This is a genomic window from Alterinioella nitratireducens (assembly GCF_013155465.1).
In the GTDB taxonomy this organism is placed as follows: Bacteria; Pseudomonadota; Alphaproteobacteria; order Rhodobacterales; family Rhodobacteraceae; genus Alterinioella; species Alterinioella nitratireducens.
This window is the reverse complement of record NZ_JABJVX010000003.1, coordinates 1-56,952: the sequence shown is the minus strand read 5'-3', so window position 1 is coordinate 56,952 and position 56,952 is coordinate 1. Positions and strand designations below refer to the sequence as shown.

55 protein-coding genes (1 of these 55 only partly in view) are annotated in these 56,952 nt (G+C 66.0%); 6 read left to right on the top strand and 49 right to left on the bottom strand.

The genetic code is table 11. From position 1 onward, the window contains the following. Positions 1–175, bottom strand: the start of a protein-coding gene (locus HNS34_RS05935) for an RNA polymerase sigma factor (protein WP_172319040.1). The gene continues 452 nt to the left of window position 1, outside the view; 175 of the gene's 627 nt are visible here — the first part of the coding sequence; the start codon lies at positions 173–175; its stop codon lies off the left edge, out of view. A gap of 241 nt (positions 176–416) precedes the next feature. Then, the gene (locus HNS34_RS05930) at positions 417–1,298 is read right to left on the bottom strand and encodes a DMT family transporter (protein ID WP_172319038.1); all 882 of its coding nucleotides are present in this window, start codon (positions 1,296–1,298) and stop codon (positions 417–419) included. Positions 1,299–1,550: 252 nt separating this feature from the next. Between HNS34_RS05930 and HNS34_RS05925 the strand changes: the two genes are divergently transcribed. From HNS34_RS05925 to HNS34_RS05915, 3 genes are all read left to right on the top strand, one after another. Continuing rightward, on the top strand, positions 1,551–2,219 hold the full coding sequence (locus HNS34_RS05925; protein ID WP_172319036.1) for an RNA polymerase sigma factor: 669 nt from the start codon (positions 1,551–1,553) through the stop codon (positions 2,217–2,219). A gap of 390 nt (positions 2,220–2,609) precedes the next feature. Beyond that, complete coding sequence (locus HNS34_RS05920) at positions 2,610–3,806, top strand: cyclopropane-fatty-acyl-phospholipid synthase family protein (protein WP_328700472.1); 1,197 nt, start codon at positions 2,610–2,612, stop codon at positions 3,804–3,806. Then, positions 3,803–4,846: a type II glyceraldehyde-3-phosphate dehydrogenase gene (locus HNS34_RS05915; RefSeq protein WP_172319032.1), complete on the top strand. Its 1,044-nt coding sequence runs from the start codon at positions 3,803–3,805 to the stop codon at positions 4,844–4,846. Before HNS34_RS05920 ends, HNS34_RS05915 begins: the two co-directional genes overlap by 4 nt. 45 nt (positions 4,847–4,891) lie before the next feature. Here HNS34_RS05915 and HNS34_RS05910 read toward each other — a convergent pair whose 3' ends face one another. Genes HNS34_RS05910 through HNS34_RS05885 form a run of 6 tightly spaced genes read right to left on the bottom strand, consistent with a single transcriptional unit; the run spans position 4,892 to position 12,694 of the window. Continuing rightward, positions 4,892–5,662: an SDR family NAD(P)-dependent oxidoreductase gene (locus tag HNS34_RS05910; protein ID WP_172319030.1), complete on the bottom strand. Its 771-nt coding sequence runs from the start codon at positions 5,660–5,662 to the stop codon at positions 4,892–4,894. 20 nt (positions 5,663–5,682) lie between these two features. Next, entirely contained in the window at positions 5,683–6,594 is a 912-nt protein-coding gene (gene arcC / locus HNS34_RS05905) for a carbamate kinase (protein ID WP_172319028.1), read from the bottom strand. A 3-nt stretch (positions 6,595–6,597) separates the two neighbouring features. Further along, a complete protein-coding gene (argF, locus tag HNS34_RS05900) occupies positions 6,598–7,599 on the bottom strand; it encodes an ornithine carbamoyltransferase (RefSeq protein ID WP_172319026.1) in 1,002 nt (333 codons plus the stop codon). A 24-nt stretch (positions 7,600–7,623) separates the two neighbouring features. Continuing rightward, complete coding sequence (locus HNS34_RS05895; RefSeq protein WP_172319024.1) at positions 7,624–8,853, bottom strand: arginine deiminase; 1,230 nt, start codon at positions 8,851–8,853, stop codon at positions 7,624–7,626. A 21-nt stretch (positions 8,854–8,874) separates the two neighbouring features. After that, on the bottom strand, positions 8,875–10,320 hold the full coding sequence (locus HNS34_RS05890) for a YfcC family protein (RefSeq protein WP_172319022.1): 1,446 nt from the start codon (positions 10,318–10,320) through the stop codon (positions 8,875–8,877). Positions 10,321–10,336: 16 nt separating this feature from the next. Beyond that, positions 10,337–12,694: a heavy metal translocating P-type ATPase gene (locus HNS34_RS05885; RefSeq protein WP_235952636.1), complete on the bottom strand. Its 2,358-nt coding sequence runs from the start codon at positions 12,692–12,694 to the stop codon at positions 10,337–10,339. A gap of 249 nt (positions 12,695–12,943) precedes the next feature. On the opposite strand from HNS34_RS05885, the gene HNS34_RS05880 reads away from it, so the two are divergent. After that, positions 12,944–13,849, top strand: a complete 906-nt coding sequence (locus HNS34_RS05880) for a patatin-like phospholipase family protein (RefSeq protein WP_172319018.1) — start codon at positions 12,944–12,946, stop codon at positions 13,847–13,849. A gap of 224 nt (positions 13,850–14,073) precedes the next feature. Here HNS34_RS05880 and HNS34_RS05875 read toward each other — a convergent pair whose 3' ends face one another. The 27 genes from HNS34_RS05875 to hutI form a co-directional block, all read right to left on the bottom strand. After that, a complete protein-coding gene (locus HNS34_RS05875; protein WP_172319016.1) occupies positions 14,074–15,054 on the bottom strand; it encodes a DMT family transporter in 981 nt (326 codons plus the stop codon). Between the two features lie 243 nt (positions 15,055–15,297). After that, positions 15,298–16,656, bottom strand: coding sequence for an NADH-quinone oxidoreductase subunit N (locus tag HNS34_RS05870; protein ID WP_172319014.1), 1,359 nt, complete (start codon positions 16,654–16,656; stop codon positions 15,298–15,300). Next, positions 16,656–18,116: a complex I subunit 4 family protein gene (locus tag HNS34_RS05865; protein ID WP_172319012.1), complete on the bottom strand. Its 1,461-nt coding sequence runs from the start codon at positions 18,114–18,116 to the stop codon at positions 16,656–16,658. The genes HNS34_RS05870 and HNS34_RS05865 overlap by 1 nt, the downstream gene beginning before the upstream one ends. 14 nt (positions 18,117–18,130) lie before the next feature. After that, positions 18,131–20,020: an NADH-quinone oxidoreductase subunit 5 family protein gene (locus HNS34_RS05860; protein ID WP_235952635.1), complete on the bottom strand. Its 1,890-nt coding sequence runs from the start codon at positions 20,018–20,020 to the stop codon at positions 18,131–18,133. 2 nt (positions 20,021–20,022) lie between these two features. Then, the gene (gene nuoK / locus HNS34_RS05855) at positions 20,023–20,334 is read right to left on the bottom strand and encodes an NADH-quinone oxidoreductase subunit NuoK (RefSeq protein ID WP_088635770.1); all 312 of its coding nucleotides are present in this window, start codon (positions 20,332–20,334) and stop codon (positions 20,023–20,025) included. Continuing rightward, entirely contained in the window at positions 20,331–20,846 is a 516-nt protein-coding gene (locus HNS34_RS05850; protein ID WP_172319008.1) for an NADH-quinone oxidoreductase subunit J family protein, read from the bottom strand. The genes nuoK and HNS34_RS05850 overlap by 4 nt, the downstream gene beginning before the upstream one ends. Beyond that, positions 20,843–21,742 carry a complex I subunit 1/NuoH family protein gene (locus tag HNS34_RS05845; protein WP_172319006.1) on the bottom strand — a complete coding sequence of 300 codons (900 nt, stop codon included), beginning with the start codon at positions 21,740–21,742 and terminating at the stop codon, positions 20,843–20,845. Before HNS34_RS05845 ends, HNS34_RS05850 begins: the two co-directional genes overlap by 4 nt. Next, entirely contained in the window at positions 21,739–23,706 is a 1,968-nt protein-coding gene (locus HNS34_RS20905) for a heavy metal-binding domain-containing protein (protein ID WP_214647441.1), read from the bottom strand. The genes HNS34_RS05845 and HNS34_RS20905 overlap by 4 nt, the downstream gene beginning before the upstream one ends. Beyond that, entirely contained in the window at positions 23,703–24,065 is a 363-nt protein-coding gene (locus HNS34_RS05830) for an NADH-quinone oxidoreductase subunit A (RefSeq protein ID WP_172319004.1), read from the bottom strand. The genes HNS34_RS20905 and HNS34_RS05830 overlap by 4 nt, the downstream gene beginning before the upstream one ends. Before the next feature lie 180 nt (positions 24,066–24,245). Next, on the bottom strand, positions 24,246–25,988 hold the full coding sequence (locus HNS34_RS05825; RefSeq protein ID WP_172319002.1) for a SulP family inorganic anion transporter: 1,743 nt from the start codon (positions 25,986–25,988) through the stop codon (positions 24,246–24,248). Then, positions 25,989–26,321, bottom strand: a complete 333-nt coding sequence (locus HNS34_RS05820) for a protein tyrosine phosphatase family protein (RefSeq protein WP_172319000.1) — start codon at positions 26,319–26,321, stop codon at positions 25,989–25,991. 41 nt (positions 26,322–26,362) lie between these two features. Beyond that, a complete protein-coding gene (locus tag HNS34_RS05815; protein ID WP_172318998.1) occupies positions 26,363–27,247 on the bottom strand; it encodes an MBL fold metallo-hydrolase in 885 nt (294 codons plus the stop codon). Between the two features lie 22 nt (positions 27,248–27,269). Beyond that, a complete protein-coding gene (locus tag HNS34_RS05810) occupies positions 27,270–27,707 on the bottom strand; it encodes a DUF6691 family protein (RefSeq protein ID WP_172318996.1) in 438 nt (145 codons plus the stop codon). A 3-nt stretch (positions 27,708–27,710) separates the two neighbouring features. Then, positions 27,711–28,145, bottom strand: coding sequence for a YeeE/YedE family protein (locus HNS34_RS05805; RefSeq protein WP_172318994.1), 435 nt, complete (start codon positions 28,143–28,145; stop codon positions 27,711–27,713). After that, positions 28,142–28,354 (bottom strand): YgaP family membrane protein, encoded by a 213-nt coding sequence (locus HNS34_RS05800; RefSeq protein ID WP_172318992.1) that lies wholly within the window; start codon positions 28,352–28,354, stop codon positions 28,142–28,144. Before HNS34_RS05800 ends, HNS34_RS05805 begins: the two co-directional genes overlap by 4 nt. A 93-nt stretch (positions 28,355–28,447) precedes the next feature. Continuing rightward, the gene (locus tag HNS34_RS05795; RefSeq protein ID WP_172318990.1) at positions 28,448–29,140 is read right to left on the bottom strand and encodes a Crp/Fnr family transcriptional regulator; all 693 of its coding nucleotides are present in this window, start codon (positions 29,138–29,140) and stop codon (positions 28,448–28,450) included. Positions 29,141–29,398: 258 nt separating this feature from the next. Beyond that, the gene (locus tag HNS34_RS05790; RefSeq protein ID WP_172318988.1) at positions 29,399–29,770 is read right to left on the bottom strand and encodes a DUF5368 domain-containing protein; all 372 of its coding nucleotides are present in this window, start codon (positions 29,768–29,770) and stop codon (positions 29,399–29,401) included. A 19-nt stretch (positions 29,771–29,789) separates the two neighbouring features. Further along, positions 29,790–31,091, bottom strand: a complete 1,302-nt coding sequence (locus tag HNS34_RS05785; protein ID WP_172318986.1) for an NAD(P)/FAD-dependent oxidoreductase — start codon at positions 31,089–31,091, stop codon at positions 29,790–29,792. Positions 31,092–31,220: 129 nt separating this feature from the next. Further along, the gene (arsB, locus tag HNS34_RS05780; protein ID WP_172318984.1) at positions 31,221–32,228 is read right to left on the bottom strand and encodes an ACR3 family arsenite efflux transporter; all 1,008 of its coding nucleotides are present in this window, start codon (positions 32,226–32,228) and stop codon (positions 31,221–31,223) included. Continuing rightward, positions 32,225–33,502, bottom strand: a complete 1,278-nt coding sequence (arsJ, locus tag HNS34_RS05775; protein ID WP_172318982.1) for an organoarsenical effux MFS transporter ArsJ — start codon at positions 33,500–33,502, stop codon at positions 32,225–32,227. The genes arsB and arsJ overlap by 4 nt, the downstream gene beginning before the upstream one ends. After that, entirely contained in the window at positions 33,499–34,497 is a 999-nt protein-coding gene (locus HNS34_RS05770; RefSeq protein ID WP_172318980.1) for an ArsJ-associated glyceraldehyde-3-phosphate dehydrogenase, read from the bottom strand. Before HNS34_RS05770 ends, arsJ begins: the two co-directional genes overlap by 4 nt. After that, positions 34,494–35,339: a metalloregulator ArsR/SmtB family transcription factor gene (locus tag HNS34_RS05765; protein ID WP_172318978.1), complete on the bottom strand. Its 846-nt coding sequence runs from the start codon at positions 35,337–35,339 to the stop codon at positions 34,494–34,496. The genes HNS34_RS05770 and HNS34_RS05765 overlap by 4 nt, the downstream gene beginning before the upstream one ends. 125 nt (positions 35,340–35,464) lie before the next feature. Beyond that, positions 35,465–36,505 carry an aromatic ring-hydroxylating dioxygenase subunit alpha gene (locus HNS34_RS05760; RefSeq protein WP_172318976.1) on the bottom strand — a complete coding sequence of 347 codons (1,041 nt, stop codon included), beginning with the start codon at positions 36,503–36,505 and terminating at the stop codon, positions 35,465–35,467. 4 nt (positions 36,506–36,509) lie between these two features. Then, entirely contained in the window at positions 36,510–38,180 is a 1,671-nt protein-coding gene (hutU, locus tag HNS34_RS05755) for a urocanate hydratase (protein WP_172318974.1), read from the bottom strand. Next, positions 38,177–38,977 (bottom strand): N-formylglutamate deformylase, encoded by an 801-nt coding sequence (gene hutG, locus HNS34_RS05750; RefSeq protein ID WP_172318972.1) that lies wholly within the window; start codon positions 38,975–38,977, stop codon positions 38,177–38,179. Before hutG ends, hutU begins: the two co-directional genes overlap by 4 nt. Beyond that, on the bottom strand, positions 38,974–40,512 hold the full coding sequence (hutH, locus tag HNS34_RS05745; RefSeq protein WP_172318970.1) for a histidine ammonia-lyase: 1,539 nt from the start codon (positions 40,510–40,512) through the stop codon (positions 38,974–38,976). The genes hutG and hutH overlap by 4 nt, the downstream gene beginning before the upstream one ends. Continuing rightward, positions 40,509–41,702 (bottom strand): imidazolonepropionase, encoded by a 1,194-nt coding sequence (hutI, locus tag HNS34_RS05740; RefSeq protein ID WP_172318968.1) that lies wholly within the window; start codon positions 41,700–41,702, stop codon positions 40,509–40,511. Before hutI ends, hutH begins: the two co-directional genes overlap by 4 nt. A 74-nt stretch (positions 41,703–41,776) precedes the next feature. Here hutI and HNS34_RS05735 point away from each other — a divergent pair, with 74 nt between their 5' ends. Beyond that, positions 41,777–43,144 (top strand): formimidoylglutamate deiminase, encoded by a 1,368-nt coding sequence (locus tag HNS34_RS05735; protein ID WP_172318966.1) that lies wholly within the window; start codon positions 41,777–41,779, stop codon positions 43,142–43,144. Then, on the top strand, positions 43,141–43,836 hold the full coding sequence (locus tag HNS34_RS05730; protein ID WP_172318957.1) for a histidine utilization transcriptional repressor HutC: 696 nt from the start codon (positions 43,141–43,143) through the stop codon (positions 43,834–43,836). The genes HNS34_RS05735 and HNS34_RS05730 overlap by 4 nt, the downstream gene beginning before the upstream one ends. Here HNS34_RS05730 and comE read toward each other — a convergent pair. The 14 genes from comE to HNS34_RS05660 all read right to left on the bottom strand — a co-directional run bounded on the left by comE (position 43,833) and on the right by HNS34_RS05660 (position 56,861). After that, the gene (gene comE, locus HNS34_RS05725; RefSeq protein WP_172318955.1) at positions 43,833–44,387 is read right to left on the bottom strand and encodes a sulfopyruvate decarboxylase subunit beta; all 555 of its coding nucleotides are present in this window, start codon (positions 44,385–44,387) and stop codon (positions 43,833–43,835) included. The two genes, HNS34_RS05730 and comE, sit on opposite strands and share 4 nt — an antisense overlap. 1 nt (position 44,388) lies before the next feature. Beyond that, positions 44,389–44,886, bottom strand: coding sequence for a sulfopyruvate decarboxylase subunit alpha (gene comD, locus HNS34_RS05720; RefSeq protein WP_172318953.1), 498 nt, complete (start codon positions 44,884–44,886; stop codon positions 44,389–44,391). A gap of 21 nt (positions 44,887–44,907) precedes the next feature. Next, complete coding sequence (hisD, locus tag HNS34_RS05715; protein ID WP_172318951.1) at positions 44,908–46,218, bottom strand: histidinol dehydrogenase; 1,311 nt, start codon at positions 46,216–46,218, stop codon at positions 44,908–44,910. Positions 46,219–46,351: 133 nt separating this feature from the next. Beyond that, a complete protein-coding gene (locus HNS34_RS05710; protein WP_214647440.1) occupies positions 46,352–47,401 on the bottom strand; it encodes a dihydrodipicolinate synthase family protein in 1,050 nt (349 codons plus the stop codon). A 13-nt stretch (positions 47,402–47,414) separates the two neighbouring features. Continuing rightward, positions 47,415–48,053 carry a TetR/AcrR family transcriptional regulator gene (locus HNS34_RS05705; protein WP_172318947.1) on the bottom strand — a complete coding sequence of 213 codons (639 nt, stop codon included), beginning with the start codon at positions 48,051–48,053 and terminating at the stop codon, positions 47,415–47,417. Further along, complete coding sequence (locus HNS34_RS05700; RefSeq protein WP_172318945.1) at positions 48,043–49,068, bottom strand: NAD-dependent epimerase/dehydratase family protein; 1,026 nt, start codon at positions 49,066–49,068, stop codon at positions 48,043–48,045. Before HNS34_RS05700 ends, HNS34_RS05705 begins: the two co-directional genes overlap by 11 nt. 12 nt (positions 49,069–49,080) lie before the next feature. Continuing rightward, on the bottom strand, positions 49,081–50,532 hold the full coding sequence (locus HNS34_RS05695) for an enolase-like domain-containing protein (RefSeq protein WP_172318943.1): 1,452 nt from the start codon (positions 50,530–50,532) through the stop codon (positions 49,081–49,083). Then, complete coding sequence (locus tag HNS34_RS05690; protein ID WP_172318941.1) at positions 50,529–51,335, bottom strand: sugar phosphate isomerase/epimerase family protein; 807 nt, start codon at positions 51,333–51,335, stop codon at positions 50,529–50,531. The genes HNS34_RS05695 and HNS34_RS05690 overlap by 4 nt, the downstream gene beginning before the upstream one ends. Before the next feature lie 26 nt (positions 51,336–51,361). After that, positions 51,362–51,871, bottom strand: coding sequence for a tripartite tricarboxylate transporter TctB family protein (locus HNS34_RS05685; protein WP_172318939.1), 510 nt, complete (start codon positions 51,869–51,871; stop codon positions 51,362–51,364). Beyond that, positions 51,868–52,911: a Gfo/Idh/MocA family protein gene (locus HNS34_RS05680; protein WP_172318937.1), complete on the bottom strand. Its 1,044-nt coding sequence runs from the start codon at positions 52,909–52,911 to the stop codon at positions 51,868–51,870. Before HNS34_RS05680 ends, HNS34_RS05685 begins: the two co-directional genes overlap by 4 nt. Next, the gene (locus tag HNS34_RS05675) at positions 52,908–54,419 is read right to left on the bottom strand and encodes a tripartite tricarboxylate transporter permease (RefSeq protein ID WP_172318935.1); all 1,512 of its coding nucleotides are present in this window, start codon (positions 54,417–54,419) and stop codon (positions 52,908–52,910) included. The genes HNS34_RS05680 and HNS34_RS05675 overlap by 4 nt, the downstream gene beginning before the upstream one ends. 106 nt (positions 54,420–54,525) lie before the next feature. Continuing rightward, positions 54,526–55,533 (bottom strand): Bug family tripartite tricarboxylate transporter substrate binding protein, encoded by a 1,008-nt coding sequence (locus HNS34_RS05670; RefSeq protein WP_172318933.1) that lies wholly within the window; start codon positions 55,531–55,533, stop codon positions 54,526–54,528. 112 nt (positions 55,534–55,645) lie between these two features. Beyond that, a complete protein-coding gene (locus tag HNS34_RS05665; RefSeq protein ID WP_172318931.1) occupies positions 55,646–56,236 on the bottom strand; it encodes a LysE family translocator in 591 nt (196 codons plus the stop codon). A gap of 397 nt (positions 56,237–56,633) precedes the next feature. Further along, positions 56,634–56,861 carry a hypothetical protein gene (locus HNS34_RS05660; protein WP_172318929.1) on the bottom strand — a complete coding sequence of 76 codons (228 nt, stop codon included), beginning with the start codon at positions 56,859–56,861 and terminating at the stop codon, positions 56,634–56,636. Positions 56,862–56,952 lie beyond the last annotated feature (91 nt).

Genomic DNA, 56,952 nt, shown 5'->3' with positions numbered 1-56,952 from the left:
GCTGATCCTTGCGCGTCAGCACCCGGATGCAGAACTCCTGCAACACATCCTCGGCATCGGCGCGGTTGCCAAGCCGTTTGACCAGGAACCCCATGAACGCGCCGCGCCCGTCCAACAGCGCGCGTTCCGGCGAAGTGCCGGACACCTCCCGCTTGCGACTGTCTTGCGATGCCATGATGTCCCTGCCCTTTCCGCGCATCTTGCGCTGTCATGCAACGATGGTCTGACTGTTGCATTTTGCAGTTTCAATGCGGGCGGGCGTTGACATGGATCAAACGCGTCGCAGCCCGTCGCGCCGCACTGAACGACATGGGGTTTCTGTCAGTCTACGGCAAGGTGGCTTTCGGCGGTGACGGGATGGGCAGGATGTCGCACTGCATCCTTCCGGCGTCAGGTTTCCCTTCGGCGCGGCACGACTATCCTTGTGGCCTGCCCTTGAGATTGACGAACACGATCCCCAGAACGACCAGCGCAATACCGGAAAACTGAATGCCGGACAGACGTTCCCCGAAGAACAGCGCGCCGATTGTAAGACCGAAGATCGGGACCAGAAAGCTGAACACGATCGCCCGGTTCAGCTCGACCTCCTCCAAGACCGAGAACCAGACCCAATACACCAGCGCCGAGCCGAACAGGGCCAGCCCCAGCAAGGATAGCGTGAAGACCGCGTTCCACTGAACCGCGGTCGGATCTTCCAGCGCGAAGGCCGCGATGGCCAATGGCACGCTGCCGATAAGCAGTTGCACCCCCATTCCGAAAAGCCCGTCCACCTTGTCCGCGATGGACTTGATCGCCACGTTGCTGATGGTCACGCCAACCGCCGCCAGAACGATATAGGCAAAGCCGATGGCCGAGCCGTCCTGCCCCCCGTCCAGCAGTTGCGGCAGGGCGATCACGATGATCCCCGCGAAGCCGACCGACAGGCCGATCCAGCCGATCCTCGGCAGGCGCTCGCCAAGCCACGCGACGCCAAGCATCGCCGCAAGCAGGGGTTGCGTGTTGGCGATGACGGTGGCGAGGCCCGGAGACACGAATTCCGCCGCATGGAACATGCCCAGAAACCCCAGGCTGGTCGCCCCAAGGCCGACGACTGCCAGTGTCACCCAGATGCGTCCGCCGCGCGGAAATGGCCGACGCAAGATCATGGCCAACCCCACCAGAGCCGCGCCGGCCAGACCTGCCCGCATCGTCGCAAAGGTCAGGTGCGGCGCGTATTGCAGCCCCGCGGTGATCAGCGGAAAGCACGCCGCCCACAGGAACATGGCCAGAACGATCTTGGATATGACGGTTGGCGACATCGAGTTTCCTTGTCTGGATCAGAAATGGCAGGAATTGCGGAAATCTTCCGATGTGCCAACTTGGGGGCGAAGTAAAAGGACGTTGCGCCCGCCTAAGTCTTACACCGGAAAGGCCAGAGGGCGCTGACCGAGCCTCCGATTCTTCGAGCCTCGGCAAAGCAATGACAGAACCGCACGCAATCGGAGCAAGCGAAACACCCTGACGTTGTAACGTTTCCGGCGCTTCGGCGTCGTACTCCACAGAGGTGCAATATGAATGAGGACGGAAAACACCGCTCTTCCACAGAAGATCGGCCCGATTCACCCGCCAAGGCCGCGGATGCCGCCGTGCGTCGTGCGCTTTTGGAAGGTCGTCGGCATATCCAGCATTTCCTGCTTCGACGGCTTGGTGACGCAGACGCCGCCGAAGAAGTCCTGCAAGTGTTCATGCTGCGCGCCATCGACCGCTCCGGGCAGCTTCGCGATGTGCGCGCCGTGCGTGGCTGGCTCAGCCAGATCCTCGCGTCGTCAATCGCTGACTACGGTCGCAAGGTTGGTCGGCAGCGTCAGAGGGAGGTGGTGATGGCCCCAACCGACCTGGACAACATCCAAGACGGGTTCGACGAAGAACTCGACGAGGCGATTTGCAATTGTCTTTACAAACTGCTGCCGACGATCAAGCCGGAATACGCGGAAGTGATCTGGCGCGTCGATCTTCAGGAGCAGCCGCGCGAGGCCGTCGCCGCAGACCTTGGCATCACGCTGAACAACCTCACCGTCCGTCTCCACCGGGGTCGACAGGCGTTGAAGACGAGGTTGGAACAGATGTGCCTGACCTGCCCCGTTCATGGCTTTCTCGATTGCGATTGCGACGCGGCGGAAAAGGCGCGCGCGCGCTTTCAGGCGCTGAAAGACGATGCCGGGGCCCAAACGACGGACTGAACCCGGATGCGCGGGCCTTCTCTTTCCGGCATCAACGCAATTCGCCGATCGTGGACTACGATCTGTCAGCGCGCACACGCCGATCAGTCTTGCAAGGGTTTTGCCAGCCTATGTCCAGTCTTCCACGCCATCCGCCGGGTTCGTAGACCGTCGCTCTGTAATGAACATTCCCGTCCTTCGTCTGTTCTACCAGGCAGCGGCTGTTGATGCCGCCTTTGGAAGAATAGCGGGATGGAGCAAGCAATCATGTCCAATGGCGAAACCTCTCACGATCAGCGATATGAACATCAGGGGGGCCGAACCGGACGCGGGCGCCTCGCGCCGGCGCGGGCGGGCATGTGGTTGCTTGCCAGATCGCTTGGCCACCTCGTGCGAACCGGTCGTCTCACCGTGTTCGATCCCCTTGGCGAGACCTGGCGTTTCGGCCCCGGCGGCGGCCCTTCCGTGTCGATCCGTCTGACCGACAGGGCGCTGCCTGCGCGGCTGCTTGCGAATCCCAGCCTGGCACTGGGCGAGGCCTATATGGACGGGACGCTGCGCATCGAGGCGGGCACATTGCGCGACCTGCTGTCGATCTGCATGACGCAGATGGATGCCGTCGACGCATTGCCCGGCAGGCGGTTGACCCGCTGGCTGGATGGGTTTCGGACCCGCAGCCTGCATCACAATCCGATCCGCCGGTCGCACGCCAATGTGGCGCATCACTATGACATCTCGACCGACCTCTATGACCTTTTTCTCGACGCGGACCGGCAATATTCCTGCGCCTATTTCCCCACCGGCGACGAAACGCTGGAGGAGGCCCAGGCGCTCAAGAAACGGCATATCGCGGCAAAGCTGCTGCTGCGGCCCGGACTGGAGGTTCTGGATATCGGCTCGGGCTGGGGCGGGCTGGGGATGGAGCTTGCACGGCAACATGGCGCCCGCGTCACCGGCCTGAGCCTGTCGGCCGAACAGATCGCCGCCGCTCGCGACCGCGCGGCGCAATCGGGCCTGTCCGATCATGTCACGTTCGAGCAGCGCGATTACCGCGAAGAGCGCGGACAATATGACCGCGTCGTGTCGGTGGGCATGTTCGAACATGTGGGCCGCAGCGGGTTCGACGCGTTCTTTGCCACCCTGCAAAGGGTTCTGCGGCCCGATGGGGTCGCCCTTGTCCATGCGATCGGCACGAAGGCACCCAGAGGCGGCAGCGATCCGTGGATCCGCAAATACATCTTTCCCGGCGGCTATCTGCCCACCCTGTCCGAAACCATCGCGGCGGCAGAGCGGTCGGGGATGTGGGTCACGGATGTCGAGGTTCTGCGCCTGCATTACGCCGAGACCCTGCGGCACTGGTCCGAGCGGTTCGGCCAGGAACGCGAGACCGCGCGCAAGCTCTATGATGAACGGTTCTGCCGCATGTGGGAGTTCTATCTGGCCGCCTGCGAAATGGCGTTCCGGAATGGCCGCTTGATGGTCTTCCAGATCCAGCTTGCCAAACGCCGCGACAGCGTTCCACTGACCCGCGACTATATCGCCGAGACCGAGGCGGGGCAGATTGCGGGTAACATGTCGTCCGATACAGACACGAGGAGAGCGTCATGACAGATGAAAAACGGATCAGGGTCGCCGTGAACGGCTACGGCGTGATCGGCAAACGGGTGGCGGACGCTGTCGCCGTCCAGAATGACATGGAGATGGCCGGCGTGGCCGATGTCACCGCCGATTGGCGGGCCCGGATGGCGCGCGCGAAGGGCTTCGCGCTTTATGCGGCCGATCCGGATCGCGCCCCGGCCATGCGCGCGGCCGGTCTCGACGTGGCGGGCGGTCTCGACGACCTGCTTGGCTCCGCCGATATCGTGGTGGACTGCACACCGAAGAAAGTCGCCGCGCGCAATGTCGAGACCTACCGCGAAACGGGAATCCGGTTCATCCTTCATGGCGGCGAGAAGCACGAGGTGACAGGCCATTCCTTCGTCGCCGAAGCGAATTACGCCAGCGCCATCGGGCGCGACAGCACTCGCGTCGTCTCCTGCAACACGACCTCGATCGTGCGCACGCTGGGGGCGCTCAAGCGGGCCAAGCTGCTCAGCGCGGCGCGCGGAACGCTGCTGCGCCGCGCCACCGACCCGTGGGAAAGCCATCTGGGCGGGATCATGAACACGCTTGTCCCCGAGCCCGAGATCCCCAGCCATCAGGGCCCGGATGCGCAAAGCGTCGATCCCGATCTCGACGTGATCACCATGGCCGTGAAAGTGCCGCAGACGCTTGCGCATCTGCACTACTGGTCGGTCAGGATGCCGCACAATGCCTCCAGGGACGAAGTGCTTGACGCGTTCCGCGCCTCCTCGCGCATCGCGTTGATCAAAATGTCGGAGGGCCTTGGCGCGCTCAACGCGGTCAAGGAGATGATGGCCGATCTCGGACGCCCCAATGACAGCCTCTACGAGGTCGCGCTGTGGGAGGACATGCTCACGGTCGAGGGCGACGAATTGTTCTATGCATATATGGTCGACAACCAGGCCATCGTGATCCCCGAAACCATCGACGCGATCCGCGCGCTGACCGAGGCCGAGCGCGACGCATCGGCGTCGATTGCGCGCACGAACGCAGCACTTGGGGTCGGAACGCTCACGGCGACCTGACGGCCCCCGGCGGCGGGTTCCGACCCCCTATGGGCAGAGATCCGATCAGCCCGCCGCCATGCCCCCGTCGACGGGGTATTGCGCCCCGGTGATGAAGGCGGATTCGTCCGAGGCAAGGAACAGGACCAGATTGGCAATATCGAGGCTTTCGCCATAGCGGCCCAGCGGGATCGTGCCGGCAAGCTGTTGCTTCACCTCCTCGCCGTGGCCGGGATTGAACCCCTCCTCCAGCGACCGCATCATCCGCGTGTTGACCGGCGAGGGATGCACCGAGTTGACGCGCACATTGTGGCCCGCAGCCTCTATCGCGGCGGCGCGGGTCAAGCCGACGACGGCATGCTTCGAGGTGATGTAGGGCGCGACATTCGGACTGCCCTTGAGGCCCGCAATCGACGACATGTTGATCACGCTGCCGGATTTCTGCCCGATCATCGCCGGCAGGACATGCTGTAGCCCGAGGAACGCGCCGCGCACATTGACCGCCAGTACACGGTCGAAATCCTCGATCTTCTGATCGACCAGCGGCGCGACCTTGCCCTCGATCCCGGCATTGTTGAAGAACACGTCGATGCGCCCGAACGCCTCGACGGTCTGCGCGACATATCTCTTGCTGTCTTCGACCGAGGAGACATCGGCCGCGATGGTCAGCAGGTCGTCCGGGTTGCCCAGATCCCGCGCGGCATCCGACAGGTCGTCATCGTCGAGGTCCACAAGCGCGACCCTGGCCCCTTCGCCCAGGAAGAGGCGCGCGGTTTCCAGACCGATACCCGCCGCACCCCCGGTGATCAGGGCGACCTTGTCTTTCAGACGTTTCATGGATAATCCTCCTTTGGTTTTCAGGTGTTTGCGATCATCGTTCCCGCGCGGCCTTCCAGCATGGCAAGCGCATCTTCCAGGCGGCCCACGCAGGCGTAGCGGTCGCGCCCCGAGACGAAGGATGCGGCGGCGGCCACCTTGGGCGCCATCGACCCCTCGGGCAGGTCGAGGCGCACCGCGTCCTCGGGCGATACCCGCCGTATCGCGGACTGTGCCTCGGTGCCGAAACCGCGGAACACCGCCTCGACATCGGTCAGCAGCAACAGCGCATCGGCCTTCAGCTTGTGGGCCAGAAGCGCCGTCGCGTGATCCTTGTCGATCACCGCCTCGATCCCGATCAGCGATCCGTCGGCGCGCCGGACAACCGGAATGCCGCCGCCGCCCGCACAGATCAGCGTGACGTCCTGTTCGAGCAGCAGTTCCAGCACCTTCAGGTCGGGAATGTCACTGGGCATCGGCGAGGCGACCACGCGGCGCCAATGCTGGCCATCGGCCGCAATGCTCCACCCCCGCGCCTCGGCCAGCCGTTCGGCCTCGGCCTTGTCATAGACCGGGCCGATGAACTTGGTGGGCCTGGCAAAAGCCGGATCCTTGGGATCGACCTCGATCTGGGTCAGCAGGGTCGCGACCGGGCGGTCATGGCCCAGGGCGTTCTCAAGCGCCTGTTCGATCATGTAGCCGATCATGCCGTCGGTTTCCGCGCCAAGCACATCCAGCGGGAACACCTCATCGGGTTTGTAGGCGGCCCCCTGCAAGGCAAGCAGGCCGATCTGCGGCCCGTTGCCATGGGTCACGACCAGCCGGTGACCGGCCTTGATGATCCGCGCCAGCGATGCGGCCGCGGTGGCGACATTCGCGCGCTGGATTTGCGCGGTCAGGGGGTCTCCGCGCTGCAACAGCGCATTTCCCCCAAGGGCTGCAACGACCAGCATCGGCTAGCTCCCCAGCGTGGCGACGAGCACGGCCTTGATGGTGTGCAGCCGGTTCTCGGCCTGGTCGAAGACGATGGAGGCCGCGCTTTCGAACACCTCTTCGGTGACTTCCATCGCCGTGATGCCGAATGACTTTTCGATCTCGGCGCCGACCTCGGTCTCGGCATTGTGAAAGGCGGGCAGGCAGTGCATGAACCTGGTGCAAGGATTGCCGGTCTTCGCCATGACGTCGGCATTGACCTGGTAGGGCGTCAGCAGCTCGATCCGTTCCGCCCATTTTTCCTTCGGCTCGCCCATCGACACCCAGACATCGGTGTAGATGAAATCGGCGCCTGCCACGGCGGCGTCAACATCCTCGGTCAGCGCGATCCGCGCGCCGGTTTCGGCGGCAATGACATCGGCCTCGTCACGGATCGCCGGATCGGGCCAGAGGCTCTCGGGCGCACAGAGCCGCACATCCATGCCCATCTTGGCCCCGCCGATCAGCAGGCTGTCACCCATGTTGTTGCCCGCGTCGCCCAGGAAGCAATAGGCGATCTCGCGCAGCGGCTTGTCGGAATGTTCCTGCATGGTCAGGAAATCGGCGAGGATTTGCGTCGGGTGAAACTCGTCCGTCAGCCCGTTATAGACCGGCACGCCCGCGTATTTCGCCAATGTCTCGACAATGGGCTGGCCAAAGCCCCGGTACTCGATCGCGTCATAGACCCGGCCCAACACACGGGCGGTGTCCTTGACGGTCTCCTTCTTGCCCAGATGCGACCCCGAGGGGCCAAGATAGGTCACATGCGCGCCCTGATCATGGGCCGCCACCTCGAAGCCGACACGGGTGCGGGTGCTGTCCTTCTCGAAGATCAGCGCGATTTCCTTGCCGGTCAGGCGCGGCACCTCGGTGCCCGCGTATTTCGCCGTCTTCAGGTCGGCGGAAAGCTTCAGCAAAAAGCCGATTTCCTGGGGCGTGAAGTCGCGCAGGGTCAGGAAATGGCGGTTTCGCAGGTTGTAGGACATGGGGTTTCCTTGTCGTCGGATGGTTCAGATTGCGTCGCGGATGGTCGGGCAGCTCATGCAATGGCTGCCGCCCCTGCCCCGGCCCAGTTCGGCACCGGGAATGGCCAGCACCTCGATCCCGGCCTCCCTCAAGGCGGCATTGGTGTCGTCGTTGCGGTCATAGCCGATGACGACGCCGGGGCGCAGCGCCAGCACGTTGTTGCCGTCATTCCACTGTTCGCGCGATTGCTCGGCCGCATCGGACCCGCCCGTGGGGACCAGATGCAGCGTCTTGTGGCCCAGAACCTCGGCGGTGATCTCGAACAGGTGACGGGCATCGCGGCGGATATCGAGCGGCGCCTTGCCCGCGCCGGGGCGCAGGTCGTAGCAGGTGATGGCATCCGCCACCTCCTTGAAGGTGGTCACGACATCGCCGCCGCAATGGGTAAAGACGGTATCCAGGTGCATCGCCGCACGCGAGGCGGGCATCTGGCAGGCGATGACGCGGGTCACGTCGCCGCCCTCGAACAGCGCCTCGGCCAGTTGGCCCACCGCCTGCGGCGTCGATCGTTCGCCCATGCCGACCATGACGACACCGTGGCCGATGGGCATGATGTCGCCGCCTTCCAGCGTGGCCGTCCCGAATTCGCGCGTCGGATCGCCGAACCAGATGCGCGCCTGCCCCGCGAATGTCGGGTGGAACCGGTAGACGGCGGCCATCAGCAGGGTTTCGGGCCGCCGCGCCGCGAAATGCATCGGGTTCAGGCTGACGCCGCCATAGACCCAGGCCGAATTGTCGCGGGTAAAGATGAAATTCGGCAGCGGCGGCAGCACGAAGCCGTTGGGGCCGAGGTAACTGCCGAACATGCCCGAGGGCGTGAAGGGCAGATCGTCCACCGTGATGCCGCCGACCAGAAACCGCGCAAGCTCGGCTCCGGGCAGGGATTCCATCCAGGCCCGCAGATCGTCCCGCATCCCGACGCCCACGTCATTGCGGGTGATGCGGTGGTCGAGAACCCATTTGCGCGCCTCGGGCATCTCCAGCACCTCCCCCAGCAGCGCCATGGCGTCCAGCACCTCGACCCCCTCGCCGCGCATGATGTCGGCAAAGACGGCATGATCCTTGATCGCCTGCTTGACCCAGAACACATCGTCGAACAGCAGATCCTCGCGGTTGTCCGGCGTCAGGCGGCGATGCGCCAGGCCGGGGGGCGATACGATCACCTGCCGCAATCTGCCCACTTCCGAATGAACGCCCAGTTTCGGTTCAGACATCTCGGATGCCTCCTTTGCTAATCAGAGAATGGCGGCCAGGCTGATCCCGGCCGAGATGAAGACGACGAGGATCAGCAGCAGGGGCCAGATGAAGACGATCCAGCGGTCGAACGACACGCGCCCGATGGCCAGACCGCCGATCACCACCGCCGATGTCGGCGTGATCAGGTTCACCAGCCCGCTGGCCGATTGATAGGCCGTGACGACCAGATCGCGCCCGACACCCGCGAAATCCCCCAGGGGCGCGAGGATCGGCATCGACAGGACGGCAAGGCCGGAGGAGGACGGCACCAGAAAGCTCATCCCGATCTCGATCCAGAGCATCAGGTTGATGAAGGCGATCTGGGGCAGGCCGCCAAGCGTGTCGGCGGCACTGTTCAGGATCGTGTCGGCGATCAGGCCCTGCTCCATGATCACGACGATGCCGCGCGCCAGACCGATCACCAGGGCCACCCCCAGCAGATCCTTGGCACCATCCACGAAGGACGCGGTCAGCGTCTTTTCCCCCATACGCGCGACCAGCCCGACCACGATGGCCATGCCGAAGAACAGCGCGCCCATCCGGGCCATCCACCAGCCCTGGCTCGACACGCCCCAGATCATCACGGCGAAAGTGGCGAAGAACAGGACCAGGACCAGTTTCTGGGTGCCGGTCAGTTTGGGTTCGGTGAGCTCGGCATCCGTCTCGTTCAGGAAGAACTGCCGGTCGCTGTCGCGTTGCGCGGCCACGACCGAGCGTTTCGGGTCGGCCTTGACCTTCGCGGCATAGCGCATGACATAGGCCACACAGATCGCGAGGCCGCCCAGCAGAAGGACCAGCCGCAGCGCGATACCGTCGGTGAACGGGATGCCCGCCGCGTCCGACGCGATCACCGTGGCGAAGGGGTTGATGGTCGAGCCCAACGTGCCGATCCCGGCGCCGATCAGGATGATCGCCACGCCGGTCACGGAATCGTAGCCCGCCGCGATCACCACGGGGATCAGAAGCGCGTAGAAGGCCAGCGTTTCCTCGGCCATGCCATAGGTGGTGCCGCCGAGCGCAAAGAGCGACATGAGGATCGGGATCATCCAGATCTCGTGCCCCTTCAGGCGCAGCATCGCGGTCTGGATGCCGGTGTCGATGGCCTTGGTGGCGTTGACCACGCCCAGAAAGCCGCCCAGCAGCAGCACGAACAGCGCCACGTCGATGGCATTGGCCGCATAGCTGTCGGGATTGTAGAACCCGGCGACCGGTGCCAGCATCACATCGACGAAGCCCTGCGGGTTGGGATCGACCTCCTGGTAGGTGCCGGGCACGGCGATCTCGCGGCCCACCTCCTCGTTCATGGCGCGGTCATACTGGCCCGCCGGGATGATCCAGGTCAGCGCCGCGACGACGATGATCAGACCGAACAGGATCGTGTAGGCGGTCGGAAACCGCGCCGCCATGCCCTGCCCGTCCGGTGTTTTGGTCGATGTGTCAGACATATCGAGTCCCCCTCTTTCAATGTGATTTCTGCGGATGCGACGCGTGCAGCGGGCCTTGGCCCGTCTTCGCGGCATTGGCGGCGGCCTTGCCCGCGCCAATGCCTTCCAGCCGGGTCCGTTTCAGCAGCAGTGCGTTGACGGCGACCAGGGCCGAGCTGCCCGACATGGCAATCGCCGCGACGGCGGGGCTGATGATCAGCGGGTAGAACACGCCCGCCGCCATCGGGAAGGCGATCACGTTGTAGGCCACCGCCCAGAACAGGTTCTGGTGCATCTTGCGCAAGGTGGCGCGCGACAGCTCGATGGCCCCCACGACATCGTAGGGATCGCTCTTCATCAGCACGACATCGGCGCTTTCCATCGCCACGTCGGTGCCCGCGCCGATGGCAAAGCCGACATCGGCCTGGGTCAGCGCGGGCGCGTCGTTGACGCCGTCACCGACCATGCCGACCTTTTTGCCCTGGGCCTGAAGCTCCTTCACCTTCTCGGCCTTCTGGCCCGGCAGCACGTCGGCCAGCACCATGTCGATGCCCAACTCGCCCGCGATGCGGCGCGCCGTGCCTTCATTGTCACCGGTCAGCATCGCCACCTCGACGCCGCGTTCGCGCAGCTTGGCCACGGCGGCCATGGCGCTCGGGCGCGGTGCGTCGGCAATGGCGATCAGGCCCAGCATCCGGCCCGCCTGCGCCACATGCACGACGGTGCGGCCCTCGCCCTTGAGGCGTTCGGCCTCGGCGGTCAGGGAACCTATGTCGATGCCTTCCTCGTCCATCAGCCGCCGGTTCCCGACCAGCACGGTTTCGCCTGCGATCTCGGCGCGCGCGCCCCGGCCTTCGAGGTTGAGGAACCCGGCCATCTGCGGCACGTCGAGATCCGCGGCGCGCTCGACAATGGCCAATGCAAGCGGGTGGTCCGATCCGCGATCGACCGCCGCCGCGGCCCGCAACGCATCATCTTCGGTGCTGCCCTCACCGGACACCACCTCGACCACGCGCGGCTGGCCCATGGTCAGGGTGCCGGTCTTGTCGAAAACGATCACATCGAGCTTGGTCGCGTCTTCCAACGCGCCCGCGTTCTTGAACAGGATGCCGTGCTGCGCCCCCAGCCCGGTGCCGACCATCACCGCCATCGGCGTGGCCAGCCCCAGCGCATCGGGACAGGCGATCACGAAAACGGTAATCGTCAGCGTCAGCGCGAAGAGAAGCGGCGAACCGATCCACCAGAACCAGACCGCGAAGGTCGCAAGCCCGATCACGATGGCGATCAGCACCAGCCATTGCGATGCGCGGTCGGCCAGAAGCTGCGCGGGCGCCTTGGAGTTCTGCGCCTCCTGCACCAGCTTGACGATCTGCGCCAGCGCGGTATCGGCACCCACCTTGGTGGCGCGGTAGCGGAAACTGCCGCTTTTATTGATCGTGGCGCCGATCACGGTGTCGCCCACGGCCTTGTTCACCGGCATGGATTCGCCCGTCAGCATGGATTCGTCCACCAACGACGTGCCTTCGATAACCTCGCCATCGACGGGGATCTTGTTGCCGGGCCGGATCAGGACGACCTCGCCCTCCAGCACGTCCGAGGTCGGCACCTCGACTTCCTGCCCGTCGCGGATGACGGTCGCCATCGGCGGCGCAAGATCGAGAAGCGCCCGGATCGCCGCCGAGGCCCCTGCCCGCGCGCGCATCTCCAGCCAGTGCCCCAGCAGGATGAAGACCAGCAGCACCGCCACGGCCTCGTAGAACTGCACGCCGGGAAAGAAGAAGGTCGAGCCGACGCTGAACACATAGCCCGTGCCAACCGACAGCACGACCAGCACCGCCATGTTCAGGATGCCGTTGCGCAAGGCCCGCCAGGCGGCGACGAAGAACGGCCAGCTAGGCCAGATGATCGCGGCACTGCCCAGGAAGAACAGCCACAGGTCCAGCCGCAGACCGAAAGGCGGCGCGGGCGGCGTGAACATGCCCCCCATCGGCGAATAGATGAAGATCGGGATGGTGAAGAGCAGCGCCACCCAGAAGCGGTTGCGCATGTCGCGGACCATCCCGGCCATGTCCATGCCGCCGCCATGGCCCATCTCATGCGCCATCGCGTCATGGCCGGCAGGGGCCTTTCCGCCATGCGCCGAATGGCCGTCATGGCCCGAGTGGTCCATCTTGCAGACATGGTTCGGAACCCGTTCGCCCGTGCAGTGGAAGCCGCAGGATTCGATCGCCTCGCGCAGCGCGCCCTCGCCCAGCACCGTCTCGTCATAGTGGACTGTCACGCTGGCCGAGGCCGGGTTCGCTTCGGCGCGGTGCACGCCGCCCAGGGCCGACAAATGGCGTTCGACCGCGAGGTGATCGAGTTCCTCGAACAGCCCGCGGACCTCAAGGGTCAATGTTCTCAATTTCGGCTCCAGTCCATTTTCATTGCGGTCGGGACCGACCGTTTGGATGTTTGGGTAATAGACGCGTCCCGGCTTCGGGCATTACACCGGCAGATGGGCGGAAATGGCCGGACGCTTTCCGCCTGGCGTCTCCACCGCCTCGGGTTGGCACCCATGGGGCCTGTCCGGTTGCGTAACGATCTGCCGCGTTCAGCGTCAGTCCTGAAGACTTGAGAGAGGCATTGAAATGGAGGCTGGACAGTGACGGGACCGGCAAGGCTGCGCGGCAAGGCCCACAAATCCTTTGCCCTTGTCTTCAGTGGCGGCGGGGCAAGGGGCCTGTCGCATGCCGGTGTGCTGCGCGCGCTTGCCTCCCGAGGCTATGTTCCCAGCGCCATTGTGGGCGTATCCATGGGGGCGGTCGTGGGGGCCACCTATGCCCTGAACGACGATTGGTACGACGCATTGGTGGAAATGGACACCAGCGGGTTTCCCGCGACCCCGGATTTTCGCCTGCCGGGTCTGACCGCCCGGATGCGGGGGCTCTGGATGGCTCTGCTTGCCGCGCGGGACATGTATTTCGGCTGGGGCGTTGGCGCGCGCACCGAAACATGGGGTCGCCGTGTCCTGTCCGGCCTGACCCGGGGCGGGAATCTTGAGGATGGCCGCATCCCGATCCATGTCTGCGCGACGGATATGCTGACCGGGACACGCGTGGTGTTCGGCAAGGGCCGCGCCACGGATTACGTCTATGCCAGTGCTGCACTTGCGGGAATATTGCCGCCCCTGGTCGATGGGCCGCATGTGCTGATGGACGGGGCCTATGCCGACATCGCGCCGATCGACGTGGCAAGAGCCACCGGCGCGCAGGTGGTGATCGCGGTGGACCCGAGCCAGCCCGAGAACGCCGCAGGTCCGAAAAACGGGATGCAGGCGATGCTGCGGTCGATAGAGGTTTGCCAGTATGAACACGCAAACCTGCGCTTCGCCCAGGCCGATCTGGTGATCCGCCCCGATTTCGGGCAGTCGATCGGGACGCTCGAGTTCGGACACAAGCGCCACTGCATCGCCGCGGGGGCCGTGGCCACCCGCCGCGCATATGCCGAAATCGGCGCGCTGCTCGATCCCGGAAAGGCGGAGCGGATGGCGGACTCGATCACTGCATAAAAAGCCCGATCAGAGCTTTGGCGCAAACCGTGCGACATCCTTGATAATGACACGAGCTTCGCGGCTTGCACGGCTTTCGGCAGTTGCGCCGTCGCCGCTTCGTTTCCTGGACATGTTTCGCGGTTGGGAAGTTGGATCCTACATCGACGCGGTCCAGCCGAAAAACGGACGCATCCGAACCTTTTGCGCCAGGCTTGCGGACGAACGGTGTCGCATGATTCCAGTCAGCATGGATATGTGCTGTATCCGCTGAATTCCTTTCCCTTTTCCTTGGCTCTCTTCTCGCCGACTTGATGCGCCCAAGCCACCATAAGGATACCGCCGAGAACGAAGGCGAAGCCCATCACGTGAATCCAGTAGAATGGATCGCCAAGCCAGACGTAGGAAACAACCAGACCGCTTGCCGGCATGACGCCCATGAAACCGGAGGCGATGCTGGCCCGCACGCGCGCCAATCCCGCGAACCACAGCATGGTCCCGATACCGAAAGGGCCGATCCCCCACCATAGAAGCGCGATCCAGTGTTCGAGCGTCGGCTGTGAAAAGTCGAAGTTGGCCGCCTGATAAAGACCTGGAATCGCGAAAAGCAGTGTCGCAATCCACGCCGCCAAAGGTATGAGCAGGACCGGCCTCACCTGTTTTGTCGCCTTCTTGGCAAAGAGCGAATAGGCCGTGGCACTGCAGACGGCACCGAAAACGAGCAGGCTTCCCAGAACCATCGTCGAAAGGCTTTGCGCCTGCAGCGACTCGCCCGCGAGATTGATGATCACAACGCCAGAGACAGACAACGCAACCGCGATCAGCTTGCGGGGGCCCAGTCGGTCGCCCAGGAAAACGGAGGCACCGACCGCAACAGCGGCAGGACTGAGGCTCATCACCATCGCGCCAATGACCCCGCTCACCATTTTCATTCCGGTCATCAGAAAGAGGCTGAAAGCGACCAGTCCGATCGACCCGATACCTGCGATGAGCAGCCAGTTGCTCTTGCTGATTTCATGGAGTTCCTTCCGATAGGCGATCAGCAGTGGAGTGGTCAGTATCGCTGCCGCCAGCAGTCGCAAAAACGGCGCCAGGAACAAGGGGAACTCGGCGGTGACGATCTTCGCAGTCGGCGTTCCACTTCCGAAGAACGCCATGCCAAGAAAGAGCGTCGCAAAAACGCCCAACCGGGTCATCCAACCGGAATCTTCAAGCAAATCTCGCATCGTTGACTCCTTTCGTCACGGGCTTCAGCAGTCCCTCCGTGGGTACTTGGCTTAATCTTCTGCCATTCATGGCTGCTATTGTCACGGGTCGCTGGCCCGGGCCTGACATTGGTGCGGGGGCCGCGAAAGCCCGGTTTGTCTCGCACCCTTGCCCCGTTTGGGGCGAACGTGGCAATCGCGGTTGCATCCGCTGCGGTCGCTCTCAAGTCGTGACGCTCCTGGCGTCACAATCGCCCGGTTGATTCAGCCGGGAAAGACCCCCGCGAACAGCCCCATCAGCGCCGTGACCAGCGCGGTCGCCCCGAGCACGACCAATAGCGGCAGCGCGACCTCCGCCCGAACCGCTTCGCCCTCGCGCGCCTGATACATCGGCACCACGATGCGCAGATAGACCGCCAGCGCCAACACGCTGTTGAGGATGCCGATCACCGCCAGCCACAGATAGCCCGCCTCGATCGCGGCCCCGAACAGTAGCACCTTGCCGACAAAGCCGAAGAGCGGCGGAATACCGGTGAGCGACAGCAGAAACACGACCATGGCCACGCCGATCACCGGGCGCGCGCGGCCGAACCCCTTGAAATCGTCCAGATCGCGCCCCGCGACCATGATGACGGCAAAGGCCCCGAGGTTCATCGCCACATAGGCCGCGCCGAACACGATCACCGATGGCAGGGCCAGCGGGCTGGTGCCAAGCGCTACGATCCCAAGCATGAAATAGCCCGCCTGCGCCACCGAGGAATAGGCCAGCAGCCGCACCACATTGCTCTGCACCAGGGCCGCCAGGTAGCCGAATGTCATCGTCACCGCCGCGATCAGCGCGACGACGACGGGCCAGCCGGTGGCGACCGGCAGATCGCGCAGCACCTGCGCGAAGGCAAAAATCGCGGCCACCTTGGTGATGACCGACAGGAACGCCGCGACCGAGACCGGGGCGCCGTCATAGGCGTCAGGCGCCCAGAACTGGAACGGCACCAGCGCCGCCTTGTAGCCCAGCCCGATCAGCACCGCGACCAGGCCCGCCAGCGCAATCAGCGGCTTGTCCTGAAGCGCACCAAGCTCGGAAAATAGCGTCGATCCGGCACCACCGAACCAGAAGGTCAGCCCGTAGATCATCACCGATCCGGTGACGGCCCCGAAGACCAGGTATTTCATCGCTGCCTCGGTCGCGGCATCGTCGCGCGGCCAGGCCACCATCGCGAAGGATCCCAGCCCCGTCAGCACCACACCAAGGACCAGCAGCATCATGTCGCCGCCGCCCGCCAGCATCAGCGCCCCCAGCGTCACCAGGCACAGCAGCACATAAACGCTGCCCTCGCGGTCCTTCCCGGCGATCTCGGCCCGCGTCATCAAAAGCGCCAGCGCGGTGCCCGGCAGCAAGATCAGCTTGGCCCAGCCCGACAGCAGATCGACGCGGTAGGTGCCGCCGAAGACGCTCGTATCGGCCTCCAGCAGCGGAAGGGTCAGCGCGGTGGACAGGCCCAGCCCGATCAGCCCGAACGCCAGCGCCAGACGCGGCGCGCGCAGCATCTCGGCCACCAGCATCAGCACCACCGTGGAGGCCAGCAGCAGCTCGGGAAACAGAAATGACAGGTCGCGCGCCATCAGAATTGCAGCGCCCGCATCGTCGCGTCGATCATGTTCAGCAACCACGATGGCGCGACCCCGATCACGATGATGAGGACAAGCAGCGGCACGATGGCCAGCATCTCGCCCCGGTCGAGATCGGGCATCGCCGCCCATTTCTCGTTCCGCTCGCCCAGGAATACCGCCGCGATGGCGCGCAGATACAGACCCGCCGTCACCACGATGGCAATGATCGCGACGATGGCCCAGGGCTGCGCGTTCAGCGTGGCCAGGAAAATCTGGAACTCGGCCGGGAAATGCGCCAGCCCCGGAAGTCCCAGCGAGGCGAAGGCCGATAGGATAAATGCCCAGCCCAGCCACGGCACCTGCCCCAGCAACCCCCCGAAATCCGCCATCTCGCGGCTATGGGCGCGCGACTGCAACATGCCGACAAGGAAGAACAGCGCCCCGGTGACGATGCCGTGGCTGACCATCTGCAAGGTGGCCCCATTGAGCGCAACCGCCCGCAGATCGGGGTCCAGCGTCAGCGCCGCCACCGACACGCCGATCACCACATAGCCCATGTGGTTGACCGAGGTGTAGGCGATCATCTTCTTCAGATCCGACTGCGCCAGCGCGACGAAAGCCCCGTAAAGCGCGCTGAACACGCCGAAGGCCAGCACCACCAGACCGGCCCGCGCAAAGGCGTCAGGCGTCATCTGCAATGCGAAGCGCACGAGGCCATAGGTGCCGAATTTCAGCATCACGCCCGCCAGGATGACGCTGCCGACGGTCGGGGCCTGCACATGGGCCGCCGGCAGCCAGGTATGCACCGGAAAGCTCGGGATCTTGACCGCGAAGGTGAACAGCATCGCGATCAGCGCCAGCATTGCCGCGAGGCCCGTCAGCGGCGGGGTCTCGATCCACAGGCGCATGTCAAAGGTGCCGGTGGCCAGATAGAGCCCGATGATCGCCAGCAACAGCGGCAGCGAGCCCAGAAGCGTGTAGATGAAGAACATCAACCCGGCGCGCTGGCGCTCTTCATAGCCCCAGCCGACGATCATGAAATACATGCCCACCAGCGACACCTCGAAGAAGACGTAGAACAGGAGCGCATCCAGCGCCGCGAAGGTGCCGATCGAGGCGGTTTCCAGCATCAGCATCAGCGCGACAAAGACCGCCGGGCGGTCGGTGATCCGCGCGGCATAGATCGCCGACAGGAAAAACAGCAGCGAGGTCAGCACGATCAGCGGCAGGCTCAGCCCGTCGATGCCCAGCCGGTAGGCGGCACCAATGGCCGGGATCCATGCGATCTCCTCGACCTGCGCGAAACCGCCCGGAAGCGTGCCCCGCGCCCAGATGGCCAGCGTCACAAGGAAGGTCAGCCCGGTCGTGGCGATGGAAACGCCATGCGCGATACGGGCCGACCTGTTCGGCAGCGCCATCAACAGCAATCCACCGAGGAGCGGCAGAAAGACGGAGATCGAGAGAAGCGGCATGAATTGGTCTTTCTTCAGGAGGATATCGGTAAGATCAGCAGCACCGCCGCGATGACGGCAATGCCCATGACAGTCAGGGCGAGTTCGCGGTGGATCAGCCCGCTTTGCAGCAGGCGCAGGCGGCGACCGGCGGCGATTGTCCGGTCGACAAGGCCGAAGATCAGCCCGTCGATGCCTTTTGTGTCGGTGGTCTCGGCGCTGTCACCCAAGCGCAGGTTCAACCGGCCCAGATCGAGGGTCGCGGCGTAAAGGCGATTGTCGGCTGCCTCGGTGCGGGATGCGGTGCCAAGGCCGAGGACGCGCACAAGGCCGAGCTGCGCGGCCAGCAGGTGCCGTTCAAACCGCTCGCAGGCGGCGGCGATGGCGAGTGTCGGGCGCAGCACCAGCCCGTCCATCCCGCCCGCGACGGCAAAGCCGCGCTGCGCCCAGGGCAGAACCGGCCCCATCAGGCGGGCGGGTGTCACGAACCATCCCAGCACCAGGCCGCTCAGCGCCGCCACGAGCCCGAGGATCATCGCGGTTCCTTCCGGCGGCAGTTCAGCGCCCAGCAGATGTTCCAGCGGCACGAAGGCGAACCCAAGCCCCGCCGCCAGCGCCGTCAGCACCGCCATGCCCGCAGACATCCAGCCCATGCCCCTGCCGGAAACGGGCTGCGCCTCGCCCCACCACAGCACCCGCAGCGCCCGCGCCATATAGGCCCCGGTCAGCACCGTCCCCGCCAGCGCCAGTGGTGCCAGCCACGCAGCACCGGGGGCGGCCAGCGCGGCGGCAAGGATCGCGTCCTTTGAAAAGAACCCGGCCAGCGGCGGGATGCCCGCCAACGCCAGCGCGGCAAGACCGAAACCCGTCAGGATCAGAGGTCTTGACCGGCCCGCGCCCGCAACCGCCTCCATGTCGGTGCTGTCGCGGTCATGCTGGAACACGCCCGCGCCCAGAAACAGCGTGCTCTTGATCGCCGCATGGGCGATCAGGTGCAGCAGCGCCGCCACCGGAACGCCCGCGCCGATGGCCAGCAGCATCAGGCCGTACTGGCTGGAGGTCGAGGCAGCCAGCAGCCGCTTCAGATCCCGCTCGGCCAGCGCGATCAGACCGGCAACGACCGCCGTTATGCCGCCCACCAGCCCGATTGCCAGCAAAGCCCCGCCGGACAACATCGGCGCCACCCGGATCAGCAGGATCGCCCCCGCCGCCACCAGCGTCGCGGAATGCAGCAGCGCCGAAACCGGCGTCGGCCCCGCCATGGCGCGCTGCAACCAGTCCTGCAACGGCACCTGCGCCGATTTGCCCATCGCGCCGATCAGCAACAACACTCCGGCGACCAGCGCCGGTGTGCCGGTGATCGCCAGCGTGGCCGAAATCTCCGAGCTGCCGGCCCAGCCGATCAGAACGAAAATCCCCAGATAAAGCCCCAGATCGGCGCTGCGGGTATAGAGAAACGCCCGCGTCGCGGCACCGGGCACGCCGTCACGGCCATGCCAGAAGCCGATCAGCAGATAGCTGGAAAAGCCGATCAACTCCCACGCGGCCAGCACGGTGATCCAGTCGCCCGCCAGAACCAGCGCCTGCATCGCGGCGACAAACAGCAGCAGGATGCCGAAAAAGCGCGGCCTTTCGGGGTCGCTGCGCATGTAACCGACCGCATAGACCACTACGCAGGCCGCCACCGTCGCCACCATGGTCGAAATGACCGCCGTCAGCGGCGTCACGACCAGCCGCAACGGCATTTGCGGCAGGCCCGGCAGGACCAGTTCCACCGCATCGCCGGCAATCGCGCCCGCTAGAACCGCCATCGCCGCCAGAAACCCGAGGCCAACGCTCGCCAGCGCAATCGCTTCGGGTGCGCGGCGCAGCGCCAGCGCCGCGAGCCCCGCCAGAAGCGGCGCGAGGAGGGTGAGTGCCAGCATCGTCATCCCTTCAACTCGCGCGCTTCTTCCATCTCGACCGAGCCGCGCACCCGGAACCGGGCGATGGCGATACCGAAGGCCACCGCCATCTCGACCGCCATCACCGCCATGACGATCAGCACGAACATCTGACCCGCAGGCTCGTCGGGATGCAGGTAACGCCAGAAGGCCACGAGGTTGACCAGGGCCGCGGCCAGGATCAGTTCGACCCCCATGACGATCATCACCAGGTTGGTCTGGCTCAGCGCGCCGTAGAGCCCGACACCGAACAGCCCCGCACCGACGCTGAGAGCGATCAGAAGTTCCACAATCATTTGCCCTGCTCCGCGTTGGGGACGATGGCCACCATCGTGGCCGCGATCATCGCCGTCAGGATGGTCAGCCCCGCCGACTGGAAGATGAACATCGACCGGCCCAGCAATTCGCGGCCCAGATCGGCGGCCTGTTCATGCGCACCGGGCACCGACAGAGCGACCGGACTCCAATCGGGCAGCCAGACCAGCAGCAAGGCGGCCAGCAGCCCGATGCCCCCGGCCCAGAGCGACAGGCGTTTCTGGTGCGTCATGTCCATTTTGCCCATGCCGCCCGGATCCATCATGAACATCACCATGAAGATCGCCATCACGCTCATCTCGGTGGCCATCATCATGATCTGCAACACGCCCAGAAACTCGGCCTGCATGACCAGGAACATCGCCCCGATCGCGGTTTGCGAGAACAGCAGCGCCAGCGCCGAGCGCACCATCGAATGGGTGCGGAAGACCACGACGCCGAACCACACAGCCGCGCCGCCGAAGAACGCCAGAAAGATCATCTGAACCGTCATATCGGCACCACCAGCGCGATCACGCCCACGACAAAGATATTGGCCAACGCCAGCGAGATCCCCAGCTTCCAGCTCAGCGCCAGATAGCGCGCCTCGCGGATGCGCGGCATGTAGCGCCCGATGCTCAGCATGGCCGCCGCCACGGCCAGGATCTTGATCGCGCTCCAGGCCCAGGGCGGCAGCCACGGGCCAAGCCAGCCGCCCAGGTAGAAGGTCACGGTCGCCCCGGCCAGCGCCAGGATGATGACCATCCGCGCCAGCCGCAGCACAGCCAGCCGCACGCCGGTATACTCCGCCTCGACGCCTCCGGCCAATTCGCCGGTCGCATCGGGCAGGTCCAGCGGCGGCAACCAGGCCAGCCCCATCGCCGCCACGACGAAGAGGATGAACCCCATCGGCTGGTAAAGCACGTTCCAGAGTTGTTCCTGCGAGGTGACGATCTCAACCGTCGAGAGCGACTCCGCCCGCATGGCGACGGCGGTGATCGGCATCACGATCAGCATGGCATAGGCAATGAACTGGCCCAGGAACCGCCAGCCCGCGATCATGGCGTAGGCCCCGTTCGGACCCCAACCGGCCATGATCAGCGCCACCAGCACATAGGCCAGCGCGGCGTTCAGAAACAGCGCCCCGGTGGCCAGGTCGGTGATGATGAGCCCCGGCGCCAGCGGGATCACCGCCACCGCCATCAGCCCCGCCACCAATAGCAGCACCGGCCCAAGCTCAAAGAACAACCGGTCGGATTTGCGCGCCAGCAGCGATTCCCGCCCCAGAAGCGCGAGTGCGGCCCAGGCCGGACCGGTCAGGCTCAGGTGCCCGTGCACGGCCCATCGTTCGATGACGGCCAGCGCGTAGGCCCCGGCGGCGAGCGACAGGAGAACGACAAGAATGCTCATCCACGCACCTCCCAGGGCGACAGGTCGAGCGAGGCGACAGCGGCCAAGGCATCGCCCAGTTCCCGCTGCGCCGTCACCGTTTCGACAAGGGCGATGTTCACGTCTGACGGCGTGTCGAGCTCGGCCTCGACCACCTTGCCATCGGTCAGCTTCACGCGCAGCCGCGCCGCGCCGCGCGGTGTTTCGATGGTTGCCGCGCCCTCGCCCGACACCGTTTCCACATCCGGCACCTCCGGCACGGCGATCCTCCCGGCCGCCGCGATCAGGTCGAGGCTCTGGGCGATCTCATCGCAGCGAAGGCGCAGCCGGGCCAGCGCATCCCCGCCCTCTCGGACGCACATCTCGAACCCGAGGGCAATCAGCGTTGGATCGCCCGCGCGGGCATCCGACCCGACACCCCGCGCCCGGTCCACGGGGCCGCTGGCCGGGGCGTCCTTGCCGATGCGCGCGATGCGTCCCAGCCGCATCCGCATCAGCGGCGCTGTCTCGACCCGGCGGATCAGCGCCCTGATCGCCCCGGCCTGCGCGGCGATCCCGTCAATGTCAGCGCCTTGAACAGCCAATTGCAACGCCCTGGCCCGCGCGGCGAGCCAGAGAAACCCCGACTGCAGGCCGAACTCGGCCAGCCAGCCCAGGTGGCTTGCGATCCGCTCGCGTTCCACGGCGGCGGCGCGGCCACGGCGCGCGTCCTGGCCGGGGTCGGCGCGGGAGGCCTCCTCGATCGCCGCGCAGGCCAGCGTGCGATAGGCCACCGGGCCGAGCGGCATCATCGCGGCCAGACGGCCGACGAAATCGCCCGCCGTCATCTGCGGACCATCCACCAGCTCCGCCCTGCCCACAAGGCTCCTGGCCTCGCTGCCCGCCACGGTATCGCCGTCCAGCGTCAGGGTCAGGCGCAGCCCTGCGGGCAGGCCGGGAAAGAACGGCCCGAACGGCACCTCGATCCAGTCCATCTGCAACCCGTCGCTGCTGCGCGGCTGGCCTTCTGTCAGTTCGACCATCGACATGAAATGCGGCTCGATCCCGTCGATAGCGGCCTTGGAGTGGCCGCCATGTCCGGCATGCCCATCGTGGCCATCGTGGCCATCGTGGCCGGAATGGTCCTGCTGTTTGCCATGACCGCCGTGATCGCCATGCCCATGCGCACCGTGCGCTCCGTGCGCTCCGTGCGCTTCGCTGCCATGCCCGTGACCGTGACCGCCATGCCCATGCCTATGCCCGTGACCGTGGCTTTCCCCCTCCTCCGCCTTCACCAGAAACATGCCGCATTTGGGGCACTTGCCCGGTGCATCGCTGATCACCTCGGGGTGCATCGGGCAGGTATATGCCCCCGCCCCGCCCGCGTCCTCGGCTTGGCCCGCATGCGCGTGTTCGGCGGGGCTTGGCCTGTCCTCCTGGGGCATGTCGTGGCCACCGTGCCCACCATGTCCATCGGACGCCGTTTCGCGCGGCACCAGCGTCATGCCGCATTTGGGGCAGTCTCCGGGGGCGTCGCGGATGATTTCGGGGTGCATCGGGCAGGTGTATTCCACACGCACCTCAAGTGCGGGGGCGGTAAACTCCCCGCTGTCCGTCCGAAACGCGCCCGCGGCGATCACGCGGCGCAGATCGGCCAGCCCGGATCGCAGCCCGGCCCGTGTCGGCGGGGCCGACACGTCCGCATCGGGCAACGGGGCGATGTCGCCCGCGCCCAGTGTCAGGATCGCGCGCGGGCGCGGCATCTGCGCGTAGGTAACGGCGGCGGCATCGCGCAGACCGTCAGGCAGGGGGCCGACGAGGATCAGCACGTTGGCATGACGCGGCGTGCCCACGACCCGCAGGTGCGACCCGGCCAGATCGAGCCCCATCGCCCGCGCGACAGAGGGGCCGGGCAGCACGAAGGCCGACAGATCGCGCGCCATGGCCGCCGCGACCGCCCGCCTGATCCCGGACATCGCGCCCTCGCGCGCCCCGGCCAAGGTCATTGCCGCCTCAACGCGCCCTGGCTCCAGCCATAGAGCAGGCCCAGGAACAGGATCGCCAGGAATACCCCCATGTCGAGCAAGGCGATCAGCCCTTCCTCGCGGTAGACCACAGCCCAGGGATACATGAACGCCATCTCCATATCGAAGGCCAGGAACAGCAGCGCGTAACCGGCATAGCGCGCATGATAGCGCACCCAGACCGGATCGCGCGACAAGGTACCGGCGGTGGCGGGCACGTCCTTGCCGGGTTCCGCCCGCGCCCGCCCGATGGCCCGCGCCAGACCGTAAAGGCTGAGCACGAGACCGAATACACCGATACTCAGCCCGAAAAGGATCGCGTATTGGGAAAGCTCGCTCATCCTTGGCACCTCCTATGGGGCTCTCGAATCCCAATCAGGTTAGGGGTTTGATCTCTGCGGCACAATCACGCCAACGCCCGGGCTGCCGTCATGCAAGGACGCGGCGCGTCGCCGATCATTACAGATCTCCGAGAAATCGGGTTACGGGACGTGGAGGGCAGAGGTCGCCATCCGGTTCCGTCAGATTGCGCTTGCGGCGGCGGGCGCGGATGACGGGGCCAGGCGGGTCCATGCCTCGTATTGCGACAGGAACACCTGGCCGTTCAGGGCGGTAAGGAAATCGCTGCGGTGCAGCCGGTCCATCACCGGGCCCTTGACCTCGGACAGATGCAGGCCGACGCCCATGTCGCGCAGCCGCAGGTTGATCGCCTCGAGGCTTTCCAGCGCGGAATAATCGACCTCGTTCACCGCCGAGAACATCAAGACCACGTTGCGGATGTCGCAGCCCTCGGTCACGCGTTTCTGGATCAGGTCTTCGAGAAAACGGGCATTGGCGAAATAAAGGCTCTCATCGACGCGCAGGCTCACCAGGGTCGGGTCGGTCTCGACCGAATGACGATGGATATTGCGGAAGTGCTCGGTGCCCGGAACGCGGCCCAGTTCGGCGACATGGGGCCGCGAGGTCCGGTAGAGATGCAGCAGCACCGAAAGCGCAACCCCCGCGGCCACGCCGATCTCGACACCGAGGCCGAGGGTCAGCACAATCGTCACCGCGACGGCGGCGAAATCGGCGCGCGCGTAGCCCCAGGTCTTCTTGAGGATCGAGAGGTCCACGAGGCTGAGAACCGCCACGATGATGGTCGCCGCGAGGGTGGCCTTGGGCAGGTAATGGACCAGCGGTGTCAGCGCCACGGCCGCAATCGCCAGCCCGAGCGCGGTGAAGATCCCGGCGGCGGGCGTCTCGGCCCCGGCGTCGAAATTCACCACCGACCGCGAGAAGCCGCCGGTGACCGGAAAGCCGCCCGTGAAGCCCGCGCCCAGATTGGCCGCGCCCAACCCGATCAGTTCCTGGTCCGGGTCGATGCGCTGACGCTTCTTGGCCGCCAGGGTCTGCGCCACCGAAACGCTTTCGACAAAGCCGATGACCGAGATCAGGATCGCGGGCAGCACGAGGGCGCGCAGCAGGTCGGGGGACAGCCCCGGCAGGGTCAGGGGCGGCAGGCCCTGCGGCACCGTGCCGACAATGGCGACCCCGCGCTGGTCGAGACCCAGACCCCAGACCGCGAGCGTCGTCGCCACCACCGCCGCGACCGGCCCGGCCTTGGTCAGGATATCCGCAAGGGGGGCGGGCGCGCCCATTGCCCGCAGCAGGGGCTTGAGATGCGCCCGCGCCCAGAAGAGAAACCCGGTGGCGGCAAGACCGAGCGCTACGGTGATCCAGTTGATCCGGTCCAGATGCGCGCCAAGCGAAAGCACGAGCTCGGGGAGGGTGTGGCCCTCGGCCGGGATGCCGAGGATATGCTTGAGCTGGCTCGCCGCGATCAGGATGCCCGACGCGGTGATGAAGCCCGCGATCACCGGATGGCTGAGGAAATTCGCCAGGAACCCGAGGCGCAGGACCCCCATCAGCAGGAGGAACCCGCCCGACAGCACCGCCAGCGTCAGGGCCGCCACGGCATAGCCCGCGGTGCCCTGATCCGCGACCTGCCCGACCGCCGAGGCGGTCAGGAGCGAGACCACCGCCACCGGCCCGACGGCCAGGGCCCGGCTGGTGCCGAAGATCGCGTAGAGCACGATGGGGGCGATGGAGGCGTAGATGCCGGCCTCGGGCGGCAATCCCGCGAGCAAGGCATAGGCGAGCGATTGCGGGATCAGCATGATCGTGACGACGAGCGCCGCGATCATGTCATTCGAGAACGCCGTGCGGTCATAGGCGGGCGCCCAGTCGAGCAGGGGAACATGGCGGCGCAGGCTGCGGATCATTCAGGCGGCCCCGTGCAGGGTCCAGAGGCTCGAGGATCGCGCGCCCGACCGGCAATAGGCCAGCACCGGCGAGGGCAGCGCGCGCAGGGCCTCGGCGAAGGCGGTAACGTCGTCCGCGCCGATCTTGCCGGGGGCGACGGGGACAAAACGGGTGGCGATACCGGCCTTGCGCGCCGCGGCCTCGATCGCCGCGTAGGGCGGCTGGCCGGGAGCTTCGTCATCGGGGCGGTTGCAGATGATCGCACGGTAGCCCGCCGCGGCGATCGCCGCGACATCCTCGGGCATGATCTGCCCGGCCACCGCGATCTCGGGTGTCAGTCGTTTCAGGTCCATCTTGTCTCGTTCCGGATTGGGGAAGGCGCGGGCGCGGGCTGTCACAGCGCGTTCACCGGCACCTTCAGCATCGGATTTCCGTCCCTGTCGGTCGGAACCTCGCCCGCGCGCATGTTCACCTGCAACGACGGGATGATCAGCCGGGGCATGGCAAGCTGCGCATCGCGCTCGGTCCGGAACTTGACGAAGTCCGCCTTCGTCTTGCCCGCGCCGACATGGATATTATGGGCCTTTTCCTCGCCCACCGTGGTCTCCCACGCGATGTCGCGCCCGTTCGGCCCGTAATCGTGGCACATGAAAAGCCGCATCTCGTCGGGCAGCGCCAGCACCTTCTGGATCGAATCGTAGAGCGTGCCCGCATCGCCACCGGGAAAATCCGCCCGCGCCGAGCCGCCATCGGGCATGAACAGCGTGTCGCCTACGAAAGCCGCATCGCCCATCACATGCACCATGCAGGCGGGCGTGTGGCCGGGCGTGTACAGGGCAAAGGCCGGCATGTTGCCGATCTGGTAGGTGTCGCCATCCTCGAACAGGGCGTCGAACTGGCTGCCGTCGCGCTGGAACTCGGTGCCTTCGTTGAAGATCTTGCCGAAGGTGTCCTGGACCACCATGATCTTGGCGCCGATGCCGATCTTGCCGCCCAGTTTGCCCTGAATATACGGTGCCGCCGACAGGTGATCCGCGTGGACATGGGTTTCGATGATCCACTCCAGCTTGAGGCCCTGGGCCTCGATCTGGCGGATCAGCTCGTCCGCGTGGTCATAGGTGATCCGGCCCGCAGCATAGTCTATGTCCATGACGCTGTCGACGATCGCACAGGCGTTGGAGGTGGGATCCTTCACGATATAGCTGATCGTGTTGGTGGCCTCGTCGAAGAAGGCCTGAACCTGGGGTTTGATGTCCATCCGGACGGGGTAACCTGTCATGATGTCACTCCTTTGGGTTTGGTCACGTGGCCTGCTGCGCGCGGCGCGCGGCGGCGGATTGGATCGCCCGTGCAAGGACGATTCCGGCGATGAGGGCGGCGGTGAAGGCGAAGACCTCCCACCGTCCGGTGCCGAGCGCGGGAAGCGCCCCGCCGGGACAGAACCCCACGATGCCCCATCCGACGCCGAAGAGGATCGAGCCGCCGATCAGCGGCGCGTCGATCCGGGCCACGCCCGGCAGCGAGAAGTCGCGCTCGAAGATCGGGGCCGCGCGTCCGAAGACCAGCTTGTAGCCGACGAAGGTCGTCACCAGCGCGCCGCCCATCACCAGGATCAGGGACGGATCCCATGTTCCGGCGACGTCGAAGAAATTCAGCACCTTGGCAGGGTTGGCCATGCCCGAGATCAAGATTCCGACCCCGAAGATCAGGCCGATGAGATAGGTTGCGATCAGCTTCATGGCTTACCCCCCGATCACGTGGCGGATGACGTAGACGGTGGCGAAGCTGGCGGCCATGAAGGTCAGCGTCGCCACGATGGAGCGCGGGCTGAGCCGCGCCATGCCGCAGACGCCATGACCCGAGGCGCAGCCCGACCCGAAGCTGACGCCGACCCCGACGATGAGACCGCCGATGACAAGTGCTGCGGTCGAGATCGGGACCTCGATGGCGGGCATCTCGCCCGAGACCAGCCAGACCAGGGCGGGCCCGGTGACCATTCCGGCCAGAAGCGCCGCGCGCCAGGCAAAGTCGCGGGACGTCGCGGGCTGGATCAGGCCGACCAGGATGCCGGTGGCCCCCATCACACGTCCAAGCGTCAGCATCAGCAGGGTCGAGGCGACACCGATCAGGATGCCGCCCGACAACGAGGCCAGCGGGGTGAACGCGGTCTCGATCATTGGTTCAGCCCGCAGGTCCGGAGACCGAAGACACGGTAGAGCGGACAATGGCCCGCGAAAGCCGTGACAGCCATGATCGCGGCCACGATCACGGCGAGCCAGCCCAGCAGGCCACCCCCCGGAACACCGAGGCCGAACACCAGAACCAGCAAAAGCGTTGCGACCGCAAGGCGCGCGCCGCGGTCGGTCCTTCCCATATTCCTCGTCATGTCGTCTCCTCCTTCGGGAATCGTTTTCAAAGGTCTAGCAGACCGGCCCGGAAGAGTTTGGTGACTTGGTCACAGACCCTGAAATCGCGGGTTTCAGTCTTGCGCGCCAGAGGTCTTCACAAGACGGTCCAGCCCGTCCCGGTCGGTCAGGCGCACTTCGCCGCGGGCCTGTTCGATCCAGCCGCGACGGTGAAACTCGGACAGGGTGCGCGACACCACTTCGCGCGCGGTGCCAAGCTCGGTTCCCAGCATGGCATGGGTGGCGTGGACGATGCCGTCCGCATCGGCAAGCTCCAGCAGCCGCGCGGCCAGGCGCACATCCATGCGCTGGAATACGATATCGTCGATCAGGGTGAACAGGTCGGTGATGCGCCGCGAATAGGCGGTGAAGACGAAGGTGCGGAAGACGGGCGATCTCGCGACCAGGTCGTCGAAGACCCGGCGCGGGATCGCAACGGCGGTGACATCGGTCTCGGCGGTGCCCTCGGCCGAGTAATCCTCGAAAGCCAGCATGCAGGCCGTGGTCAGCACGCAGCTGTCACCGGCATGGACCCGGTAGAGGAACACGTCGCGCCCGGTCTCGGATTTCTGCTGAACCCGCACCGTCCCGTCCAGCAGCAGCCACAGGTTGTCCGCCGTCTGCCCCGGCGAGAATATCACCGTGCCCGAGGGAACCGAGACGATCTCGCTGCCGGCCTCGAGCTCGGCGCGCAGATCGTCCGGCAGCCCCCCGAGCCCCTTGAAATTGTCGATCCAGTTGGCGGTGTTCTGCCCCTTGGTCCCCATGCAATCGTCTCTCTTGGCGATACGGCCCGTCAGGCCGTCAGGATACTCCCTCCAGATAGGGGCCGGGGGCGCCAGTTTGAAACGTTTTTTCCGGTCGGTTCGTCGCAGGTCGGCTTTATTCCGGCTGGCGGATGCCGCCCAACTCCGAACCGGCGGGCAACCTGCCGAAAGGTCACACCCCGAGCCCATGTCGCCTGCCGCGACCGCCGTGCCCTCGTTCAGCGCGGTCATGGCAGGCCCCTTGCGCGTGTCGCCGCGCTATCGGACATCGCCGCCGCCTGTCGTGCGGCGCGATCCGATCAGCGCCTCGACGGTATAGACAAGGATGGCCATTCCGACGGCCCCCAGGGCGGCAATGCCGAGCAGCAGCATCACATCCACCGGGCCGCCGATGTCGGACAGGCGCGAGCGGGTCATCGCCATCACGAACCAGACGGCCAGCACCGCCCCAAGAGGCATCGACAGTTGCGCCAGCAGGAATTTCCGCCAGCTCACCGCCCGGTCCCGCACCAGGACATAGATGTAGCCAAGCGTGATCAGCGCCACCGCCGCCACCATCAGCCAGAACAGGCTGCGCCCGAAGATCTCCTCGAAGACCGCGGTCATGGTTTCATGGGTCAGTTCTTGCATGTCGTCTTCCTCCTCCTCCTCAGGCCCGGCCGCGCAGCATGGCGTTATAGGTGGGTTTCAGCGCGACCTCCTTCATCAGCCAGCTGATCCAAAGCTCCTCCAGCGGCGCGATGATGCCGGGGAAGGACGGGACCAGGTTGTTGCGGTAATCGAACTCGATCAGCATCGCGCGGCCGATCCGGGTGATCATCGGGCACGAGGTGTAGCCATTATAGGTGGCGGTGCCCTCGCGGCCCTCGATGGCGGCGACCAGGTGATCCTCGACCACCGGCACCTGCCACTTGACCGATGCGGCGGTCTTGCCCTTGGGCACGCCCGCGACATCGCCCAGGGCGAAGATCTCGGGGTGGCGCAGGTGGCGCAGCGTCTGCATGTCCACCTCGACCCATCCCTGATCGGTCCAGCGGTCTGCCCAGGCCAGCCCCGACTGCACCACGAAATCCGGCGCGCGCTGCGGCGGGATGACGTGGATATAATCATAATCGACCTCTTCGGTGCCGCCATCGACGGCGAATGTCGCGCGCCTGGCGCCCGCGTCGATCGCGGTCAGGGTCCGGTTCATCATCGTCTCGACGCCGCGATCCTCGAACAGCATCCGCACCTTCTCGGCCACGATGGGCACCCCGAAAAGCGCGGATTGCGGCGCGGCATAGATCATGTTCATGCGGCCCGCGTTGCCCGCCCGCCGACCGATATCGTCGATCAGAAAGGTGTGTTTCAGCGGTGCGCCCGCGCATTTCATCTCGGTCGCAGGGCGGGTGAAGAGGCCGGTGCCGCCCTCCTCCGCGAAGCGGCTGGCCGCAGCCCAGGTGCGCGCGGCGTGTTCCGGTCCGGCATAGAGCGCGCCAATCCCGTCCTGTCCCACCATGTCGAGGTTGAAGCCCTCGATGGCGTCGTGATCCAGCACCAGGCCGGGGGCCACGACAAGCCAGTCATAATCCAGCCTCTGCCCGCTTTCGGTCGAGACCGTCCTGGCCTCGGCATCGACGGCGGCCACCCGTTCGGGCAGCCAGGTAACGCCCTCGGGCAGCCACCCGGCGGTGTCCGAGACCACGTAACCCGCCGGTTTCAGCCCTGCCGCCACAAGCGTGAGGCCGGGCTGGTAGAGGTGATCGTGGCGCGGGTCGATCAGCGTGATCTCGGCCCCGTCCAGCCGCCGCACCAGCCGGTTGGCCAGCGCCGTGCCCGCCGCCCCTGCCCCGATGATGACGATCCGGGCCGAGGTCTCGACCGGTGCGACCTGCGCGTCGCCCGGGCCCGGCGCCAGCGCTGCCGCCGCCCCACCGGCCATCGCGATGTTGAGGAATTTTCTGCGGTTCATCTCATCCTCCTCTGCTGACTCGCGCAAGTATCGCCCGAGGACGCGCGCGCCGTCGGTGACAAGGTCACACATCCTTGCCGAAAGGGGCGGGACCGGGCCGGACGCAGACGGTGAACCGCCCTGCCCGTCTCAGGCAAAGCGCGCCCGCGTGCGGTTGGCGAAGGCCACCAGCGACAGCATCACCGGCACCTCGACCAGCACGCCCACCACCGTGGCCAGCGCCGCACCCGAGTTGAGGCCGAAAAGGCTGATTGCCACGGCGACCGCAAGCTCGAAGAAATTCGACGTGCCGATCAGGGCGCAAGGGGCCGCGATCCGGTGCGGTACGCGCAGCGCGAAGGCCGCCGTATAGGCCAGCGCGAAAATGCCGTAGGACTGGATCAAGATCGGCACCGCGATCAGCGCGATCACCTGCGGGCGGTCCAGGATCACCTGTCCCTGGAGCCCGAAAAGGATCACCACCGTCGCGATCAGGCCGACCATGGACCAGGGCTTGATGCGCTCGCGGAACGCCTCGATCCGGGCGGCGTGACCCAGGCGGCGGCGGGTCAGCAGCCCCGCCGCCAGCGGCAGCGCGATGAAGAGGATGACGGAAAGGACCAGCGTTCCCCATGGCACCACGATGTCGGTGACCCCGAGCAGGAAGGCCACGATCGGCGCGAAGGCGAAGACCATGACCACATCGTTCACCGAGACCTGCACCAGCGTGTAGCCCTCGTCGCCGCGCGTCAGCTGCGACCAGACGAAGACCATCGCGGTGCAGGGCGCGGCCCCCAGAAGGATCAGACCCGCGATATATTGCTGCGCATCGGCAGGCGCGATCAGGTCGGCGAAGACCACCTCGAAAAAGAGCACGCCCAGGGCCGCCATGGTGAAGGGCTTGATCAGCCAGTTGACCGCCAGCGTGATCGCCAGGCCCTTGGGCTGCTTGACCACGTCGCGCAGGCTGCCGGGATCGACGCCCACCATCATCGGGTAGACCATGGCCCAGATCAGCACCGCGACGACCAGGTTGACGCGGGCCAGTTCCGCCGCCGCGATTGCCGTGACAAGGCCGGGGGCCGCGCTGCCAAGTGCTATGCCCGCCACGATGGCCAGCGCGATCCAGAGCGACAGGTAGCGTTCGAAAAGGCTCATATCGCAGGCTCCTCTGCGGGGTCGGGGGTCAAGCGGCCCGCCGCAAACCCTGCGCCCGCCACCATCGCGCCGGCCAGCCCAAGCATCAAGGCCAGACCGCCCAGTTGATAGGAGAGGCCCGACAGGACCGTGCCCGCCAGCCGGCCCGCGGCATTGGCCATGTAGTAGACGCCGACATCCATCGTCACCCTCTCGGCGCGGGTGAAGGCGAGGATGAGGTAGGAATGCAACGAGGAGTTCACCGCGAAGACCGCGCCGAAGGCCAAAAGCCCCACGACCAGCGTCGCGGTCAGCCACGGGGCCGGACCGGGCGCCAGCAGCGCGGCGAGGCTGAGGGCGGCGGGGATGACCGCAAGTGTCCAGGCCCATCCACGGGCAGCGCGGATCAGCTCCGCCTCGGGGCGGGTGCGGGCGCGCAGGAGCCTCGGCGCGCTGGCCTGCACGGCGGCGTAGAGGATGGTCCAGGTGGCCATGAAGCCCCCGATCAGGAAGAAGGCGGCGCGGTTGCCCGCCTCGCTGCCATCCGACAGCACGGCGTAGAAATAGACGGGGATGCCGACCACGAACCAGACATCGCGCGCGCCGAAGAGGAACACCCGCGCCGCGCTGAGCCGGTTCACATTGGCCGAGGTGGAGAAGACCTCCTTCATCTGCACGCCCCGGCGGCCTCTGGGCAGCCCCGGCGGCATCGCCAGCCACACCGCCACCAGGATCACCGCCAGCACGGCGGCCATCGCCAGCACCGACGCGACAAAGCCGATCCCCGCCAAGAGCGCCGCGCCCAGGAAAAACCCCACGCCTTTCACGGCGTTCTTCGACCCCGTCAGGATCGCGACCCAGTGAAAGAGCCCGCCCTGCGCGGTCGGGGCGAGGTGCTTGACGGCGGATTTCGACGACATCTTGGCGAGATCCTTGGCCACGCCGCTCGCGCCCTGCACCGCCATGACGAACACCACCGACGCCGTCAGCGTCCAGCCGGGGTCAAGCTGCGCCAGCGCCACAAGCGCCGCAACCTGCAAGGCCAGCCCCGCGTAAAGCGTCGAGGTCAGCCCGAACCGCGCCGCGATCCAGCCCGCCGAGAGGTTGGTGATCATCCCCGCGACCTCGTAAAGCACGAAGAGCCAGGCCAGTTGCAGCGGCGAAAACCCAAGCTCATGGAAATGCAGCAGCACCAGCATCCTGAGCGCGCCATCGGTCAGCATGAAGGCCCAATAGGCGGCGGTGACGGCGATATAGGCCGACAGCGACGGGGGCCGATCAGCCGGGTCGCTCACGGCGCGGCCCCGACCATCAGCGCCACATCGACCAGCCGATGCGCATAGCCCATCTCGTTGTCATACCAGGCATAGATCTTCACCTGGGTGCCGTTCACAACCATGGTCGAGGGCGCATCGACAATGCTGGAGCGGGTGTCGTTGGTGTAATCGGCCGAGACCAGCGGGCGCTCCTCGTAGCCCAGGATCCCCGCAAGCGGCCCCTCGGCGGCGGTCTTGAAGAGGGCGTTGACCTCGTCCTCCGTGGTGTCGCGGGCCACCTCGAACACGCAATCGGTCAGCGACGCGTTCAGCAGCGGCACCCGCACCGCATGGCCGTTCAACCGGCCCGTGAGCTCGGGATAGATCAGCGTGATCGCGGTCGCGCTGCCCGTCGTCGTGGGGATGAGCGAATTGAGCGCCGAGCGCGCGCGACGCAGATCCTTGGCCGGGCGGTCGACGATGGTTTGCGTGTTTGTCACGTCATGGATCGTGGTGATCGAGCCGTGGCGGATGCCGATCCCCTCGTGGATGACCTTGACCACGGGGGCCAGGCAATTCGTCGTGCAGGAGGCGGCGGTGACGATCCTGTGCGCCTCGGGGTCGTAGGTCTCGTGATTGACGCCATAGACGATATTGGCCGTCGGCCCGTCCTTGACCGGGGCCGAGACCACAACCCGCTTGACGCCGCCGTCGAAATCGGGGGCGAGCCTGGCCTGCGTCTTGAACACGCCGGTGCAGTCGATGACCACATCCACCCCGTCGAGCGGCAGCGCCCCGAGGTCGCGCGTGCCGATGAAGGGCAGCCGTGTGCCATTGATCGTCACGGCCTCCGCGTCATGCGAAAACGCGGCGTCCCACCGGCCATGGACGGTGTCGAACTCCAGCAGATGCGCATGGGTCGCGGGGTCGCCGACGGCATCGTTGATCCAGGCGATCTCGGCGCCTTTCTCCAGCAGCGGCTTCAGCGCCAGTTTTCCGATCCGGCCAAGGCCGTTCACAGCATAGACGGTCATTCGGTGTCTCCTCGGGGCAGATGCGCCAGGTCATCGACCGCGCGTTGCAGGGAAATCCGGTCGAGCCGTTCCATCGGCAGTGCGGCAAAGGCCCGGATCCGGTGCAGAAAGGCGCTGTAGGCCTGGCGAAAGGCCAGGGCCTTTTCGGCGGGCGTGCCCTCCGCCTTGACCGGGTCCGGCACCCCCCAATGGCCGCTGACCGGCTGCCCTTCCCAGGCCGGGCAGGCCTCGTTCGCGGCCCGGTTGCAGACGGTGAAGACGAAATCGAAAACCGGCGCGTCGGGCCCCTGATACGTGGCGACTGTCTTGGCATGGAGGCCCGAGACATCGTGGCCGTTCTGGCGCAGCACCTCCAGAGCGAACGGGTTCAATTGCGATTCCGGGTCCGTGCCGGCGGAGAAGGCTTCGAACCGATCCCCCGCCAATGCGCGCAGGATCGACTCGGCGAAGATCGAACGGGCGGAATTTCCGGTGCAGATGAAGAGCACGTTGAACTTGCGGTTGGGCATGGTCTGGCCTTCCATGTGGGGAAAGATCGAAAGCGGCGCGCAGAGGTCCGGCCTGCCCCGGCAGCAATCGGTCAGGAGGTAGTCGAAAGTGCGCCGCACCTCCTCCATCGCGATGGCATAGCGCAGCGAGGTTCCCGCCCGCTCCTGCGTGACCAGCCCGGCCTGCGTCAGCGCCGAAAGGTAGGAGGACAGCGTCGAGGGCTTGATCCCCAGAACCTCGGACAACTCCCCCGCCGGCAGCCTGTCGGGGTAGCGCCGCATGAGCAGCCGGAAGATGGCCAGCCGCTGCGGATGGCCCAGGGTCGTGAGGCGAGAGGGAATCAGTGTTTCCATATTTCACGGATATTGGAAATAGAGGAACGTGGCAACCCCGAGACGGCCCTGCCCGCCCCGTGTTCCCGCGCGCAGAACCCGACAATGCCGCCACTCCCACGCTGGTGCGCCCGCCCGGATTGCGGCTATTGCGCCATCTGGGCGTCGACCTCGCGTTCTTCGTTGATCATCGCCTGCAACTGGCGGCGGAAGCGCAACTGCCCGCCGTCGATGGGCAGGTCGATATGCGGGCTGGTCTTTTCATCCAATCCGATCTGCACCTCGTTCAGCACCGCGCGATCCTCCTCGAAGGCGTTGCGCACATCCTCGCTCATCATCTTCGACAGCGCCTCATCCCCCGGGCGGATGTTGCGCAGCTGGAACCAGTAATAGCGCGTGGTCTTCTCCGTCACCGGGGTCATGAAATTGTAGCTGTCCATGATGAAGGTCTGCGGGTGAAGCGGCCCGTCCTCGCCCCCCGTTCCCGCGGGCGTGAACACCGCCTTGATCAGCGCGTGGGAGGGGTAGCGCACCTCGTAGTGCTGCAGCCGGTCGCAATTGCCCTCGAACTCCACCACCTTCTTGTAGAACGGGGCCGGTTCGTGATCCATCATCCAGCGATGCACGATCACGCCGGTCTCGGTCTTCCTGACGCGCAGCGGCGTGTCCTTGGTGGCGGCGGCGGCAAAGGAGCTTTCATGCACCCATGCAACATGCGTCGGGTCCAGCAGGTTGTCGCACATGAGCAGGTAATTGCAGTCAAGCTCCATCGCCGCACCGCGATTGATGCCCCAGTCCGGGTTGTCGAAATTCTCGATCTCGAAGATCTCATGGGGATCGGCCAGCGCCGGGTTGCCCATCCAGATCCAGACCAGCCCGTATTTCTCATGGCAAGGATAGGCACGGACCTTGGCATTGGACGGGATGCGCCCCGCCCCCGGTGCCCACACACATTGCCCGGCGCAATCGAAGGTCAGCCCGTGATAGCCGCATTCGACCGTATCGCCCTTGATCCGCCCCTTCGACAGCGGCAGCTTGCGGTGCGGACAGGCATCCTCAAGCGCGATGACCTCACCGGCCTCGTTGCGGAAGATGCAGATCTTCTGGTTCAGGACCATGATCTGTTGCAGGTCCCGCGTGACCTCCTCGCCCCAGGCGGCGACATACCATGCGTTTTTCAGGAACATCGGTTTACCCCTTCAAGATACCCGGCAGGTTCAGCCCGTTTTCCCGCGCGCAGTCCAGCGCGATCTCATAGCCCGCATCGGCGTGGCGCATCACGCCCGTGGCCGGGTCGTTCCACAGCACATTGGCAATGCGCCGGTCGGCATCCTGCGTCCCGTCGCAGCAGATCACCATGCCGGAATGCTGGGAGAACCCCATGCCGACGCCGCCACCGTGATGCAAGGAAACCCAGGTGGCCCCGCTGGCCACGTTCAGCATCGCATTGAGCAGCGGCCAATCGCTGACCGCATCCGAGCCATCCTTCATCGCCTCGGTTTCGCGGTTGGGCGAGGCGACGGAACCTGAATCCAGATGATCCCGGCCAATGACCACGGGCGCCTTCAACTCGCCCGTCCGCACCATTTCATTGAAGGCGAGGCCAAGCTTGTGGCGCACGCCCAGACCAACCCAACAGATCCGCGCGGGCAGACCCTGGAAACTGATCCGCTCGCGCGCCATGTCCAGCCAGTTATGCAGGTGCGGGTCGTCCACCAGCTCCTTCACCTTGGCGTCGGTCTTGTAGATATCCTCGGGGTCACCGGACAGGGCGCACCAGCGGAACGGGCCGATGCCACGACAGAACAGTGGCCGGATATAGGCGGGCACGAAACCGGGGAAGGCGAAGGCGTTTTCCAGCCCCTCCTCCAGCGCCACCTGGCGGATGTTGTTGCCGTAATCCAGCGTTGGCACGCCTGCGTTCCAGAAATCCACCATCGCCGCGACATGGGTTTTCATGCTGGCGCGGGCGGCCTTTTCCACCTCTTTCGGCGCGCTCTCCTGTTTCTCGCGCCATTCGGCGACGCTCCAGCCCTGCGGCAGGTAGCCATGCAACGGGTCATGCGCGCTGGTCTGGTCGGTCACCATGTCGGGGCGGATGCCGCGCCGCGCGATCTCGGGGAACACGTCGGCGGCATTGGCGATGAGACCGACAGACTTGGCCTCGCCCGCCCTGGTCCAACGCTCGATCATCTCCAGCGCCTCGTCGAGGCTATGCGTGATCTCGTCGACATAGCGGGTGCGCTTGCGGAACGCGGCGCGGGTCTCGTCGCACTCCACGGCCAGGCAGCAGGCCCCGGCCATGACGGCGGCCAGCGGCTGCGCGCCGCCCATGCCGCCAAGCCCGCCGGTCAGGATCCATTTCCCGGTCAGGTTGCCGTCGTAATGCTGACGCCCCGCCTCCACGAACGTCTCGTAAGTTCCCTGCACAATGCCTTGAGACCCAATGTAAATCCACGATCCGGCGGTCATCTGGCCATACATCGCCAGGCCCTTCTTATCCAGCTCGTTGAAATGGTCCCAATTGGCCCAATGCGGCACCAGGTTGGAATTTGCGATCAGCACGCGCGGCGCATCCTTGTGGGTGCGGAAGATGCCAACAGGCTTGCCGGACTGGACAAGCATGGTCTGGTCGTCTTCCAGCTCCTTCAGCCCCGCGACGATGGCGTCGAAATCCTCCCATGTCCGCGCGGCGCGGCCGATGCCGCCGTAAACCACCAATTCATGCGGGTTTTCGGCCACATCGGGGTGCAGGTTGTTCATCAGCATCCGCATCGGCGCCTCGGTCAGCCAGGATTTGGCGGAAATCTCGGTGCCGGTATCGGGATAGACGTCGCGGATATTGTGGCGGGGATTGGTCATGAGGCACCTTTGAGGCTTGGGGCCAGAACGGCCAGGTCGGTCAGGATTTGGGTGAGCGTCTCACGCAGGCGGGCGGCCTTCTCCGGGGAATAGGTCCAGGGCGGGGCCTCCGCCTCCAAGTAGGTGGATTGGGCCAGTTCCATCTGGATCGCGTGGAGGTTTTCGGCAGGCCGCCCATAGTGGCGCGTGGTCCAGCCCCCTTTGAAGCGTCCGTTTAACGTCGATGTGTAGTCATTTGTTTTAGCGCATAAATCATGCACTATTCTCTCAACACTTGAAGCACAGGTCGCGCCGTTATTCGTGCCAATATTGAAATCCGGCAGACGGCCCTCGAAGAGGAACGGGATATGGCTACGGATCGAGTGGCAATCATAGAGGATCGCCACCCCGTGGAGGTCGCGCACCCGGTCAAGCTCGGCCCGAAGCGCGGTGTGATAGGGCGTGTGAAACGCCGCGCGCCGCACCGCGACCTCGGTGTCATCGGGGGGGTCATCCCAGATCTCGCGCCCGTCGAAATCGGTCAGCGGCACGAGGCCCGTGGTGTTCTGACCGGGATAAAGGCTGACCCCCTCGGGGTCGCGGTTGGCGTCGATGACATAGCGGTGGAACGTGGCGCGCACGGTGGTCGCGCCGGGCAGAAGCCCGTCATAGAGCCTGTCGATATGCCAATCAGTGTCGGCCAGCAACCGACCGGTATCGTTGAGTTTTTCGGCCACGTCCCCCGGCACGTCTGTCCCGGTATGGGGCAGGCCCAGGACGATGGGGCTGTCGCCACGGCTCACCTCGACCGGGGTCATTCCGCGCGCCCCAAAACGTAGGCCGACAGGTCCACCGCGCCGATCAGCGCGCCGGTTTCGACCATCTCCGCCGCCGCCGTGATCAGCGGGGCCATGTAACGATCCTCGCCCAGTTCCGGCACCGCCTCGCGCAGTTTCGCAATGGCCGAGGTCAGCGGCGCGGAGGTCTTGAGCGGCGCGCGAAAGGCGATGCCCTGCGCGCCGCAAATGGCCTCCACCCCCAGGATCACCGAGAGGTTCGTGTTCATCCGGCCAAGCCTGCGCGCGGCATGGGCGGCCATCGACACGTGATCCTCCTGGTTGGCCGAGGTCGGCGTGGAATCTGTCGTGCAAGGGTTGGCCAAGTGTTTGTTTTCGCTCATCAAGGCCGCAGTTGTCACTTCCGCAATCATCAGCCCCGAGTTCAGTCCGGGGTCGGGCGTCAGGAAGGGCGGCAGGTCGAAACTGAGGTTGGGGTCGACCATCAGCGCCACCCGGCGCTGCGCAATCGCGCCGATCTCGGATATGGCAACGGCGATCTGGTCGGCGGCGAAGCCCACGGGCTCGGCGTGGAAATTGCCGCCCGAGACGATCAACCCCTCCTCGACCAGCACCAGGGGGTTATCCGTGACCGCGTTGGCCTCCACCTCCAGCGTGCGCGCGGCATGGTGCAGCAGGTCCATCGCGGCCCCCGTCACCTGCGGCTGGCAGCGGATGCAATAGGGATCCTGCACGCGGGTATCGCCCTCGCGGTGGCTCTCGCGGATCTCGCTGCCCTCCATCAAGGCCCGCTGCGCCCGCGCCACCTCGATCTGGCCCTTGTGGCCGCGCAGCGTGTGGATGGCGTCCTGCAGAGGCGCGGTGGAGCCCATGATCGCGTCGGTCGAGAGCGCGCAGGTCAGCACGGAGTTGGCGGCATTGCGGAACGCGCCCCAGAGGCCCACCAGCGCGCAGGCGGTGGAAAACTGCGTGCCGTTGATCAGCGCCAGCCCCTCCTTGGGGCCGAGCGTGATGGGGGCAAGACCGGCCTTCTCCAGCGCCTCGGCACTTGCCATCCTTTTGCCCTGAAACATCGCCTCGCCCGCGCCGATCATCGTCGCGGCCATATGCGCCAGCGGTGCAAGATCGCCCGACGCGCCCACGGACCCTTGCGCGGGGATCACAGGGGTGACGCCCTTGGCCAGCATTTCTTGAATGATCTCAATCGTTTCCCAGGCGCAGCCCGAAGCGCCGCGCCCGAGCGACAGCAGTTTCAGCGCCATCATCAGCCGGGTCGTGGGGGTGTCCAGAACCTCGCCCACGCCACAGCAATGGCTGAGGATGAGGTTCCTTTGCAGCGTCGCGGTGTCCCTGGCGGCGATCTTGACGCTGGCGAGCTTGCCGAAGCCGGTATTGACGCCATAGACCGCGTCATCCCCCGCGGCGGCCTTGGCAACCAGCGCGGCGGCGGCCTCGACTCCACCCTGCGCGGCGGGGTCCAGTTCGACGGGGGCCTCACCGGCCCAGATTTCGTGCAGCTCGGCCAGCGTCGCGGCGCCGGGGGCCAGGCGGATCATAGCTGACCTCCGAAAATGCGTTTATGCAGCGGGTTGAAGCCGATGCGATAGGCCAGTTCGGCGGGCGTCTCGACATCCCAGACCGCCAGATCGGCGCGGTGTCCGGGCACGATACGGCCCCGATCCGTGCAGCCCAGGGCGCGGGCGGCATGGGCGGTGACGCCAAGCAGCGCCTCCAGCGGTGTCATGCGGAACAGCGTGCAGCCCATGTTCATGGTCAGGAGCAGCGAGGTCAGCGGCGATGAGCCGGGGTTGCAATCGGTGGCCAGCGCTATCGGCACGCCGTGATCGCGGAAGGCCTGGATCGGCGGGGCCTGCGTCTCGCGGATGGTGTAGAAGGCACCGGGCAGGATCGTGGCGACGGTGCCGGAGGCCGCCAGCGCCTTGGCGTCCTCTTCGGTCGCGTATTCGACATGATCGGCCGAGAGCGCGCCGTATTTCGCGGCCAGCGCCGTGCCGCCGATATTCGAAAGCTGCTCGGCATGGAGCTTCACAGGCAACCCAAGTTCATGTGAAACCTTAAATACGCGCTCTATCTGCTTTGTATTGAATGCAATTCCTTCACAGAATCCATCCACGGCGTCGACCAGACCGGCCCCATGCGCGGCGCGCAGTGCGGGGATGGCGACCTCGTCGATATAGGCGTCGTCACGGCCCTTGTAATCGGCGGGCGTGGCATGGGCGCCGAGGAAGCTGGTGCGCACCTCGACAGGTCGCGCGTCACCGATCGCGCGGGCGACACGCAGCATTTTCAGCTCGGTCTCGATATCCAGACCGTAGCCCGATTTCACCTCGATCAGCGTGACGCCCTCGCCGATCAGCGTCTCGACCCGGCGCAGGGCATCGGCCAGCAGCGCCTCCTCGGATGCCGCGCGCGTGGCTTTCACGGTCGAGACGATCCCGCCGCCCGCCTTGGCGACCTCCTCGTAGCTGGCCCCGTTCAGGCGCAGCTCGAACTCCGCCGCGCGGTTGCCGCCGAAGACGACATGGGTGTGGCAATCAATCAGCCCCGGCGTGACCAGCCGCCCGCCAAGATCGGTCTCCACTTGCCGGGCATGTTCAGGCGGAATCCCACTGGCCTTGCCCACCCAGGCGACGCGCGCGCCTTCCAGCACAATCGCCCCATCCTCGATCACGCCGAAACTGGCGTTGTCAGCGAGGGTCGCAATCGTCGCATTGGTCAGGATCATGGGCTCGACTCACTTGTATCATGCGGTTTCCCCGTTATTATGTCTGCACATAATATGAGTCAAGGTGAGACGACATGCAGGATATCTGGGCCGAGCGCGCATTGTTGCCGGAAGGATGGGCCGAAGAGGTCCGGGTTTCAGTCGCGGAGGACGGGCGGATCGCGGGCGTCGGGATCGGGGCGGATGCGGGGGGCGCCAAGCGCACGGGCCTGCTGCTGCCCGCCCCCGTCAACGTCCATTCCCACGCTTTCCAGCGCGCCATGGCCGGGTTGACCGAACGGCGCGGCCCCGATCCGCGCGACAGTTTCTGGACCTGGCGGCAGCTCATGTTCCGCTTTCTCGACCGGCTGACGCCGGATCATGTGCAGGCCATCGCCGCCTTCGTGCAGATGGAGATGCTGGAGGCGGGCTACGCCACCAACGCCGAGTTCCATTACCTGCATCACCAGCCCGGCGGGGTGCCTTACGACGATCTGGCGGAGATGTCGAGGCGCATCGCGGCGGCGGCGGATCAGACCGGAATTGGCCTGTGCCTCTTGCCGGTGCATTACCAGTTCGGCGGCTGCGACGGGCGCGACCTGGGCCCCGGCCAGATCCGCTTTGGCAATGACCGGGAGCGGTTCGACCGGCTGCACGCGGGCGCGGTGGAGGCGCTGGCCCCCCTGCCCGCCGATACCACGCACGGCGTCGCGCCACATTCGCTGCGCGCGGTCGGGGTGGACGATCTGAAAAGCTATGGCGCGCGCTATGCCACCGGCCCCATCCATATGCACCTGGCCGAACAGATCCCCGAGGTCGAGGAGGTCGAGGCCCATTGGGGCGCGCGGCCGGTTGAATGGGCGCTGGAGCATATGGGTCTCGACGGCCGCTGGTGCCTCATTCACTGCACCCAGATGGAGCCGCAGGAGACGCAAGGGCTGGCGGAAACCGGCGCGGTTGCGGGGCTCTGTCCGATCACGGAAAGCAGCCTTGGCGATGGCATCTTCGACGGGGTGCGCTGGTTGGGTCATGGCGGGCGCATCGCCATCGGATCGGACAGCAATATCCGCATCGCATTGGCCGAGGAGCTGCGCACGTTGGATTATAGCCAACGCCTGCGCGATCACAGCCGGGCGGCGCTGGCGACGGCGGAGAAGTCCACCGGGCGGCGGCTATACGACACCATGCTGGCGGGCGGCGCGCAGGCGGCGGGACGCGAGACCGGGGCGCTGGAAAAAGGCAGATGGGCGGATATGGTGGCGCTGGATGCAGGCTCGATCCATCTGGTGGGGCGCGCGGGCGATACCGCGCTGGATGCGTGGATCTTCGCGGGCGATGACCGGCTGGTCACAGATGTCTGGGCCGCCGGGCGGCATCGGGTGCAAGCGGGCCGCCATGTCGCGCGCGAAGCGATCACCGCCGCCTATCGCCGCACGCTGGCCGATCTGAAGGACGCGCTATGACCGAGGCGATCCGAACCTGGCAGGGCGTGATGGAGGAGGTCCGCCGCCGCATCCACGCCCGCGACTGGCCCCCCGGCGCGCTCATTCCGAACGAGGCCGATCTGGCCGCCGAATTTGGCGTGGCGCGGGCCACCGTCAACCGCGCCCTGCGCACATTGGCCGAGGCCGGATTGCTGGATCGCCGCCGCAAGGCCGGCACCCGCGTGGCGTTGCAGCCCGTGGCCAAGGCGACGCTGGATATCCCGGTGCTGCGGCTGGAGGTCGAGGCGCGCGGCAAGGAGTATGGCTATCGGCGCCTTGCCCGCACCGAGGCCCTTCCACCCGACGACATCGCCACCGCGATGCAGACCGGGGACACGCCGCTTTTGCATATCCGGGCGCTGCATCTGGCGGGTGACGCGCCTTACGCGTTGGAGGATCGCTGGATCAATCCCGGCGTCATTGCGGCGGCGCGGGACGAACCCTTTACCCGGATCAGTGCCAATGAATGGCTGCTGGCCCATGCGCCCTATACCCATGGCGAGATCGGGTTTTCCGCCACCAATGCGCGCGCGCCGGAGGCGGCGGAATTGGGCTGCGCGACGGGCTCCGCGCTCTTCGTGCTGGACCGTCTGACCTGGGACCATGCCCGCACCATCACCCGTGTGGCAATTTTCTATGCACCCGGCCACCGGATGCGAACCGGGCTTTAGCCGCGCACGGCCTCCATGAAGCGGTCGCGGATGCTCACCGGATCCTTGGTGATCACCGGCACCTTGATATTGCCGCTCTCGCATTTCGCCACGATCACGGTCATCTTGGCGCTCGCAATCGCGGCCTCCAGCGTGGCTTTCACCTCTTCGGCCGCACATTCCGCCACGGTCTCGCACCCGCAGGCGGTGGCGACAGCGGCCAGCGAGGTCTTGCGCCCCGCATAGGTCGGCTGATCGCCGGTCGAGCCATAGCTGCCATTGTCGATGATGAGCAGGATGAAGTTGTCGGCCACGTTATTGGCAATCGTCGGCAGGGTGCCGAAATTGGTCAGGACCGAGCCATCGCCGTCGATGGAGATCACCGTCTTCTCCTGCGCCAGCGCCAGCCCCAGCCCGATGGAGGAGGCCAGCCCCATCGTGCCGAGCATGTAGAAATTCGTCGGCTGGTCGTCGATCATGTGCAATTCCTGGCTCGGCAGGCCGATATTGCAGATCACCAGCTGGTCACGGATGACGGGCGCGATGTCGCGCAGGATGTCGGACCGGATCATCTCAGTATCCTCCCCAGAATGTGGCATCGGTCAGGATCGCCACGGGTTTCGAGCACATGAAGGTGTATTTCAGGATCGCGTCCAACTCCTCGACATCGTCTTCCTTGTGGAAATGATAGGTCGGGATGTGAAGCTGGTTGAGCAGCGCCTTGGTATGGACGGCCATTTCCGCCTGGCAGGCCACGGGTTCGCGCAGCTCACCGCGATAGGAGATCAGCATCGGCAGCGGCATCCGGTAGAATTGGGTCAGCGTCACCAGCGTGTTGATGGTCACGCCGATGGCGGTGTTCTGCATGATGATGGCGGGCCGCTTGCCGCCCATATAAGCGCCTGCACAAAGCCCCATCCCCTCGTCTTCCTTGTTGGCGGGGACATGGGCGATTTCGGGGCGGGCCTCGACCTCCTCGATCACGCCGGCCAGCTGCTTGCAGGGCACGGTGGTGACAAAGGAGATGTCATTGGCGATCAGATCGTCGACGATCCTTGTGTGGATACTCATCGGGTTTCCTCTTGGGGGCTGTCAGGCGGGGTGGGCCTTGAGGTCAAACTCTTCGCCGGGGAAGTATTTTGCAAGCCGGATATCGGCGCTGCGGGCGTGGCCCTCCATGCCTTCCAGCCGGGAAATGCGGGCGGTGGCCTCGGCGATGGGGCGGGCACCGTCGCGGGTGGCGCGCTGCCAGGTGACGATCTTCATGTATTTATGCACCGAGAGGCCGCCGGTATAGGCCGCCGCCCCGGAGGTCGGCAGCACATGGTTGGTGCCCGTGGCCTTGTCACCGAAGGCCACCGTGGTCTCCTCGCCCAGGAAAAGCGAGCCATAGCAGGACAGGCGATCGCGCCACCAATCCAGATCCTCGGCCTGCACGGTCAGGTGTTCGGGCGCGTAATCGTCCGAGGTCGCGGCCATCTCCTCGCGGGTGCCGCACAAGATCACCTCGCCATAATCGCGCCAGGCCGCCTCGGCGCTTTGGCGGTTCATCTCGGGCAGGTCGGCGATGAGGGCGGGGACCAGCGCCATGACCTCCTCGGCCAGGGCGCGACTGTCGGTGACCAGCCAGACGGGCGAGTTGTAGCCATGCTCGGCCTGCCCCACCAGATCGACGGCGACCATCATGGGGTCGGCCTCGGCATCGGCCAGGATCAGGCTGTCGGTCGGGCCCGCGATCATGTCGATCCCGACGCGGCCATAGAGGTGGCGCTTGGCCTCGGCGACGAACTGGTTGCCGGGACCGACGAGGATATTGGCGGGCGGCAGGCCGAAGAGGCCGAAGGCCATCGCCGCGACGCCCTGCACCCCGCCCATGGCCATGATCGTGTCGGCCCCCGCCAGATGGGTGGCATAAATGATCGCGGGCGCGATGCCCTGGCCCGCGCGCGGCGGCGAGCAGGCGGTGATGTGGTTGCAGCCCGCGACCTTGGCGGTGGTCACGGTCATGATCGCGCTGGCGATATGGCTGTAACGCCCGCCCGGCACGTAGCAGCCCGCCGCCCGCACGGGGATGCTCTTCTGCCCCGCCATCAGGCCCGGCACGATCTCCATCTCGCAATCGGTCAGCGACGCCTTCTGCATCTCGGCAAAGCGGCGCACGTTATTTTGGGCAAAGCGGATATCAGCCTTCAGTTGCTCCGGCACCAGCGCGCAGGCCGCCGCGATGTCCTCCTCGCTCAGCAGGATCGGCCCGTCATAGCGGTCGAACTTGGCGGCATAATCCCGCGCCGCGCCATCACCGCCCGCCTCGATCTCGGACAGGATCGCGCGCACGGTCTCCTGCACCTCGCCCGCATCGGTATCCGGTCTGTGTGTCGCCTGTTTCAGATAGATGCGCCCCATCACCGTCCCCTTGGCCTGATCTGGCGTTTTGGTAGGCGGTGACTCGCGTGCTTGCAAGCGATACCGGCGCCGCTTGGGTGCATTTCGGAAAATCGAAAAGCCGGTGTAAAATAAGGGAAAAACGGCGCCGGTTTCAGCCAAGCCAGCGGTCGAGATTTGCCGCCACGAAGGCGTCATCCGTCAGCTCGGGATGCTCGGAGAGCAGGCGGTCAAGGCGGGCCTCCTGCCCCGGCCCCATCGCCTCATCAGGATCCAGGCACCAGGTTCCCTCCAGAAGGCCCTGCCGCCGCAACACCTCATGCAGCGCGGCGATGCACCCGGCGAAATCGTTCTCTACGTCGAAGAGGACGCCGTTGGCCTCGGTGGTGAGCGCATCCATCGCCAGCCACTCCGACACGCTCCGCGCTTCCGGCCTGTCCCGGATCTCCTCCATCAGTTCCACGGCCTTGCGTGTCCAGACGCACCAGTGGCCCAGAAGACCGCCCCGGAAGCGGACCGGGACCGCACCACCGTCGCGCGGGATGCGGAATTCGGTCAGAAGGTCGGCCACGATGTGATCGTCATTGCCGGTATAGAGCGTGACCCGGTCCTCGGCGCCTGCCGCCACGACGCCATGGACGACATCGAGCGTGTGATAGCGGTTGAAGGGCGCGGCCTTGATCGCCACGACGTTCTCGATGGCGGCGAAGTGTTCCCAGAAATTCCGCGACAGGCGACGCCCGCCCACGGCAGGTTGCAGGTAGAAGCCGAAAACCGGCATGGTCGCCGCGACGGCGCGGCAGTGATCGACAAGCGCGTCTTCCGCGACGTCGTTCAGCCCCGCAAGGCCGAGCAGCACCGCGTGATAGCCAAGTGCCCGTGCGGTTTCGGCCTCGGCCACGGCCTGGTCGGTGCGCCCCATGACGCCGCCGACGAGAAACGGGCGCGATCCATGCGCCTCCGCTTCCTCGGCGGCAAGCTCCAGGACACGGGCATAGAGGCCCTGCTGGCGGATCGCGAACTGGGTCGTGTGGACGCCGACCGCCAGGCCGATCGCGCCTGCATCGAGGTAATAGCGCGACAGGGCGCGCTGCCGCCGCGCGTCCAGCACCCTCGCAGCCGTCAGGGCCAACGGATGGGCAGGGATGACGCCGCCACGGCGGAACCGGGCAAGAACGTCCTGGGGGATGTCGGAGATCAGCAAGGGCGGTCCTTTCTCACGGTCGGAGATATCCGAAGATAACGTCAATCGCCTGCCGTCGCCGATCCTCCAGCATGTCGCCATCGGATTGAAGCTTGAAGATCGCGGAAAGCGTGTAGCGGTTGGACACGGGGAAATAGCAGATCGAGGCGATGGTGATGTAGAGGTGCTGCGGGTCGACATCCGACCGGAACACCCCGCTGGCGGTGCCACGGGCCAGAACCTCGGACAGCGCCGAGACCACGGGGCTGTTCAACTGCCGCGCAAGGTCCGGGTCGATGTGGCGCCCGCGATGCAGGTTCTCCTCGTTCAGGAGCTTGATGAATTCGGGGTTGGTCGCGACGTAGTCGAACGAGAACTCGACGAACCGCCGGATCGCGTCCAGCGGGTCGAGCCGGGCGAGATCAAGCTCCGCCTCCGCCGCGCGGATGAGGGCGTAATTGTGCTCCAGCACCGCAGTGAAAAGCGCATCCTTGGAGCCGAAATAATGGTAGAGCATCGCCTTGTTGCAGGCCGCACGCTCGGCGATGGCCTCGATCCGCCCGCCGCCGAGGCCGCTTTCGGCGAACTCGGCCCGCGCGGCATCAAGGATCGCGGCGCGCGTGGCCTCGGCATCGCGTGTGCCGCGTTTGCGTCTGGTGGCTTCAATACGCACCGTCACGAACCTCGAAATGCGTGGGTTTCCCAAGCGAGCCCCGCCCCGCCGCGACCCAATCCGCCGTCCAGTCGATCACCTTGGCAAGCGGGACCGAGGGATAGCCGAAATGGCGCTGTTGCAGCGCGGTATCGACCAGCCAGGCCTTGTCCTGTTCGGTGCCGGAAAAAAGCGGGGCCTTGCCGAAGGCCTGTCCGAACCGTTCGGCGATGCGGCGCACCGAGGCGGTTTCGGGACCGGAGAGGTTGAGGATCGTCGGCGGAGTGTCGGCAAGCGCGAGCGCCCGCAGCGCCACGTCATTCGCGTCGCCTTGCCAGATCACGTTGCAATGGCCCATCTCCAGCGGGACGGGATCGCCGTTCAACACGGCCTGCGCGATGTCGTGCAGCACACCGTAGCGCATATCCAGCGCGTAAGAGAGCCGCAGGATCACCGATTTCGTGCCATCCAGCTGCGCGCGATGCTCGAACACCCGTTCACGGCCAACGCAGGAATTGGCGTATTCACCGGGCGGGTCGACCCGCAGGCTCTCCGGCGCGCCGCCCGAGGTCACGCCGACGAAGGGATAGACGCAGGCGGTGGAATAGACGACGAAGCGGGAGCCGCGGAATACCTCGGCCACGATGGAGGGGCAAAGCACGTTCATCGCCCAGGTCAGCGCCATGTTGCCCTCGGAGCCGAACTTGCGCCCGGCCAGGAAAACGGCGTTCGCGGTCTTCTCCAGCCCGGTCACGGCCTCCCGGTCCATCAGGTCGCAGGCCACGGTCTCGATCCCCCAGGACTCCAGCCTTTCGCGCAGGCCGGATTCCGAGAACCGCGCAACCCCGATGATGCGCTTGTCGGGGGCGGCCCGCTTGGCCATGCGCGCCAGCGTCGGGCCGATCTTGCCGCCCACCCCGAGGAAGGTGATGTCCCCGTCAAGCGCCGACAGCGCGTCGCAAAGCGCGGCAGAGGGGCGCGACAGCGCCTCTTCCAATGCCTCCAGGTCGGCGAACCCCTCGGGAAAATCTGACATCTGCTCCTCCTCTCAATTGGTGCGGCGTTCAAGCCGGTCGAATGTCCAGTCGCGGGGCGCGACACGCGCCTCCATATCCGGCGGCGGAAACCCCATTCCGGGGCGCTGGAGACTGCCGATAGACAGCATTCCGTCGCGGATCGCCAGCCGCCCTCCGACACGGGCGTCGGGCTGGTAGAGATCGGGATGATCCGCCAGCCCCGCCGAGACATCGCGCGGCGACAGGTGGGCCATGCCGTTGAAGAAGTGATGCGCGTTGCGTTCGACATGGGGAATGCCGAGAGCCGCGACCACCGCAAGATCGGCGTTCAGCCCCGCGACCGGAAGCACGCTCAGATCCTCGGCCGACTGGAACAGGGACACGCCGCGCAGATTGCCGTGATACCTGGCCAGCATCGCGTTCATGATCGAGCGCAGGACCCCCTTGCAGTTCTTGTGGCTCACGCCGCGATACCCCAGGTCGATGGCACGGCGGAAGGCGTCGGGAGCGTCGTCGCTTTCGTCGATCAGAAGCGGCAGACCGATCGCGTCCAATGCGCGTGGGTCCAGATGCCCCGACAGGGCCGCGCCCCGTTCGACCGGCTGCTCCACGAACAGGATCGCGCGGCGAAGCGCCTCCAGGTCGGGATCGCGCCGCACTGCCTCCATGAAGCCGGCAAAGGCATCGACCGAGGCGAATTGCTCGTTGCCGTCCAGCGTCAGGCGGATGGTGTTGTCGGTGCGGCCCATTAGCGACGAGATGCGGCGCAGGCGGGCCAGGTCGGCATCGGTGTCGCCCGCGATCTTCACCTTGAGATAGCGAATGCCATCTTGCAGGTAATCGGCCAGCGTCTCCGGCAGCCCGTCGTTCAACCGCTTGTCGCGCGGCAGATCGGCGCCGTCGATCGGGTCGAGCATACCCACCGTGTGCCGCACCGCCACCCGGTCGCGCGGGGGCGAGCCAAGCGCCGCGCCCGCGTCCATATCGGCCAGTTCGGGGAAAACCTCGCCGGGGGCAAGGCCGGCGGTGCCACCCTTCAGCATCTGGTGGAAGGTAAGCCCCAATGCCCGGCCCACCCCGTCGATGATCGCGCGTTCGACCATCGACGTGCCATATCCCGCCATCAGCGCGTTATGCCCCTGCCCGTCCGCGGCGCCGCGCATCTCGGCGTCGAGCCGTTGCCAGAGCGTGAAGATGTCGCCCTCGGGGAATGTCTCCGCGCGCGCCACCGCGTCTTGCAGGATCGACAGCAGGTCGGCGACATTCTGGGCCGCCGATTTCTCGGGCCGCTTGTCGAACCACTTGTAGGCCAGGATCTCCGAGGCGTAGCCGGTGATCTTGCGGCCATCCACGCTCAACTCCAGCGCCAGGGTCGCGGCGACGGCGGCCTCGATGGTGACGGACCCGAACCGGAACGGCATCCGGGCAAACACGTCGTCGAGGCCGATCCGCGCGCCTCCGATCCGGACCCGCGCCGCGCTCATGGTCCACCTCCGACAGCTTCCCTCAGCCCACGCATATACCCTGCCGCGATGGACGCCACCGCAAGGCCCGATGGCTCGTAAACGAAGGGCTCGGCGCTGACGTAACCACGATAGCCTGTTCGCGCCAGCACCTGCATGACCGGGCCAAAGCGCATCTCTCCCTGTCCCGGCGCGCGGCGGTTCGGGTCGTTGACATGGACATGGCCGATGCGGCCCGAGGGTAGCCATTCCTCCAGCACCTCATGCGCGGGCCGATCCTCGCTATCTGCCGCCGCGCAGGTATCGAGCATGGTCATCAGGCCGGATGCCTCGATCTCGTCGATGAAGGACGCGCAGTCCGCGACCGAGTTGAGGAAGGGCGTCAGCGTCGGCGAAAGCGGCTCGATGCAATAGCGGAGATTCGCGGCCGCTGCGGCGCGTCCGGCCCGCGCAAAGCAGGCGGCGGCAGCGCGGCGTGCCGTGACCCCATCGCGGGCATCCGCGGGATTGCGGGCATCGGGCGAGCCATGCACCAGCATCTCGCCGCCCAGATCGGCGCAAAGCTCGACCATGGCCTCCATATGGGCCCCGGCCACCTCGGCGCGCGCCGGATCGGTGATCGACATGCCCACGGGCACATTCATCAGCCAGTGCAGACCCGCAACCTCAAGCCCTGCATCCGCCGCCATGTTGCGCACTTCGCGCCGCCGCGCGGCAGGCAGACGCGCGGGATCGTCCGACAGCGTGAAGGGCGCGATCTCGACCGCGTCGAAGCCCAGATCCGCGGTGATCCGGCATTGTTCGGCGAACTCGAACTCTCTCAAGACCTCATTGCAAAGCGCAAGACGTATCATCCGGGCAACCTCACCAGAAAAATCTCCTCGAATATCAGTTGGATGCCAAAGGCCGCCGCCAGCGCCAGCGCCGCCGCACCGGCCAGAAGCGCCGGAACCGACAGGGCCCGGTCGGGGTTGGCAAGCTCGGTCGCCACGACAAATGCGAAGATGAAGGCCGCAGTCACCGGCACGAAGGGCAGTGAACCGAACAACAGCATCCCGTAAAGCAGCGCCAGCGAGATCGTCAGGGCCGTCCGCAGCACCGCGCCCCTGTCCCAGGCGTGGATCGTGATGCCGCTGCCGGTCCCGCCGCCCCGGATCGCGCGCAGGGTCAGCGTCAGCCCAAAGATGAGGAGTGCTGCCGAGATCAGCCCCGGCGTGACCCCCGGCGCGGTGTTCGGATCGATCCCGCGCGCCTCGAAGCGTGGCATCCGAAGCGACTCGACCAGGCCCGCCATGCCCAGGATGACGACGAAGACGCCCGCAATGAGATCGACCCGAGCGGGGGCGTTTCGCGCGGTCATGACGTGGCCTCCAGATCCGGGGCGACGGGGGTGAGGGGGCGTGCCGTCCGGGCAAGAGACACGGCAATGGCATCGGTCACGCCCGCAAGCGCGACCGCCCCTTCGGCAAGGTCGCATAGCGGCGGTGCGCCCTTGTCCAGCGCCTCAAGAAACGCCGCGAAGACAGAGCTCAGCAGGGACATGGTGGTCAGGTCGGGGACGTCTTCGGTCGTCAGCGGACCGGGAACGGGATGCCAGCCGCCTGGTTGCAAGGCATAGCGCGCCGGGGCATGGGTCAACCTGTTGCGGTTGTAGTCGAGATGCAGGATGCCGCCATCGCCGCAGAGCAGAAGCTCCTTCCGCGTCATCGCACCCGGCACGACGCTGTCGGCCACAAGGCCGCCGCGCAGGAGGCCGAGCCGCAATTCCCCCCGCACCCCGCTTGCATACCGCGTGTCGATGCGGATGTCATCCGCCACCGGGCCACCCAGATGGGCGGTAGCGCTGGCATCGACCCCGACGATCGGGCTTCGCGCAAGATGGCGCATGAGATCGAGGAAATGCACCCCGTCATTCTGGATCAGGGAACTGTCCGCGCGCATCCGTTTCCAGCCCGAGAAATCACCGCACATCGCCACCAGCCGCCCGATCGCGCCCTCGGTCAGAAGGTCGCGGGCGCGCAGGGTCAGCGGATGGGCGCGCAGGATCATGTTGACCTGAACCGGAATGGCCCCGGCCAGATCGGCCAGCCGCGCGGCCTCGGCGCGGGTGCGGGTCGCGGGTTTCTCCAGCAGCACGGGCAGACCCGCGCGCAAGGCCATCGCGGCCTCATCCGCGTGGCTGTGCGGGGGTGAAACGATATCGACGAGATCGGCATCCTGCAGGGCCTCGGACATGGTGCCAAAGACATGGGTTGCGGCAATCCCGTCGGCAACCGCCCGGTCACGCGCCCCGGCATCAGGATCGGCAACGCGTAGCGCGACCCCAGGCAGCCTGGACCAGGCCGCGGCGTGCAGCGCGCCGAACGCCCCGTAGCCGACGATGAGGATCCGGCGCGTCATGACATGCCTCCGACTCGGGCCCGGATCCAGCCGTAGATGCGGCGCGTCGGCAACAGCCCCGCCAGCAGGATCAGCACGACCAGCAACGCCAGGACCGCCGAGATCGGGCGCGTCAGGAACGGCATCAGGTCGCCCTGCGTCAGCGTCAGGCTGCGGCGCAGATTGGCGTCGAGGATCGGGCCGAGCACGACGCCCAGAACCATGGGCGCCACCGGGAACCCGGTCTCGCGCATCACGAACCCGATCAGGCCAAAAACCACCATGAGCTGAACCTCGAACATCCGGTTCGAGATCGCGAAGGCGCCCACCACGCAGAGCGTGAATATCACGCCAAGCAGCCATTCGCGGCGGACCTTCAGGATCAAGAGCAAGGGCCGCGTGAGCAGAAGGCCGAGCACCAGGATGCCGACGCTGGCCCAGAACACCATCGCCACGATGGAATAGAAGAAATCGGGCTGTTGATACATGATCAGCGGGCCCGGTCGGATGCCGTGGATGATCATCGCGGCCAGTAGCACCGCCGCCGGGGCCGAGCCCGGAATGGCCAGGGTCAGGACCGGGATGAGCGCGCCGGGCACGGCTGCCGAATTTCCTGTTTCGGCCGCAAGCAGTCCCTCGACCGAGCCCTTGCCATACTCCTCGGGCTTGCGGCTCAGCCGTTTGGCCGCGGCATAGGAGACCCACGACCCCATATCCTCGCCGACGCCGGGCACCACGCCCATGAACGTGCCGATCAGTCCCGAACGCAGCCAGGTCATGCTGTGCCGGAAGGCCTGCAGGCTGGATTTCAGAACCCCGCTTGCATTGTTCGCAACGCGCTGGCCCGCCGCGCCCCGCATCACCGAGAAGACCTCGGCGCAGCCAAAGGCCCCGACGAGGATCGGCAGAAGGCCGAGCCCGCCCGCAAGGTTGGGATCGCCATAGGAAAACCGGGCATAGGCGTGGATGCTCTCTTGCCCGACCATGGCGATGAGGAGGCCGAAAAAGCCGGATATCCAGCCCTTGAGCCCGTCCTCCATCGCCGTGAGCTGACCGCACAGAACGATACCGAACACGGAGAGCCAGAAGAACTCGAAGGAGCCGAAATCGAGCGCGAATTCGGCCAGCCAGGGCGCGAGAACGGCCAGCGCCAGCATCCCCACGGCGGTGCCGAGGAACGAGCCCGTGGTCGCCACGGCCATGGCGCGACCGGCATGGCCGCTGCGCGCCAGTGGAAAGCCCTCCAGCGATGTCGCCGCGTTGGCGGGCGTTCCGGGAATGTTGAGCAAGATGGCCGAGCGGCTGCCGCCATAAATCGCGCCGACATACATGCAGATGAGGATCAGGATCGCCTGGTCGGGTTCCATCGACAGCGTCAGAGTGGTCATCAGCGCAACGCCGAGCGTGGCCGTCAGACCGGGGATCATGCCCACGACAATACCCAGAAGGCAGGCCCAGAAGACCGTGAAAATCCGGGGCGATGCGCCGATCTCGGCGACCGCGCCAAGCATGTGAGAAAGGTTTTCCATCAGCCTTCGGGGCAGGTTGGGGGCGGCGTTGCCCGTGGCAGTGCGTCATTCAGGGATGTCTGCGACGGTCCGGCCCGGACGCATCGGTCCGGGCCGGGGGATCGTCTTATTCGTCAGGCCGCGGGATGCCGAACTCGGACGGATCGTTCGGGCCCGCGCCACTGTCGAATTGCTGCCAGGCATTGATCTGCAGGAACGGCATCGCCGCCGCCTGCGCCGCCTCGCCATGCGAGGGGTTGAACAGCGCCGCGCGTTCCGAGGCATAGGCCCGCATCCGCTCGCTTTCGGGGATGACCGTCGCCCAGACCTCGTCCATGGTCGCGATCACCTCGGCGGGCGCATCGGCGGGCAGGAACAGGCCGAAATAGTTCGGGGCCACGGCCACATCGGGCAGCCAGTCGGTGATCGGCGGCACGCTGCCAAAGCCCTCCAGTTCCAGCGCGGTATCGGCCACGACAGCCAGCGGGCGCAGGCGACCGGCGCGGATCATGTCGACCTGCTCGACGGCGGTCTGTGCCGTCATCTGGGTCTCGCCGGCCACGGTCGAGGTGACGGCGGGCGCGCCGCCTTCATAAGTGATCTGCTGGTAGTTGATGCCGCCCGCCGCGGTGTCGATCGCGTCGAGGCTGATCGCGCCCGCCGAGGTCAGGCCCGCGGACGATGCCGTGATCGCGACATCCGTGGTTTGCAACGCCTCGAGCAACTCGCCGAAATCCTGGTAGGGCGAATCCGCCGGGACGGATACCAGCGACGGGTTCGCCACGTGCAGGTAGAGCTGCCTGTCGGCAATGGGAACGTCGAGCATGTCCATGACCGGATAGGCCCCCAGATCCGCCGCGGCCCCCGCCGCGAACATCATGCCGTCATGCGGTGCCTCCCAGACCGACCGCGTACCGACCGAGCCGGACGCGCCGGGCTGGTTCACGACCACGAAGGTCTGGCCGATCGCCTCGGTCAGAACCTCGGCCACGACTCGCGTGACACTGTCGGTGGATCCCCCCGCCGACCATGGCACCACGATGGTGACCGGCTCGGATGGCTGCCAGTCCTGGGCCATCGCCGTGCCGGCCAGGCTTGCCGCCAATACGGCCCCTATCGCCAAACTCTTGTGCATTGTCTTCACCTCCTCCGTTGTTAAACAACCTTTCGGTTAATTATTGAGCGAGACCCGCGCGACCTGTCAAGTCTCCTTGTCGGGCGATGCCGACTCCGGCGATTGGCGACGGTCAGAGAAGGTCGAGCAGCGCCAGGGCCACGACGGCCAGCATGGCGCAGGCCATCGTGACCCGGAGGATGCGGTTGGCCGTATCCGACAGATCCAGCCGATGCAGGACGACCCCCATCCACAACCACAGAAGATGCACCGGCAGCCAGATCAGATTGATGATGAGGAGCTTGACCGCCACCTCCGCGGCAATGCTGGCGGGAAGAAACGCGAAGCCGCTGAAAAGCGCGGTGCTGACCACATAGACCTTGGGATTGAGCACTTGCAGCAAGATGCCATCGAGGGCGCCCGGCCTGCGTAGCCGCGCCGCGAAGCCGAATCGACTGCCCGACAGGGCGATGCGGGCGGCGAGAAATACGAGGTAGCCGAGCGACAGGAACAGCAAGACCGAATGCGTCACGGGATTGGCCAGCAGGACCGCCGCGAGACTGCTGGCGACGGCCAGCGAAACCAGGGTCGATCCGACGAAGAGCCCGGCCACATAGCGCAGACCCGCACGAAACCCGAAGCCGGCCCCGACAGCCGCCGCGGACAGGACGCCCGGTCCCGGCGTGATCATGAGAAAGAAGGCGGCCGCTGCGAATGTAAGCATCGCGCTGCGTAGCACGGTCGCCGGTGCCGCGCCATCTGGTTGCGGCCCGGACCGCGACCCGCACCCGTGGAGCGGGAACAGGGGATACCGGCCAAGTCATTGATAAATGGCGGACCCTAGATCCGACAGGGATTGTTGCGTAATCATGTGACTATCTGTTATATATAGTTATCTTGTATTCACGTCACGCAATGTGTATTGCAAACTGTATAGCATATTTTGAACGCGCAGTTTCGCAATCGGCATCGTCGGCGGTTCGCTTCTCAGGCCACGAACACTATGGGCCGGACACTTTCTGAGAACCACGCGCCTACTCTTTCAAGAGGCAAGACGGAGTCCTAAACATACCGCCCCCCCTTGACTGGCAACCAGCTGCCAACGCAGAACAGTGAATACATCAGAACCGCCCCCAGTTTCTTGTCTCCTGAAGGACATCCCTGACACGTCCGGCGAGTTCCTCTGAGCCGCATTTGCCTGTGAGCAAGTCCCGCCATTCCGGCGTCGCCGCGCCGCCTACTCCCAGCCGACCGGGCAACTCATCGGGATTATCCTTGAAATACTCCTGAATCACCCTCAGCCGTTCGAACTCCTCCGGCGAGAGCCAAATCGACGCGGCGGACTGCACTATGGGCTCCCCAGGATAGTGTCCCGGGAAATGGTGTAACTTTGCTCTTCGGCCTTGGCTCGGCCGCAGTTACAGGGCGGCGATTGTCGCC

Bases quoted from the DNA above. Each gene is read 5' to 3' on its own strand.
- HNS34_RS05930 (WP_172319038.1), bottom strand. From the start codon at position 1,298: ATGTCGCCAACCGTCATATCCAAGATCGTTCTGGCCATGTTCCTGTGG.
- HNS34_RS05925 (WP_172319036.1), top strand. From the start codon at position 1,551: ATGAATGAGGACGGAAAACACCGCTCTTCCACAGAAGATCGGCCCGAT.
- HNS34_RS05915 (WP_172319032.1), top strand. From the start codon at position 3,803: ATGACAGATGAAAAACGGATCAGGGTCGCCGTGAACGGCTACGGCGTG.
- HNS34_RS05910 (WP_172319030.1), bottom strand. From the start codon at position 5,662: ATGAAACGTCTGAAAGACAAGGTCGCCCTGATCACCGGGGGTGCGGCG.
- arcC (WP_172319028.1), bottom strand. From the start codon at position 6,594: ATGCTGGTCGTTGCAGCCCTTGGGGGAAATGCGCTGTTGCAGCGCGGA.
- argF (WP_172319026.1), bottom strand. From the start codon at position 7,599: ATGTCCTACAACCTGCGAAACCGCCATTTCCTGACCCTGCGCGACTTC.
- HNS34_RS05895 (WP_172319024.1), bottom strand. From the start codon at position 8,853: ATGTCTGAACCGAAACTGGGCGTTCATTCGGAAGTGGGCAGATTGCGG.
- HNS34_RS05890 (WP_172319022.1), bottom strand. From the start codon at position 10,320: ATGTCTGACACATCGACCAAAACACCGGACGGGCAGGGCATGGCGGCG.
- HNS34_RS05875 (WP_172319016.1), bottom strand. From the start codon at position 15,054: ATGCGAGATTTGCTTGAAGATTCCGGTTGGATGACCCGGTTGGGCGTT.
- HNS34_RS05870 (WP_172319014.1), bottom strand. From the start codon at position 16,656: ATGGCGCGCGACCTGTCATTTCTGTTTCCCGAGCTGCTGCTGGCCTCC.
- HNS34_RS05865 (WP_172319012.1), bottom strand. From the start codon at position 18,116: ATGCCGCTTCTCTCGATCTCCGTCTTTCTGCCGCTCCTCGGTGGATTG.
- HNS34_RS05860 (WP_235952635.1), bottom strand. From the start codon at position 20,020: ATGCTGGCACTCACCCTCCTCGCGCCGCTTCTGGCGGGGCTCGCGGCG.
- nuoK (WP_088635770.1), bottom strand. From the start codon at position 20,334: ATGATTGTGGAACTTCTGATCGCTCTCAGCGTCGGTGCGGGGCTGTTC.
- HNS34_RS05850 (WP_172319008.1), bottom strand. From the start codon at position 20,846: ATGACGGTTCAGATGATCTTTCTGGCGTTCTTCGGCGGCGCGGCTGTG.
- HNS34_RS05845 (WP_172319006.1), bottom strand. From the start codon at position 21,742: ATGAGCATTCTTGTCGTTCTCCTGTCGCTCGCCGCCGGGGCCTACGCG.
- HNS34_RS20905 (WP_214647441.1), bottom strand. From the start codon at position 23,706: ATGACCTTGGCCGGGGCGCGCGAGGGCGCGATGTCCGGGATCAGGCGG.
- HNS34_RS05830 (WP_172319004.1), bottom strand. From the start codon at position 24,065: ATGAGCGAGCTTTCCCAATACGCGATCCTTTTCGGGCTGAGTATCGGT.
- HNS34_RS05825 (WP_172319002.1), bottom strand. From the start codon at position 25,988: ATGATCCGCAGCCTGCGCCGCCATGTTCCCCTGCTCGACTGGGCGCCC.
- HNS34_RS05820 (WP_172319000.1), bottom strand. From the start codon at position 26,321: ATGGACCTGAAACGACTGACACCCGAGATCGCGGTGGCCGGGCAGATC.
- HNS34_RS05815 (WP_172318998.1), bottom strand. From the start codon at position 27,247: ATGACAGGTTACCCCGTCCGGATGGACATCAAACCCCAGGTTCAGGCC.
- HNS34_RS05810 (WP_172318996.1), bottom strand. From the start codon at position 27,707: ATGAAGCTGATCGCAACCTATCTCATCGGCCTGATCTTCGGGGTCGGA.
- HNS34_RS05805 (WP_172318994.1), bottom strand. From the start codon at position 28,145: ATGATCGAGACCGCGTTCACCCCGCTGGCCTCGTTGTCGGGCGGCATC.
- HNS34_RS05800 (WP_172318992.1), bottom strand. From the start codon at position 28,354: ATGACGAGGAATATGGGAAGGACCGACCGCGGCGCGCGCCTTGCGGTC.
- HNS34_RS05795 (WP_172318990.1), bottom strand. From the start codon at position 29,140: ATGGGGACCAAGGGGCAGAACACCGCCAACTGGATCGACAATTTCAAG.
- HNS34_RS05790 (WP_172318988.1), bottom strand. From the start codon at position 29,770: ATGCAAGAACTGACCCATGAAACCATGACCGCGGTCTTCGAGGAGATC.
- HNS34_RS05785 (WP_172318986.1), bottom strand. From the start codon at position 31,091: ATGAACCGCAGAAAATTCCTCAACATCGCGATGGCCGGTGGGGCGGCG.
- arsB (WP_172318984.1), bottom strand. From the start codon at position 32,228: ATGAGCCTTTTCGAACGCTACCTGTCGCTCTGGATCGCGCTGGCCATC.
- HNS34_RS05770 (WP_172318980.1), bottom strand. From the start codon at position 34,497: ATGACCGTCTATGCTGTGAACGGCCTTGGCCGGATCGGAAAACTGGCG.
- HNS34_RS05765 (WP_172318978.1), bottom strand. From the start codon at position 35,339: ATGGAAACACTGATTCCCTCTCGCCTCACGACCCTGGGCCATCCGCAG.
- HNS34_RS05760 (WP_172318976.1), bottom strand. From the start codon at position 36,505: ATGTTCCTGAAAAACGCATGGTATGTCGCCGCCTGGGGCGAGGAGGTC.
- hutU (WP_172318974.1), bottom strand. From the start codon at position 38,180: ATGACCAATCCCCGCCACAATATCCGCGACGTCTATCCCGATACCGGC.
- hutG (WP_172318972.1), bottom strand. From the start codon at position 38,977: ATGACCCCGGTCGAGGTGAGCCGTGGCGACAGCCCCATCGTCCTGGGC.
- hutH (WP_172318970.1), bottom strand. From the start codon at position 40,512: ATGATCCGCCTGGCCCCCGGCGCCGCGACGCTGGCCGAGCTGCACGAA.
- hutI (WP_172318968.1), bottom strand. From the start codon at position 41,702: ATGATCCTGACCAATGCGACGATTGCGACCCTCGCTGACAACGCCAGT.
- HNS34_RS05735 (WP_172318966.1), top strand. From the start codon at position 41,777: ATGCAGGATATCTGGGCCGAGCGCGCATTGTTGCCGGAAGGATGGGCC.
- HNS34_RS05730 (WP_172318957.1), top strand. From the start codon at position 43,141: ATGACCGAGGCGATCCGAACCTGGCAGGGCGTGATGGAGGAGGTCCGC.
- comE (WP_172318955.1), bottom strand. From the start codon at position 44,387: ATGATCCGGTCCGACATCCTGCGCGACATCGCGCCCGTCATCCGTGAC.
- comD (WP_172318953.1), bottom strand. From the start codon at position 44,886: ATGAGTATCCACACAAGGATCGTCGACGATCTGATCGCCAATGACATC.
- hisD (WP_172318951.1), bottom strand. From the start codon at position 46,218: ATGGGGCGCATCTATCTGAAACAGGCGACACACAGACCGGATACCGAT.
- HNS34_RS05700 (WP_172318945.1), bottom strand. From the start codon at position 49,068: ATGTCAGATTTTCCCGAGGGGTTCGCCGACCTGGAGGCATTGGAAGAG.
- HNS34_RS05695 (WP_172318943.1), bottom strand. From the start codon at position 50,532: ATGAGCGCGGCGCGGGTCCGGATCGGAGGCGCGCGGATCGGCCTCGAC.
- HNS34_RS05685 (WP_172318939.1), bottom strand. From the start codon at position 51,871: ATGACCGCGCGAAACGCCCCCGCTCGGGTCGATCTCATTGCGGGCGTC.
- HNS34_RS05680 (WP_172318937.1), bottom strand. From the start codon at position 52,911: ATGACGCGCCGGATCCTCATCGTCGGCTACGGGGCGTTCGGCGCGCTG.
- HNS34_RS05675 (WP_172318935.1), bottom strand. From the start codon at position 54,419: ATGGAAAACCTTTCTCACATGCTTGGCGCGGTCGCCGAGATCGGCGCA.
- HNS34_RS05670 (WP_172318933.1), bottom strand. From the start codon at position 55,533: ATGCACAAGAGTTTGGCGATAGGGGCCGTATTGGCGGCAAGCCTGGCC.
- HNS34_RS05665 (WP_172318931.1), bottom strand. From the start codon at position 56,236: ATGCTTACATTCGCAGCGGCCGCCTTCTTTCTCATGATCACGCCGGGA.